Annotated in this window: 55 protein-coding genes, 1 other RNA gene and 1 pseudogene (1 of these 57 running past the window's edge); 37 read left to right on the forward strand and 20 right to left on the reverse strand. The window is 33.7% G+C overall.

Going from position 1 to position 57,671, the window contains the following annotated elements:
* Positions 1 to 222 precede the first annotated feature (222 nt).
* The gene (locus B6D18_RS01955) at positions 223 to 687 is read left to right on the forward strand and encodes a DUF3597 domain-containing protein (protein WP_086362898.1); all 465 of its coding nucleotides are present in this window, start codon (positions 223 to 225) and stop codon (positions 685 to 687) included.
* An 88-nt stretch (positions 688 to 775) separates the two neighbouring features.
* On the opposite strand, the gene pth is transcribed toward B6D18_RS01955, so the two are convergent.
* Together pth and B6D18_RS01965 are read right to left on the reverse strand one after the other, a co-directional pair.
* Positions 776 to 1,360 carry an aminoacyl-tRNA hydrolase gene (gene pth, locus B6D18_RS01960; protein ID WP_086362899.1) on the reverse strand — a complete coding sequence of 195 codons (585 nt, stop codon included), beginning with the start codon at positions 1,358 to 1,360 and terminating at the stop codon, positions 776 to 778.
* Positions 1,361 to 1,437: 77 nt separating this feature from the next.
* Positions 1,438 to 2,385 carry a ribose-phosphate pyrophosphokinase gene (locus B6D18_RS01965; RefSeq protein ID WP_086362900.1) on the reverse strand — a complete coding sequence of 316 codons (948 nt, stop codon included), beginning with the start codon at positions 2,383 to 2,385 and terminating at the stop codon, positions 1,438 to 1,440.
* A gap of 258 nt (positions 2,386 to 2,643) precedes the next feature.
* Here B6D18_RS01965 and trmB point away from each other — a divergent pair, with 258 nt between their 5' ends.
* The 7 genes and pseudogenes from trmB (at position 2,644) to relA (ending at position 9,722) form a co-directional block, all read left to right on the forward strand.
* Positions 2,644 to 3,348, forward strand: coding sequence for a tRNA (guanosine(46)-N7)-methyltransferase TrmB (gene trmB, locus B6D18_RS01970; RefSeq protein WP_086362901.1), 705 nt, complete (start codon positions 2,644 to 2,646; stop codon positions 3,346 to 3,348).
* A gap of 15 nt (positions 3,349 to 3,363) precedes the next feature.
* On the forward strand, positions 3,364 to 4,089 hold the full coding sequence (nfsA, locus tag B6D18_RS01975) for an oxygen-insensitive NADPH nitroreductase (RefSeq protein WP_086362902.1): 726 nt from the start codon (positions 3,364 to 3,366) through the stop codon (positions 4,087 to 4,089).
* The gene (gene agp, locus B6D18_RS01980) at positions 4,086 to 5,249 is read left to right on the forward strand and encodes a bifunctional glucose-1-phosphatase/inositol phosphatase (RefSeq protein ID WP_086362903.1); all 1,164 of its coding nucleotides are present in this window, start codon (positions 4,086 to 4,088) and stop codon (positions 5,247 to 5,249) included. The genes nfsA and agp overlap by 4 nt, the downstream gene beginning before the upstream one ends.
* A gap of 60 nt (positions 5,250 to 5,309) precedes the next feature.
* Positions 5,310 to 5,450, forward strand: a pseudogene (locus tag B6D18_RS01985) (galactose-1-phosphate uridylyltransferase); the annotation flags it as partial.
* 172 nt (positions 5,451 to 5,622) lie between these two features.
* Entirely contained in the window at positions 5,623 to 6,111 is a 489-nt protein-coding gene (gene coaD, locus B6D18_RS01990; protein ID WP_086362905.1) for a pantetheine-phosphate adenylyltransferase, read from the forward strand.
* Between the two features lie 15 nt (positions 6,112 to 6,126).
* Entirely contained in the window at positions 6,127 to 7,458 is a 1,332-nt protein-coding gene (rlmD, locus tag B6D18_RS01995) for a 23S rRNA (uracil(1939)-C(5))-methyltransferase RlmD (RefSeq protein WP_086362906.1), read from the forward strand.
* Positions 7,459 to 7,463: 5 nt separating this feature from the next.
* Positions 7,464 to 9,722, forward strand: coding sequence for a GTP diphosphokinase (relA, locus tag B6D18_RS02000; protein WP_086362907.1), 2,259 nt, complete (start codon positions 7,464 to 7,466; stop codon positions 9,720 to 9,722).
* Between the two features lie 44 nt (positions 9,723 to 9,766).
* Here the strand turns inward: relA and folA are convergent, their stop codons facing one another.
* Both folA and B6D18_RS02010 read right to left on the reverse strand, forming a co-directional pair.
* Positions 9,767 to 10,267: a type 3 dihydrofolate reductase gene (folA, locus tag B6D18_RS02005; RefSeq protein ID WP_086362908.1), complete on the reverse strand. Its 501-nt coding sequence runs from the start codon at positions 10,265 to 10,267 to the stop codon at positions 9,767 to 9,769.
* A gap of 9 nt (positions 10,268 to 10,276) precedes the next feature.
* The gene (locus B6D18_RS02010; protein WP_158092505.1) at positions 10,277 to 11,341 is read right to left on the reverse strand and encodes an MJ1255/VC2487 family glycosyltransferase; all 1,065 of its coding nucleotides are present in this window, start codon (positions 11,339 to 11,341) and stop codon (positions 10,277 to 10,279) included.
* Positions 11,342 to 11,688: 347 nt separating this feature from the next.
* Here B6D18_RS02010 and B6D18_RS02015 point away from each other — a divergent pair, with 347 nt between their 5' ends.
* Both B6D18_RS02015 and B6D18_RS02020 read left to right on the forward strand, forming a co-directional pair.
* Positions 11,689 to 11,964, forward strand: coding sequence for a hypothetical protein (locus B6D18_RS02015; protein WP_144063940.1), 276 nt, complete (start codon positions 11,689 to 11,691; stop codon positions 11,962 to 11,964).
* 130 nt (positions 11,965 to 12,094) lie between these two features.
* A complete protein-coding gene (locus B6D18_RS02020) occupies positions 12,095 to 13,660 on the forward strand; it encodes a multicopper oxidase family protein (RefSeq protein ID WP_086362911.1) in 1,566 nt (521 codons plus the stop codon).
* A gap of 83 nt (positions 13,661 to 13,743) precedes the next feature.
* Here B6D18_RS02020 and B6D18_RS02025 read toward each other — a convergent pair whose 3' ends face one another.
* The gene (locus B6D18_RS02025) at positions 13,744 to 14,499 is read right to left on the reverse strand and encodes a DeoR/GlpR family DNA-binding transcription regulator (protein ID WP_086362912.1); all 756 of its coding nucleotides are present in this window, start codon (positions 14,497 to 14,499) and stop codon (positions 13,744 to 13,746) included.
* A gap of 274 nt (positions 14,500 to 14,773) precedes the next feature.
* On the opposite strand from B6D18_RS02025, the gene B6D18_RS02030 reads away from it, so the two are divergent.
* The 9 genes from B6D18_RS02030 (at position 14,774) to B6D18_RS02070 (ending at position 22,322) form a co-directional block, all read left to right on the forward strand.
* Positions 14,774 to 15,301: an RpiB/LacA/LacB family sugar-phosphate isomerase gene (locus B6D18_RS02030; protein ID WP_086320781.1), complete on the forward strand. Its 528-nt coding sequence runs from the start codon at positions 14,774 to 14,776 to the stop codon at positions 15,299 to 15,301.
* A gap of 12 nt (positions 15,302 to 15,313) precedes the next feature.
* Complete coding sequence (locus tag B6D18_RS02035; RefSeq protein ID WP_086320782.1) at positions 15,314 to 16,684, forward strand: PTS galactitol transporter subunit IIC; 1,371 nt, start codon at positions 15,314 to 15,316, stop codon at positions 16,682 to 16,684.
* On the forward strand, positions 16,681 to 16,965 hold the full coding sequence (locus tag B6D18_RS02040; RefSeq protein WP_086320783.1) for a PTS sugar transporter subunit IIB: 285 nt from the start codon (positions 16,681 to 16,683) through the stop codon (positions 16,963 to 16,965). The genes B6D18_RS02035 and B6D18_RS02040 overlap by 4 nt, the downstream gene beginning before the upstream one ends.
* Positions 16,966 to 16,979: 14 nt before the next feature.
* On the forward strand, positions 16,980 to 17,429 hold the full coding sequence (locus tag B6D18_RS02045; RefSeq protein WP_086362913.1) for a PTS sugar transporter subunit IIA: 450 nt from the start codon (positions 16,980 to 16,982) through the stop codon (positions 17,427 to 17,429).
* Positions 17,430 to 17,483: 54 nt separating this feature from the next.
* Positions 17,484 to 18,023 (forward strand): 6-phospho-3-hexuloisomerase, encoded by a 540-nt coding sequence (gene hxlB / locus B6D18_RS02050; RefSeq protein WP_086362914.1) that lies wholly within the window; start codon positions 17,484 to 17,486, stop codon positions 18,021 to 18,023.
* Positions 18,024 to 18,206: 183 nt separating this feature from the next.
* Positions 18,207 to 18,551 (forward strand): hypothetical protein, encoded by a 345-nt coding sequence (locus B6D18_RS02055; RefSeq protein WP_086362915.1) that lies wholly within the window; start codon positions 18,207 to 18,209, stop codon positions 18,549 to 18,551.
* A gap of 87 nt (positions 18,552 to 18,638) precedes the next feature.
* Positions 18,639 to 21,368 carry a preprotein translocase subunit SecA gene (gene secA / locus B6D18_RS02060; RefSeq protein WP_086362916.1) on the forward strand — a complete coding sequence of 910 codons (2,730 nt, stop codon included), beginning with the start codon at positions 18,639 to 18,641 and terminating at the stop codon, positions 21,366 to 21,368.
* Between the two features lie 117 nt (positions 21,369 to 21,485).
* Positions 21,486 to 21,890 carry an 8-oxo-dGTP diphosphatase MutT gene (gene mutT, locus B6D18_RS02065; protein WP_065613906.1) on the forward strand — a complete coding sequence of 135 codons (405 nt, stop codon included), beginning with the start codon at positions 21,486 to 21,488 and terminating at the stop codon, positions 21,888 to 21,890.
* Between the two features lie 216 nt (positions 21,891 to 22,106).
* Entirely contained in the window at positions 22,107 to 22,322 is a 216-nt protein-coding gene (locus B6D18_RS02070) for a DUF4177 domain-containing protein (protein WP_086362917.1), read from the forward strand.
* A 98-nt stretch (positions 22,323 to 22,420) separates the two neighbouring features.
* On the opposite strand, the gene B6D18_RS02075 is transcribed toward B6D18_RS02070, so the two are convergent.
* Genes B6D18_RS02075 through B6D18_RS02095 form a run of 5 tightly spaced genes read right to left on the reverse strand, consistent with a single transcriptional unit; the run spans position 22,421 to position 24,343 of the window.
* Positions 22,421 to 22,810, reverse strand: coding sequence for a multidrug efflux SMR transporter (locus B6D18_RS02075; RefSeq protein WP_086362918.1), 390 nt, complete (start codon positions 22,808 to 22,810; stop codon positions 22,421 to 22,423).
* Positions 22,810 to 23,163, reverse strand: a complete 354-nt coding sequence (locus tag B6D18_RS02080; protein WP_086353826.1) for an EamA family transporter — start codon at positions 23,161 to 23,163, stop codon at positions 22,810 to 22,812. Before B6D18_RS02080 ends, B6D18_RS02075 begins: the two co-directional genes overlap by 1 nt.
* Positions 23,151 to 23,585, reverse strand: coding sequence for a zinc uptake transcriptional repressor Zur (gene zur / locus B6D18_RS02085; protein WP_086362919.1), 435 nt, complete (start codon positions 23,583 to 23,585; stop codon positions 23,151 to 23,153). The genes B6D18_RS02080 and zur overlap by 13 nt, the downstream gene beginning before the upstream one ends.
* Positions 23,586 to 23,607: 22 nt before the next feature.
* Positions 23,608 to 23,880, reverse strand: coding sequence for an RnfH family protein (locus tag B6D18_RS02090; protein ID WP_086362920.1), 273 nt, complete (start codon positions 23,878 to 23,880; stop codon positions 23,608 to 23,610).
* Position 23,881: 1 nt separating this feature from the next.
* Complete coding sequence (locus B6D18_RS02095) at positions 23,882 to 24,343, reverse strand: type II toxin-antitoxin system RatA family toxin (RefSeq protein WP_216818806.1); 462 nt, start codon at positions 24,341 to 24,343, stop codon at positions 23,882 to 23,884.
* 33 nt (positions 24,344 to 24,376) lie between these two features.
* Between B6D18_RS02095 and smpB the strand changes: the two genes are divergently transcribed.
* The gene (gene smpB, locus B6D18_RS02100) at positions 24,377 to 24,859 is read left to right on the forward strand and encodes an SsrA-binding protein SmpB (protein WP_065577589.1); all 483 of its coding nucleotides are present in this window, start codon (positions 24,377 to 24,379) and stop codon (positions 24,857 to 24,859) included.
* Positions 24,860 to 24,888: 29 nt separating this feature from the next.
* Here the strand turns inward: smpB and B6D18_RS02105 are convergent, their stop codons facing one another.
* From B6D18_RS02105 to lolA, 4 genes are all read right to left on the reverse strand, one after another.
* Entirely contained in the window at positions 24,889 to 25,887 is a 999-nt protein-coding gene (locus B6D18_RS02105) for a substrate-binding domain-containing protein (protein WP_086362921.1), read from the reverse strand.
* 18 nt (positions 25,888 to 25,905) lie between these two features.
* The gene (locus B6D18_RS02110; RefSeq protein ID WP_086362922.1) at positions 25,906 to 27,024 is read right to left on the reverse strand and encodes a glycoside hydrolase family 172 protein; all 1,119 of its coding nucleotides are present in this window, start codon (positions 27,022 to 27,024) and stop codon (positions 25,906 to 25,908) included.
* Positions 27,025 to 27,080: 56 nt separating this feature from the next.
* Positions 27,081 to 28,334 carry an oligosaccharide MFS transporter gene (locus B6D18_RS02115; protein ID WP_198201334.1) on the reverse strand — a complete coding sequence of 418 codons (1,254 nt, stop codon included), beginning with the start codon at positions 28,332 to 28,334 and terminating at the stop codon, positions 27,081 to 27,083.
* A 576-nt stretch (positions 28,335 to 28,910) separates the two neighbouring features.
* Complete coding sequence (lolA, locus tag B6D18_RS02120) at positions 28,911 to 29,504, reverse strand: outer membrane lipoprotein chaperone LolA (protein ID WP_086362924.1); 594 nt, start codon at positions 29,502 to 29,504, stop codon at positions 28,911 to 28,913.
* 185 nt (positions 29,505 to 29,689) lie between these two features.
* On the opposite strand from lolA, the gene B6D18_RS02125 reads away from it, so the two are divergent.
* From B6D18_RS02125 to nrdB, 5 genes are all read left to right on the forward strand, one after another.
* Positions 29,690 to 31,030 (forward strand): replication-associated recombination protein A, encoded by a 1,341-nt coding sequence (locus tag B6D18_RS02125; protein WP_086362925.1) that lies wholly within the window; start codon positions 29,690 to 29,692, stop codon positions 31,028 to 31,030.
* A gap of 318 nt (positions 31,031 to 31,348) precedes the next feature.
* Positions 31,349 to 32,737: a hypothetical protein gene (locus tag B6D18_RS02130; protein ID WP_086362926.1), complete on the forward strand. Its 1,389-nt coding sequence runs from the start codon at positions 31,349 to 31,351 to the stop codon at positions 32,735 to 32,737.
* A gap of 591 nt (positions 32,738 to 33,328) precedes the next feature.
* Positions 33,329 to 34,705: a hypothetical protein gene (locus B6D18_RS02135; protein ID WP_086362927.1), complete on the forward strand. Its 1,377-nt coding sequence runs from the start codon at positions 33,329 to 33,331 to the stop codon at positions 34,703 to 34,705.
* 288 nt (positions 34,706 to 34,993) lie between these two features.
* The gene (gene nrdA / locus B6D18_RS02140; protein WP_086362928.1) at positions 34,994 to 37,279 is read left to right on the forward strand and encodes a class 1a ribonucleoside-diphosphate reductase subunit alpha; all 2,286 of its coding nucleotides are present in this window, start codon (positions 34,994 to 34,996) and stop codon (positions 37,277 to 37,279) included.
* A 126-nt stretch (positions 37,280 to 37,405) separates the two neighbouring features.
* Positions 37,406 to 38,536, forward strand: a complete 1,131-nt coding sequence (gene nrdB / locus B6D18_RS02145; RefSeq protein ID WP_086362976.1) for a class Ia ribonucleoside-diphosphate reductase subunit beta — start codon at positions 37,406 to 37,408, stop codon at positions 38,534 to 38,536.
* Positions 38,537 to 38,930: 394 nt separating this feature from the next.
* Here nrdB and B6D18_RS02150 read toward each other — a convergent pair whose 3' ends face one another.
* The gene (locus B6D18_RS02150) at positions 38,931 to 39,797 is read right to left on the reverse strand and encodes a hypothetical protein (protein WP_086362929.1); all 867 of its coding nucleotides are present in this window, start codon (positions 39,795 to 39,797) and stop codon (positions 38,931 to 38,933) included.
* A gap of 882 nt (positions 39,798 to 40,679) precedes the next feature.
* On the opposite strand from B6D18_RS02150, the gene glnD reads away from it, so the two are divergent.
* Positions 40,680 to 43,343, forward strand: a complete 2,664-nt coding sequence (gene glnD / locus B6D18_RS02155; RefSeq protein WP_086362930.1) for a bifunctional uridylyltransferase/uridylyl-removing protein GlnD — start codon at positions 40,680 to 40,682, stop codon at positions 43,341 to 43,343.
* A gap of 26 nt (positions 43,344 to 43,369) precedes the next feature.
* Positions 43,370 to 44,293: an AEC family transporter gene (locus tag B6D18_RS02160; protein WP_086362931.1), complete on the forward strand. Its 924-nt coding sequence runs from the start codon at positions 43,370 to 43,372 to the stop codon at positions 44,291 to 44,293.
* 80 nt (positions 44,294 to 44,373) lie between these two features.
* Here B6D18_RS02160 and B6D18_RS02165 read toward each other — a convergent pair whose 3' ends face one another.
* The gene (locus tag B6D18_RS02165) at positions 44,374 to 45,042 is read right to left on the reverse strand and encodes an HD domain-containing protein (RefSeq protein WP_086362932.1); all 669 of its coding nucleotides are present in this window, start codon (positions 45,040 to 45,042) and stop codon (positions 44,374 to 44,376) included.
* A gap of 343 nt (positions 45,043 to 45,385) precedes the next feature.
* Between B6D18_RS02165 and mprF the strand changes: the two genes are divergently transcribed.
* Entirely contained in the window at positions 45,386 to 47,989 is a 2,604-nt protein-coding gene (mprF, locus tag B6D18_RS02170; RefSeq protein ID WP_216818808.1) for a bifunctional lysylphosphatidylglycerol flippase/synthetase MprF, read from the forward strand.
* A gap of 4 nt (positions 47,990 to 47,993) precedes the next feature.
* The gene (locus tag B6D18_RS02175) at positions 47,994 to 49,274 is read left to right on the forward strand and encodes a virulence factor family protein (RefSeq protein WP_086362933.1); all 1,281 of its coding nucleotides are present in this window, start codon (positions 47,994 to 47,996) and stop codon (positions 49,272 to 49,274) included.
* 58 nt (positions 49,275 to 49,332) lie between these two features.
* On the opposite strand, the gene B6D18_RS02180 is transcribed toward B6D18_RS02175, so the two are convergent.
* Positions 49,333 to 50,229, reverse strand: coding sequence for a DMT family transporter (locus tag B6D18_RS02180; RefSeq protein ID WP_086362934.1), 897 nt, complete (start codon positions 50,227 to 50,229; stop codon positions 49,333 to 49,335).
* A 565-nt stretch (positions 50,230 to 50,794) separates the two neighbouring features.
* On the opposite strand from B6D18_RS02180, the gene B6D18_RS02185 reads away from it, so the two are divergent.
* Positions 50,795 to 51,775: a D-glycerate dehydrogenase gene (locus B6D18_RS02185; protein ID WP_086362935.1), complete on the forward strand. Its 981-nt coding sequence runs from the start codon at positions 50,795 to 50,797 to the stop codon at positions 51,773 to 51,775.
* A gap of 64 nt (positions 51,776 to 51,839) precedes the next feature.
* Positions 51,840 to 52,204, forward strand: a transfer-messenger RNA (tmRNA) gene (gene ssrA, locus B6D18_RS02190).
* 681 nt (positions 52,205 to 52,885) lie between these two features.
* Here ssrA and B6D18_RS12465 read toward each other — a convergent pair.
* Positions 52,886 to 53,044 (reverse strand): YlcI/YnfO family protein, encoded by a 159-nt coding sequence (locus B6D18_RS12465; RefSeq protein ID WP_108720850.1) that lies wholly within the window; start codon positions 53,042 to 53,044, stop codon positions 52,886 to 52,888.
* Positions 53,045 to 53,237: 193 nt separating this feature from the next.
* Here B6D18_RS12465 and B6D18_RS02195 point away from each other — a divergent pair, with 193 nt between their 5' ends.
* The 6 genes from B6D18_RS02195 (at position 53,238) to B6D18_RS02220 (ending at position 55,679) form a co-directional block, all read left to right on the forward strand.
* Positions 53,238 to 53,567 (forward strand): hypothetical protein, encoded by a 330-nt coding sequence (locus tag B6D18_RS02195; RefSeq protein WP_086362936.1) that lies wholly within the window; start codon positions 53,238 to 53,240, stop codon positions 53,565 to 53,567.
* 14 nt (positions 53,568 to 53,581) lie between these two features.
* Positions 53,582 to 53,956 carry a hypothetical protein gene (locus tag B6D18_RS02200; protein WP_086362937.1) on the forward strand — a complete coding sequence of 125 codons (375 nt, stop codon included), beginning with the start codon at positions 53,582 to 53,584 and terminating at the stop codon, positions 53,954 to 53,956.
* Positions 53,957 to 53,966: 10 nt separating this feature from the next.
* Entirely contained in the window at positions 53,967 to 54,308 is a 342-nt protein-coding gene (locus tag B6D18_RS02205) for a primase-helicase zinc-binding domain-containing protein (RefSeq protein ID WP_086362938.1), read from the forward strand.
* Positions 54,308 to 54,511, forward strand: coding sequence for a hypothetical protein (locus B6D18_RS02210; RefSeq protein ID WP_158092506.1), 204 nt, complete (start codon positions 54,308 to 54,310; stop codon positions 54,509 to 54,511). Before B6D18_RS02205 ends, B6D18_RS02210 begins: the two co-directional genes overlap by 1 nt.
* 152 nt (positions 54,512 to 54,663) lie before the next feature.
* Positions 54,664 to 55,122 (forward strand): hypothetical protein, encoded by a 459-nt coding sequence (locus B6D18_RS02215; RefSeq protein WP_086362940.1) that lies wholly within the window; start codon positions 54,664 to 54,666, stop codon positions 55,120 to 55,122.
* 98 nt (positions 55,123 to 55,220) lie between these two features.
* Positions 55,221 to 55,679 (forward strand): hypothetical protein, encoded by a 459-nt coding sequence (locus B6D18_RS02220; protein WP_086362941.1) that lies wholly within the window; start codon positions 55,221 to 55,223, stop codon positions 55,677 to 55,679.
* 176 nt (positions 55,680 to 55,855) lie between these two features.
* Here the strand turns inward: B6D18_RS02220 and B6D18_RS02225 are convergent, their stop codons facing one another.
* Both B6D18_RS02225 and B6D18_RS02230 read right to left on the reverse strand, forming a co-directional pair.
* Entirely contained in the window at positions 55,856 to 56,263 is a 408-nt protein-coding gene (locus B6D18_RS02225) for a hypothetical protein (protein ID WP_086362942.1), read from the reverse strand.
* A 456-nt stretch (positions 56,264 to 56,719) separates the two neighbouring features.
* Positions 56,720 to 57,671: the 3' end of an AAA domain-containing protein gene (locus tag B6D18_RS02230; RefSeq protein WP_086362943.1), read on the reverse strand. 1,733 nt of this gene lie beyond the right edge of the window; the window shows 952 of its 2,685 coding nt (coding positions 1,734-2,685); the start codon falls outside the window, past its right edge — the gene reads right to left on this strand; the stop codon is at positions 56,720 to 56,722.

Here is a 57,671-nt window from a genome sequence, read left to right on the forward strand (position 1 = left end):
AAAGATCAACCTATTTAAATTAATAGTTAAATAGACTAAACAAGAATACCTAATAAAAGCAGTAAATATTTTTGTTTTTATAAGCGATATTACAAAAAATGCTATTAAATGATTGTGGTTTTGACATAATTTATACTTAACCGCTATACTTAAAGGGGTATTTTCTACATCTATATCGTTAAGCAGTTTTTTAATAAGCAGTTTAAACATAAGGGGTGTAATATGGGTATCTTAAATAATATTTTTTCAAAAATATTTCCAAGCGCACAAGCGGCTGTAGGTCATGCTAAAGATGCAGTAAAAGAGCAAGTTGATAAAATCACAGATACAGTAAAAGACAAGACATCAGATAATACTTCAAGTAATAATACCAATAATAGTAATCCCGATCAAAAACAACAAAATACATCAGACAACAAAACACCGATATCTGAAGTCGATGTCATGTCAATTTTGGATAATTTAGCTAAAAAATTTCCTGAAAAACTTAATTGGAAAACATCTATTGTCGATTTATTGAAATTATTAGGTATCGATAGTAGTTTAGATGCCCGTAAGAAACTTGCCACAGAACTTAATTATACTGGTAGTACTGACGATACCGCATCGATGAATACATGGTTAATAAAAGAAGTACTGAAGAAAATAGCTGAAAAAGGTGGTAATGTTTCTCATTTATTTTCTTAGTCAGAATTAATACGTGATTTGTTATCCACCTGTTCATCAGGTGGATTTTTTATACTCAGTTAATTAAAACACGCTATTGTTAACAACTTTAAGCTTTGAATGCATGCAGATGATTCATCGCACTTTCAACTCCATCAGTTAATAAAATATTAGTACAATAGACTGACTCATCAATAGCTTTATCAATTAATTCTTGTTCTGGTTTAGAAGGTTTATTTAAGACATAACCAACTACTTTATTTTTATCGCCTGGATGGCCAATTCCAATTCTCAACCGATAGAAATTCAGATTATTACCAAGTTTACTGGCAATATCTTTTAAGCCATTGTGACCTCCATGGCTACCGCCAAATTTTAATTTGGCAATCCCCGGATTAAGATCTAACTCATCATGGGCAACTAATATTTCATCGGGCTTAATTTGATAAAAAGAAGCCATTGCTTGTACTGCTTTACCACTTAAATTCATAAAGGTAGTTGGTACCAACAAACGAACATCATGCCCATTGATGTTAATTCGAGAACTATATCCAAAAAATTTAGGATCATTTTTTAATGGTTGATTATAACGTTCAGCAAGGAGATCAACATACCAAGCTCCCGCATTATGGCGAGTTGCGGCATATTCATTACCCGGATTAGCTAACCCTACAATTAGTTTGATTGTTGACATAATAGTTTAATCGTTAATTATCCTGTTATTACAAAAAAGCCCCTAATAGGGGCATTTATCTAATTCAGAAGAAAAGATTATTGATGGAACATTGCTGAAATCGATTCTTCGTTACTAATACGTCGAATTGCTTCAGCAAGCATACCTGATAATGTAAGTTGACGCACATTTTTCAATGCTTTAACTTCAGCTGTTAATGGAATTGTGTCACAAACTATAATTTCATCAATAGCAGAGTTTTTAATGTTACTTACAGCTTTTCCTGAGAAAATTGGGTGAGTTGCATAAGCAAAGACACGTTTTGCACCACGAGCTTTTAATGCATCAGCTGCTTTACAAAGTGTTCCGGCTGTATCAATCATATCATCAACTAAAATACAATCTCTATCAGCAACATCACCGATAATATTCATCACTTCTGCTTCATTAGCACGTTGACGACGTTTATCGATAATAGCCATATCTGTGTCATTTAAAAGTTTAGCAATAGCACGAGCACGAACCACACCGCCAATATCTGGAGATACCACGATTGGGCGTTCAAAATCACGTTGCAACATATCTTCTAAAATAACAGGACTACCAAACACATTATCAACGGGTACATCAAAGAAACCTTGAATTTGTTCAGCATGAAGATCAACAGTTAAAACCCTATCAACTCCTACAGTTGATAAAAAGTCAGCAACAACTTTAGCTGTAATAGGCACACGGGCTGAACGTACGCGACGATCTTGTCTTGCATAACCAAAATAAGGAATAACAGCAGTAATTCGACCAGCAGATGCTCGACGCATCGCATCAATCATTACTAATAATTCCATTAAATTGTCATTGGTAGGCGCACAAGTTGATTGGATAATAAAAACATCTTCACCACGGACATTTTCATTAATTTGGACATTTACTTCACCGTCACTAAAACGGCTTACAATAATATCACCAAGAGAAGTATAAAGACGATTAGCTATACGTTTTGCTAGTTCGGGTGTGGCGTTACCAGCAAAAAGCTTCATATCAGGCACGAGAAATCCTCAAGCATGTAATCATGATTACATAAAACGTAATCGGTTAAATCGGGATTACAATTATATAATCATTTACAGATTATGCTCAACCACATTATAAAAATTTATTAAAAATATTTTACATTCATCACATTAATATATAAAAAATTAAGTTAATAAGATGTTTTTTTGAAGTGAATTAAAAATCAGGTAAACTACTATATAACTAAGATGATCAATTATCTTAATAATTTTAACCTTAACAGCAGATACGCAATGAGAGAACAATTAAACACAAATAACCAAGCAATAGAATCTAAACGAACAATACGTAGTTTTGTATTAAGACAAGGCCGTTTAACTAAAGGACAACAACAAGCTTTAACGCATTTATGGCCTATCTATGGTATTGAGTACAATACTACCTCACCAGTTGTTTTTGAAGAGAATAAACCGGTGGTGTTTGAAATCGGTTTTGGTATGGGCGCTTCATTAATTGAAATGGCAAAAAATGCCCCCGCCAAGAATTTTTTAGGTATTGAAGTCCATAAACCGGGCGTTGGTGCTTGTTTAATGGCGATTGAGGAAAATCAATTATCTAATTTAAAAGTCATGTGCCATGATGCCGTTGAAGTTTTAGAAAACATGATACCAGATAATTCATTAGATAAGGTGCAAATTTTCTTCCCCGATCCATGGCACAAAGCAAGACATAATAAACGTCGAATCATTCAACCTAATTTTGTTGCTTTAATTCATAAAAAATTAAAGACTGACGGTATTTTACATTTAGCTACCGATTGGCAACACTATGCAGAGCATATGCTTGAGGTATTAAATCAAGCTGAAGGATTTAAAAATTTATCTGACACTAATGACTATATTCCAAGACCTGAAGACCGCCCTATTACTAAATTCGAAAAACGTGGTCAAAATCTCGGGCATGGTGTTTGGGATTTGCAATTTATAAAAAAACAGTGATATTAAGGAGCCGTTATGCTAAATGAGACAATTGATTTAATTTGCCAGCGCCGTTCAATTCGGTCTTATAAATCAACACCATTAACAAGTAAACAGATTAATGAAATTGTTCAGGCGGCACAATCGGCTCCAAGTTCAAACTTTTTACAATGCGCAACCATCATTAGAATCACTGATAGTGAGAAAAGGTCAGAATTAGCTCATTATGCAGGTGACCAGAGTTACATCATTCAAGCTCCAGAATTTTGGGTGTTTTGTGCCGATTTTAACCGTCATTTTCAAATTGATGCCACTATTCCACTTGAAAAAGCCGAGCAACTTCTAGTTGGTTGTATTGATACTACACTTATGGCACAAAACGCGGTTATTGCAGCACATTCATTAGGTTTAGGTACAGTATACATTGGCGGTTTACGCAACAATATTGCTAAAGTAACCGAATTACTTGCACTACCTAAATATGTTCTTCCTTTATTTGGACTTTGTATCGGTTATCCTGACCAAAATCCTAATATTAAACCACGATTACCAAAGCAATTAGTTTTTTTTGAAAATCACTATCAACCGATTAATCATCAATTATTAGCACAATATGATAGCCAAATGCGTGACTATTATGTTCACAGAGACATTAATCAAAAAACAAATGGTTGGAGTGATAAAATTGCAGAAACAATTAGCAAAGGGCAACGAGATTTCATTTTAAATTATTTGCATAAACAAGGATGGATAACTAAATGAAAAAAGATCAATACCAATTAGATAAAGTTGTAATACTAAGTCGTCATGGGATACGCACTCCATTAGCAAACACCATAGAGTTTTTAGAAAAAGCTAGCCCATTAAAATGGCCAAGTTGGGATCATGCTTATGGTTATTTAACTACCCGGGGAGGCGTTTTAGAATCTTATTTTGGACATTATCTATCGCAATGGCTTGAACAACAAAACATTAAGCTTACGCCTGAAAATCCTGATATATATGTTTATGCTAATAGTCTTCAAAGAACAGTTGCCACCGCTCAATTCTTAGTTACAGGGGCTTTTGCAGGTTACGATATTCCGGTTAATCACAAATATACCATTGAAAAAATGGATCCTATATTTGATCCAAGTATACAAGATGATTCCCCAGAATCTAAACAAGCATTATTAAAAGATATTGATGATGCAAATAAAGCTGAATCAATTTTCAAAAATTTAGCACCAGCTTATGCGTTGCTATCGGATATTTTAGACTATAAAAATTCACAATTATATGCTCAATATCAATGTAATTTTGCTGATATTCCTTATGATCTTCACTTTGTAAAAGATGAAGAGCCGGAATTATTAGGACCTCTAGCAATTGGCATTTGTGCGGTTGATGCTTTCTTATTACAGTATTACTCAGCTTTTCCTAAAGAACAAATTGCGTGGGGAAAAATAACCAGCCAAGAACAATGGCAACAACTTATACAAATTCGTAACCACTATATTAATTTAGTTTTTCACTCTAGATCTATCGCTCGAAAAAATAGTGCATTATTAATTAATATGATAGATGATCTGTTACACCAAAAGCATCACAAGGTAAATTTACTCGTTGGCCATGATAGTACCATTGCCGCACTACTTGGTGCTTTGGATTTTGCCGAATACCAACTTCCTAATCAATGTGAAAATACACCAATTGGTGGTATGGTTATATTACAACGTTATCTTAATAAAGCATCGGGGGCATACTTGTTTAAAGCTGAATACGTTTATCAAAGTTTTGAACAACTTTACTCCGCCCAACCACTTGATATCAATCATCCACCACAACATTACCAACTTCAGCTAAAAAATACCGTAGCAAATAGTGATGGTTTTTATCAGTGGCAAGATTTTGAAAGACGCCTAAAAGAATTTAAAAAATAACCAAATTAGATTGTCTATAAAAGTTTAAATTTAAACAACTAGACAATCTAAACATCTCCATTACGTTCAGCCAGTATTAAAAAATTTATGGTCGGTTATGAAATGCTTGCAGAAGCACAACGAGATCTAACGCCAGAACAAGCTGCAGAAAGATTGCGCAATCTTAATGATGTACACTACAAAGATAAAACTAACAAATAACGAATATTTTATAGTTAAAATTGGTTAAAAATCGGACATGGGATAACTAACATTTACGTTATCCTCGATATTTTTTAAGGATAAAAAATCGAAGATTTTATATAGTTAAACTAACAATCTAGGTTAAAATTAGGTATGATATCTCCCAATTCACTAATGGATAATAAGATAAATGAAAAGCAAAGCGCTCACAGCGATTTTTCCGGGAACATTTGATCCGATCACCAACGGTCATATCGACCTAATTACCCGCGCATCACAATTGTTTCCCCGTTTAATTGTAGCTATAGCGCAAAATCCAAATAAAAAAACACTGTTTACTTTAGAAGAACGAGTAAACTTAGCCTCAACATCGGTTGAACACTTATTGAATGTGGAAGTGATTGGCTTTGATAATCTTATGGCCAACTTTGCCCAAAAACATACGGCGACAGTGATAGTCAGAGGCGTGAGAACAACTCACGATTTTGAATACGAAAGACAATTAGCTGAAATGAACCGAGCATTAAAACCTGATTTAGATACTATCTTCTTAATGCCATCTATTGCGATGGGATTTATTTCATCAACCATTGTTAAAGATGTTGCTTTCCATGGTGGAGACATCTCTAATTTAGTACCTTTACATGTCAAAACAGAGTTACTAAAACGGCTAACATAACTTCAATTTATTAATATGGTTAATTTTTACACCCCTACAAAAAAGAAGCTTACTGCACAAAAATTGACAGTTACTGTCACTAATTTAGATGCCTTTGGTCAAGGCGTGGCAACTCATAAAGGTAAAACAATTTTTGTAAAATCTGCTTTACCCAATGAAACTGTTGATATCCAATTAACTGATGATAAAAAAAATTATGCTAAAGCAAAAGTTATAAAATACCACAATCACAGCCAACAACGAGTTACACCAAAATGTAAATACTATACAAAATGTGGTGGCTGTGAATTACAACATATTTCATCAAATTTACAACAACAAGCCAAATATGAAGCCTTGATCAAACTTTTACAGAAAGAAGCTGGGGCGGAGTTGGACTACAAAAACAATTCGCCTAATATTATTGCCGACCAACCTTATCATTATCGAAGGAGAGCTAGATTATCAATTAATTTAGTTAAAGGTGAATTATTAATCGGCTTTAGGCAGACAGAATCAAACCAGATTATAAATATAGAACACTGTCCGGTATTAGTTGAACAATTAGATAAATTATTAATGCCATTACAATCTTGTTTAAGACAAATTAAACAAAAAAAATCGCTTGGACATATTGAATTAATTGCCGTCGATAGTGGCATTATCCTTGTGTTAAGACACACCATGCCACTAACAGAGCAAGATAGCCTTTTATTAAAACAATTCGCTGAAGCTCACAATCTTTCACTCTATTTTCATGGTCATGAACTGATTCATATCAGTGGCACTACTGAACATTATTATCTGATTAATCATCTAAAATTAACTTTCAGTCCACTCGATTTTATACAAGTTAATAGTCAAATTAATCAAAAGATGATTAATAAGGCCTTAGAGTGGTTAGATATAACTTCAGATGATAAAATACTCGATCTATTTTGTGGTATGGGTAATTTCTCATTACCTATGGCAATAAACAGCCAATCAGTCACAGGTATTGAAGGTGTTGATGCCCTGGTTGAAAAAGCCAAGATCAATGCTAAACTAAATAAAGATAAAATTGAAGCTAAAACGCAGTTTTTCACCTGTAATTTAGAAGATAAACAGCAATTTTCAATATGGAATCAGTCAAAATTTGACAAAGTATTATTAGATCCAGCTAGATCCGGTGCCTATAATGCTACAGCAGAAATTGTTAAGATATCACCAACAAAAATAGTTTATATTTCATGCAATCCTGCTACATTAGCTAGGGACTGCAAGCTATTTATTGAGGAAGGATACAACATTGTAAAAGTTGCTATTTTGGATATGTTTCCACAAACCAAGCACATTGAATCAATGTTGATGTTAACTAAATCAGGATAATAATTATGGTATCAATTAGAGGCGCCCATCAACAAAATGACGAACATTACACGCTCGCACAGTTTGATGTTGAACGATGGGCTAAACAAGAACTGTTATTAACCAATATTGAATCTTATCAAAAGTTTAAAGATATTTGGGATTTTTGTTTTGAGCATAGTGCTGGTGCACCAGAGCAAGTTTATTGCTTCGAAAATGCAATTGAAATGGTTGAAATTTTATCAACCTTAAATATGGATATTAATAGTTTAGCAACCGCTCTTTTACTACCATTCTTTGATACTAAAATTATTTGCCGTGAAGATCTACCGGAAAATTTTGACCGTGAAATAATTCATATTCTTTCTAGTGTTGTCAAAATGAAAGACATTAGGCAACTACGAGCTATTCGTAATGGTCATGCCACAAATGAACAAATTGATAGTATTCGTCGTATGTTACTTGCAATGGTTAATGATTTCCGTAGTGTGGTCATTAAACTAGCTGAACGTATTACATATTTACGAAATCTGATGCATGCTCCAAAAGAAGATAAAGTGCTAGCAGCTAAAGAGTGTTTTAACATCTATGCACCCTTAGCTAATCGACTTGGCATTGGCCAATTAAAATGGGAGCTTGAAGATTTTTGCTTCCGTTATTTACATCCTGACCAATATCGCTTTATTGCCCATAAATTACATGAGAAACGACTAGATCGCGAATCATATATCAATCAATTTGTTAAAAATTTACAGGATATGATGAATAAAGATCATATTCGTGCTGAAGTTTACGGTCGCCCTAAACATATCTATAGCATATGGCGAAAAATGGAACGTAAACATCTGCAATTTGAAGATTTATATGATATTCGAGCGGTACGCATCATCTGTGATCGAATCGAAGACTGTTATAATGCCTTAGGTATCGTCCATAGCCATTATAAACATATTGCGAAAGAATTTGATGACTATGTCGCCAATCCAAAACCCAATGGATATCAATCAATTCATACTGTGGTTTATGGCCCAAATGATAAAACTATCGAAATTCAAATACGTACCGAACAAATGCACAATGATGCTGAATTAGGTGTAGCAGCACATTGGAAATACAAAGAAGGCAGTACAGATAAAATGACTGCCTACGATCAGCGCATTTCTTGGCTACGTAAATTATTAACTTGGCAACAAGAGATGTCAGAAAGTGGTGAAATTCAGGAAACTGTCCGTAGTCAAATTTTTGATGATCGCGTTTATGTATTTACACCAAAAGGTGATGTTGTTGACTTGCCTGCTGGTTCAACACCGTTAGATTTTGCTTATCATATTCATAGTGATGTTGGCCACCGTTGTATCGGCGCTAAAGTTGCAGGACGCATAGTGCCGTTTACCTATATATTAAAAACAGGCGATCAAGTTGAAATTATTACCCAAAAACAACCAAATCCAAGCCGCGATTGGTTAAATCCTAATACTGGATTTGTAAATAGCAGCCGAGCACGAGCAAAAATACAAGCTTGGTTTAAAAAGCAAGATCGAGATAAAAATATAGCTGCTGGTCAACAAATTTTAGACAATGAATTAGAACCGTTAAATATTAGCCTAAAAAATGTCGAAAAGATTCTGATTAGTAAATATAACGCCCATTCGTTTGACGAAGTATTGGCTGGAATAGGAAGTGGTGATGTTAGAATTAACCAACTGGTTAATTTTATTAATGCCCAATTTAATAAACCAACAGCTGAAGAGGAAGATGAAGCTGTTCTTAAACAGATCACCCAAAAATCAACCTCTCAAGCCAAAAATACCAATAAATCATCATCGATAAAAGGCGGTGAAATTATTATTGAAGGTGTAGATAATTTACTTTACACCATTGCTAATTGTTGTCGCCCTATCCCCGGTGATCCAATTGTCGGTTTTGTTACCCAAGGACGAGGTATTTCAATCCATCGTTCAGACTGTGAACAGCTCCAAGAGCTAAAAAATCATGCACCAGAACGGATCACCAGTGCGGTGTGGAGTGGTAATCATAACGCAAGTTACACCATGGTCGTTCGCATCATAGCTAGTGATAGAAGTGGTTTATTGCGTGACATTACAACAATTTTAGCTAATGAGAAAGTAAATGTCTTAGGTGTTTCAAGTCGCATTGATATGAAACAACAAATTGCAACGATTGATATGGATATGCAGATTTTTGATCAAGACTCTCTTGAACGAGTTATGAACAAAATCAAACAACTCGCTGATGTACTGGAAGCAAAACGCTTACAAGGATAATAATTCGGTTGCCACAAGTATGTCAGTGGCAACTTATCTATTGATTAACTTCGCTGTAAAATCTCAAATTGATAATCATAACAATTTTTATCATCCGCTTTATGATTTTCTGAATAAATTTGTTGCCATGATGTTTGTAAATAATTAGGAAAATAAGTATCACCAGTCAATTTAGCATCAATATGAGTTAAATAAAGTCGATTAACTAAAGGTAATACCTGTTGATAAATATTACCACCACCTATAATAAAGGCTTCTTCTACTTGTTGTTGATTAATAATCGATATTGCCTCATCAATCGATTTAACCCAACTAACATCAGGATTAATTGACGTATTATTCTTAGCCTGTCGACTAATGACAATATTGTGACGATTAGGCAATGGTCTTCCGATAGATTCAAACGTTTTACGCCCCATAATCACCGGTTTATTTAATGTATTTTTTTTAAACCACGCTAAATCTGCAGGCATGTGCCATGGCATTTGATTGTTCATACCAATTACACGATTATTCGCCATTGCAACAATTATACTTAATATCATTTCGTTCCTTTATACATAACCTAAAGATTTGATGCGTTCACTCACATTACTCGGAAATTTAGTCTGTGACCACAGTCTTTGGCTCAAAGAAAGTAATGTCTCTTTTTGACCTGAAACAATCCAATTCGCTAATTCAGTTGCCACATCAGGATAAATAATAGGTTTAGGTGACGGTAGGCCAAGCCAATATTTTAACTTCAAACTATTTAAATGTTCCATAACGGTTGCCATATCTAAAGACTGCAAACATTGAGCATTGTAAACTTGTTCAAATTGACCTGCTACTGGTTTAGTTAGAATTTTTTTACCTAAAGATAACGCTTCAGAAATTAGTGCAAATCCGGTATTCGAAATAATACCAGAACAACTTAGTATAGCTTGAGTAAAATTATCTCGACTTAGCGGTTGTAATAAAATATTACTTCGTGCAGAAGGTTGTTTTATCTCAGGGTGAAAACAACTAAATTGATATTGCGAAAATTGGTTTAATAATCCAGTAATTTCAGTTAAATCTTCAAAAGGCAAATAAACAACAATTTTACCATCTTCAGTTGGTGGTGTAGCAAATGAATCAATCATTGGTGGAATCAATTTATGACCAAAATGAAACCAATGTAAACCAATGGGTTGTGTAACTGGAGCATAATATTTCATAATTACATTTGCTATCGTGCCATATTCTTTAGGCTTTAGATATTGGCAGACAGACTGATTACTGATACCTAAACATTCTCGATTTTGATGATGTGCAGCCCAAGCACTAACTGGTTCAAAATCACTAATAATACAATCATATGCAGATAAATCTAAATCGCGAACATCTTTAATTAGTCTAAAAGCCCGAATTCTTCGGATGGTTTTACGAAAATTGATTTTACCATTAAGAGTAGCAAATGAAAGACCACCAAAGGTTCGATAGTTGCCAAAAGCTTGCATATCAAAATAATCTTTAGGATCACGACCGCTTAAAATATAGTCTACATCTGCTCCAGCCTTTTTTAAGGCTTTGGCTAATGTTCGACAACGACTGATATGGCCATTTCCTGTTCCTTGTACTCCAAAAAGAATTTTCATATCGCTATTATTCATAATGTTTTTTATGCGAATATGATACCAGAACCATTTGTATTTAGCTTATATATTTTATGATTATCTTTTATTGCATAACCCTTAACATAGCCAATTAATATTAATGTTACAGATTGAAAGATTATTGATTATTTGCAATTGAAATTGAATAAAACTTTCAATTATTAAAATGGTATAAATTTAGTCTTTTCTCTAGTAAAATAAAAACAAGGTTTGTTAGATACATTACGTGATAAACAATGTCATTAGCCATAAACAAAAAGCGAGTGAATATTTTTATTATATCGACAATCTTTTTGTTTTTTTATTCTATTTGGCATATTCCACTCTTTATGTCCAAGCCTTGCTCAACTCACCATTCACCTAACTTACAATCTTTAAAGGTGAACGCAAATCATCACTCTTCAATGGCTGATTTGCCGACTTCTAAATCAACAAAACCTTTTATTAGTGAATCAGTTAATCATTGTTTTGCTTGTGGTATAGCTATTGCTAATTATATCGTTAATATTGATTATCCGATTTACCGTGAACAATATCTTCCAACAAATTTTATTCCTGAATATAAAGAATTTATTCCTGAGTTAAAACCACCAAAAATTAGCTAATTTATGCTTTGTTAAATATTAGTAATAAGTATAGGAAATCAATAACACATTAGCTTGCTGAACGAATAGACGAGTTTGGAGAGCTAATTGATGGTTATTATTTAACTTAATAAATGATTATAGGAATACTATGAAACGCCGAAATTTTCTAATGAATATAACTGCTGCCGTTGGTAGTTTAATTGCAACTAAAGCCATTGCCAAATTGGATCATTCATCAATGTCTGACATGGTTTGTGATGTTAAATCTGATAATTGTGATAAGGGGGACAACATGCACGATCATATGAATATGAATATGAATATGAATATGAATATGAATATGAACAACAAACAACCACAAAAACTATTATCTACTTCAGCATTACCAAAAGGTCATGATTTACCCGAATTCCAACTGTTAAAAAATAGTAGTCATCAATCAGGTATATTTGAAGCTACTATTGAAGCCAAACCAATAAAAAAAGCATTAACTCCTGATATTACTACAGAATTTTGGGCTTACAATGATTCAATACCAGGGCCACTTATTGAAGTTTATGAAGGTGATAAAGTCAAATTAACGGTAAAAAATAGACTGTCACAATCAACAACCGTTCACTGGCATGGTTTACTTGTGCCATCAAATCAAGATGGCAATCCACAAGATGAAATACCTGCAGGCAGTGAACGTATTTACGAATTTACCATCCCCGAAGGCAGTGCTGGTACCTATTGGTATCATCCCCATGGTCACAACACCGTTGCCGAACAAATTGCTAAAGGATTAGCTGGGGTATTTATTGTTCGTAGTAAAAAAAACCCTTTAGAATCTTTACCGGAACTAAATTGGTTTTTCTCAGATCTAAAACTGACAAACAAAGGAGAAATTGCCGATAACTCAATGACTGATTGGATGAATGGTCGAGAAGGACAATTTGTATTAATTAATGGAGGTTATCGTCCAAAAATGAAAGTTAATACTGCAACACGTGTTCGAGTTTGGAATGCCTGTTCTGGACGTTATCTTAACCTTTCAATTCCCGGTTGTGATGTCTTTTTAGTGGGTAGTGATGGCGGATTAATGCCTGAACCAATTTCCCTTGAAAAGCCACTATTATTATCACCTGCCGAACGCGCAGAATTGGTAATTTTGCCCCAACAAACCGGTACGGTTTACTTACAATCAATTGGTTATGATCGTGGTAAGATGGGAAATGTACCACCAGAACAAGATATAATACTTGCTGAATTAGATCTACAACAAGCGAATTCAATTGTTTTACCTTCGCCATTACGAACTCTACCTAAAATTGGTGAAGCAAAAGCGCATAAAACGCTTGAATATACAGAGGTCATGGACAAGAGCGAACCAAGGGGTGGCATGCTGTTTTTAATTAATGGCAAACGCCATGATATGAAACGAATTGATCTTGAAAGTAAAATCCATGATGTTGAAGAGTGGACAATATTTAATAATTCACATATGGATCATAATTTCCATATTCATGGTACACAATTCACAGTTGTATCACATGAATTTGATGGTAAAAAATATTCACCAGAATATGTGGCATTAAAAGATACCATAAATTTACGTCCCCACGAAAAAATCACCATAAAAATTCAACAAAATATGCCAGGATTACGCATGTATCATTGCCATATTGTTGAACATGAAACACTTGGGATGATGGGACAATTAATGGTTAAATAATCTTAATAAATTCTCTCCCTTTTCTTAACAATTGCATAAAGATAAGGGAGATTTTCATTGTTTTATAGAAAACTGCAAAATTTTTAACACAAAATAACTTTAGTTTTAGTTTCTAATTTCAAAACTTGAGCCGGATCAGCCAACTTATTAGTGATTAATGCCGTTATTTCATTCCAATCACAAATCTTATACAGACTTTTTCTATTAAATTTTGTGTAATCACCTAAAATATACTTTTTTTCAGCATGAGAAATAATAGCTTTATCGATATAAGCATCAGAAGATGAAGGACTGGAAGGGCCTGTTAAATTACTAAAACCATCTGTGCCTAAAAAGCAAATATCAACCTGAATTTCATTAATCATAGATAATGTCCAACCACCATAAACAGATGAGCTTTTATTACGTAGTTCACCACCAAATAAGAAAACTTGGTTATCTGATGAAATAAGAGCATTAGCAACAGGTAATGAATCGGTAAAGATCTTAAACCCAGAACGATACATTAATAATTTAGCTAATTCTAATGTTGTGCTACCTGTTCCGATAATCATAGAACAATTATCAGGCAGTAATGTTAATGCTTTTTGAGCAATACTTTTTTTTAAGCTAGCGTTTTCCTTTTCTCTAATTTGGAATGGATGTTCAATTGCGCCTTGTTTAAGTGTTGCCCCACCATGACATTTGACTAGATATCCTTTTTTTTCTAAATCGGATAAATCTTTACGGATTGTTTCATAAGTAACTTGGTATTTACGAGCTAATTCACTCACATATACAGTCCCAGCAGTTATCAATTCTTCTAAAATTAATTCTCGTCTTTCATTCATTAATTGCATTGTTCACAATCTCAAATATTGATTTAGATATGACTAACCATTCCTGATTATTACCAATATTTTATCAAAAAGTCCACATGATTCATTAATAACTCATCATATACCTCATTATCTTAATATAAATAACAAATAATAAAAAATCAATTTTAATTGGTATATGTTGGTTTTTTTGATTTTAAAAATCAATATCTTATCATTTTTGTGATATAGATCACATTGACTTACCAATAAAAACCAATTATAAAATAATTATTAATTTAATAGAGGAAAAAAAATGAAAACAAAAATTGCTATAGCCTGTGATGATCTAGGATTTGAATATAAAGAAGAAATAAAAAAATATTTAATTAATGAAAAAAATGCCGATATTGTTTATGACCCAGTAAAAATTAAAGCAGACGGCATCAATACTTATGCCAAATTAGCTGATGAAATGTCAATTTTGATTCAGAAAGATGTTTGTCGTTTAGGAATATATATTTGTGGAACAGGTATTGGTTTTACCTGCCAAGCTAACAAACACTGGGGAATACGTGCTGTTGCTGTAACTAATCCATATTCAGCTAAACGTGCCAGATTAAGCAATAATGCACAAATCATTGGACTAGGTTGTCGTGTTAATGGACTTGAGTATACCAAAATGATTATAGACGCATGGTACGACCAACCATTTGATTTTACTACTGCGCGTGAAAATTCGAAGAAAAACTTGCTTGAAGCTGAGCATAACGATAATGCGTTATTGGTCAAACCAGCTCATATTGCTTGGAATATGGGCTTTAGAGCCAATGAGGAATCATAAAAGGAGTCACTTATGGAATTAATTACACAATTTATCAATGATTTAGGAAATTTTATTTTTATTCCTATAATATTTTTAATATTAATGGCTGCGCTCGGAAGGCCTATTTCTGAATGTATTGCTTCTGCAATGAAAGTCGGTATTGGCTTTATTGCATTAAGTATGACAATTAAATTTATGTTAGATAAAATGGCTCCTGCTGTTACAGGACTCGCCGAAAGCACAGGATCTTCACTTAGTGCAATTGACGTTGGTGGTGCAGCAACTGCTGTAATGGGATTTGGCTCAAGTATGGGACCAATAATTATTCCACTATGTGTTGCAGTTAATGTTTTATTACTTATACTAAAAATCACTGATTGTGTTAATGTCGATGTTTTTAACTTACACCAAAATGCGTCAATGGGTGCAATCGTAGGTGTTTATTCAGGTAGTTTCTTATATGGTGTATTAACAGCTGCACTATTTCACGTTTGGGCATTAATTGCAGCTGATCTAGGCGCAAAAAATAATGAGAAATTTTTTAACCTTCCAGAAGGTGTCTCAATTTCACATCCCGTCGCAAATACTTACCTTATTTTTGCTTATCCATTTAATTGGATTTATGATCGTATTCCGGGCTTTAGAAATATAACTGTTACAGCCGATACTATTCAAAAACGTTTTGGTGTTCTTGGCGATCCAACTATAGTCGGCTTTATTATTGGTGTATTACTTGGTTTTTGTGGTTACTCTTGGGAAAGTCCATATCACACCATTATTTCAAGCTTACAATTAGGTATGTACTTAGCGGCAGTAATGTTATTGTTACCACGCATGACATCAATTATGATGGAAGGTTTAGTGCCATTATCAAATGTAGCAAGAAAAAAACTAGTTAAACGTTTTCCTAATCGAGATATTACCGTCGGAATGGATACTGCATTAATTGTCGGTAACCCTTCCGTTATTGCTCCTGCTTTATTACTGATCCCTATTATTGTCATTTTAGCGGTTATTTTACCCGGTAATAAGGTTATGCCATTAGGTGATTTATCACAATTTGTCTTCTTTATTGCTTGTATGGTTCCTGTATTCAAAGGCAATATTATCCGTACCTGGGTTACATCAATATTTTTGTTTGGAGGCGGATTATATATTGCCTCATGGATGACACCTGCAACTAACGAAGTATTCCAAGCATTTGGTTCTAACCCTGATGCATCGGTAATGTATACCTCATTAAATCCATCAGCAAATCCATTTACTGGACTATTCGCAGCAACTAGTCATGTGGGAATATTTGGTTACATATTAATTGGCTTAATTTTGCTATCAGTAGGCTATCTATTAAAGAAGAAAGAAAAAAATTCAAAAAATAATACAAATGAGGTTTCAAAATGAAAAAAATATTAGTGGTATGTGGTAATGGCATTGCTTCTTCATCAATCATGGTTTCAATTTTGCAAGATTATTTAAAAGAACAGCATATTGAAGCTCAAGTAGATAAATCATCACTTATGGCTTGCAATGCTGATATTTTTAATAGTTATGATTTAGTTGTTTCATCAACAAAAATTGATAATCCAGATATAACAACCAAGGTTATTGTTGGAGCTGGTTTACTAACAGGTATTGGTGAAGATGCCATTTTTGAAGATGTTAAACAAAGCTTAACTCAATAGTTAGGAATTTAACCATGCATATTTTAGTTCATGATTTAGATGAAAAAATTGCAACTTATCAAGATGCTATATTAGAGTCAGGTTCATATTTATTAGAAAAAAACTATATTACACCTGACTATATTTCAGCGTGTATCAATCGAGAAAAGCAATATCCAACTGGATTACTGATGAATAATGGTATGGGGATTGCTATACCACATGCTAATTATCAATTAGTTAAATCAGATTCAATTAGTTTGGTACGCTCAACAAAAGGAGTAATTTTCGGTCTAATGGAGGATGCCAATTTAATTGTATCTTGCCAACTAATTTTTAATTTAGCATTGGCAACAAGTGATCAACATTTATCCATACTCAAGCGTCTATTTACTTTATTTCAAGATGAGTCTTTTGTGAATAAATGTCAACAATCTAATTGCCCACAAACGCAAGAATTAATCATTCAACAGTTAAATATTTAGTATACATTTTATAATCGAAAAATAGCATTAGCTATTTTTCGATAGGGGATTAAAGTGCAATCACAATTAATTATTAATGAATTGAATCATTCAGTTAAAACGTTGACCGATAATGATATCGTTGATCTAATACAAAAAATACAACAGCATAAACGTATTTTTGTGTATGGTACTGGGCGTTCAGGTCTTATGCTTAAAGCATTTGCAATGAGGTTGATGCAACTGGGTTTAAATTCCTTTGTGGTCGGTGAAACGACAACTCCAGCGGTTCAAAAAGGAGACTTGCTCATTTTAGCATCTGCATCTGGTGAAACAGAAAGCGTAAATATCATGGCGAAATCAGCACTCAATCAAGGAATTGATTTAGCTATAATTTGCGCATGTAACACATCTACACTAGCAAAACTCCAAACACCAAATATATTATTACAATCTGGAACTAAATTTACTCAATCACGAGTTAGCCAACAACCATTAGGTAGCCTTTTTGAACAAACGTTACTAATTATATTTGATACTGTTATTTTAGTTATGAGTAATCAATTAAACGATAGTAATAATGATATGGCACAACGACATGCTAGTTTAGAATAGTAGTACAATAATTTACCTTAAAACTACTTATTTTTCTGAGTAATTTTAAAATTAAATATTACATCTAAAATTTATTTAAAAATTAATTTCATTTTATACATAAACTAATCTTAAATAATAAACAATAACCTATTTATAATAATAGTTTTTCATTTTGGCAAAAAATGCTAAGATACTGTGGTTATGACTACGATTAATTACTGGCAACATATAAGTAAACGCCTTATTATTAAAACTGCATTATCGCACTTATTATTAGGTGTAATTGCTACTGGGTTCGGTTTTTACCAACAAAATGCGTTACCAGTTCAATCATTTACAAGTCAAGTTGGTATTATTGCGATTACTGAAATAGTTCAAGATCAGCAAACTCCAACTAAAAAAACCTCGCAAATCTTATCTTTGTCACCAAAGCAGCATTACGATAAACAAATTATCGCGCGAAATTATGACGAAGTTAGTCCAAATACTGTTATTCGATTATCTCCCTATAATGGAATAAGAGCCGGTCCAAACGCTACCGCTTAATAGATTTTATATAATCAAATTAATTAATTTATTCAATAAGGTTTAATCCTTATATCTCCCATTATAAAAAACAATAAGAGAAAAGTTATGTTATTAAAATTATTAACTAAAGTATTCGGTAGCCGTAATGAACGTGTATTAAAATCTATGCGTAAGCGTGTTGAAACAATCAATGCCCTTGAACCAGCAATGGAAGCATTAACTGATGATGAACTTAAGGCAAAAACTAACGAATTTAAACAAAAAATTGCTGATGGTACAAAATTAGACGATATATTAGAAGAAGCGTTTGCCGTAGTCCGTGAGGCAAGTAAACGCGTATTTGGTATGCGTCATTTCGATGTTCAATTAATTGGTGGTATGGTTTTAAATGAACGTTGCATTGCGGAAATGCGTACCGGTGAAGGTAAAACATTAACCGCAACGTTACCTGCTTATTTAAATGCGTTAACTGGTAAAGGCGTACATGTTGTCACTGTTAATGACTATTTAGCACAGCGTGATGCTGAAAATAATCGCCCTTTATTCGAATTTTTAGGCTTAACGGTGGGCATCAACTTACCCAACATGCCACCACATATAAAACGTGAAGCTTACAATGCTGACATCACTTATGGTACTAACAACGAATATGGCTTTGACTATTTACGTGACAATATGGTTTTTAGTAAAGAAGCCCGGGTACAACGCCCTTTACACTATGCTTTAGTAGATGAGGTCGATTCAATTTTAATTGATGAAGCAAGAACACCACTAATTATTTCTGGTCAAGCTGAAGATAGTTCTGATAGATATGTCAGTATTGATAAAATCATTCCGCATTTAATCAGTCAAGAAAAAGAAGATTCAGATCAGTTTCAAGGCGATGGAGACTTTTCGATTGATGAAAAATCACGTCAAGTTAACTTGACCGAACGTGGTTTAATCAAGGTTGAAGAACTACTTATAAAACAAGGCATTATGAAAGGTGATGAATCACTTTATGCACCTAGTAATATTGTGTTAATGCACCATGTTAATGCAGCACTTCGTGCTCATCATTTATTCCATCGTGACGTTGATTATATTGTTAGGGACAATGAAATCGTTATTGTTGATGAACATACTGGTCGTACGATGGATGGTCGTCGTTGGTCTGACGGTTTACACCAAGCGGTTGAAGCTAAAGAGCATGTTAAAATTCAAAATGAGAATCAAACATTAGCCTCAATTACTTTCCAAAATTATTTCCGTCTCTATGAAAAATTAGCGGGTATGACAGGTACTGCTGATACCGAAGCTTTCGAATTTAACCAAATTTATGGTTTGGATACCATTGTTATTCCAACCAACCGACCTATGGTAAGAAAAGATCAGTCAGATCTTGTCTATATGACTGAAAAAGAAAAGATTGATGCTATCGTGGCTGATGTACAAGCGTGTGTTAAACGAGGACAACCTGTATTAGTCGGTACTGCTTCAATCGAGAAATCAGAACTTGTTTCACATGCCTTTAAAAAAGCGGGTATCAAACATAATGTACTTAACGCCAAATTCCATGCCCAAGAAGCCGAAATTATCGCTGATGCTGGTAGTAAAGGGGCCGTAACAATCGCAACTAATATGGCCGGTCGTGGTACGGATATTATGCTTGGTGGTAACTGGCAAAGTGAAGTTGCAAAATTAGAAAATCCAACCGAAGCAGATATCGAAAAAGCGAAACAAGCATGGCAAGCGAAACATGAAGAAGTGATTGAACTTGGTGGTTTATATATTCTTGGTACTGAACGTCATGAATCACGCCGAATTGATAACCAATTACGTGGTCGTGCTGGTCGTCAAGGGGATCCAGGTGCTTCTCGTTTTTATCTATCATTGGAAGATCCATTAATGCGTATCTTCGCATCAGATCGTGTAGGTAATATGATGCGTAAATTTGGTATGAAAGAAGGTGAAGCAATTGAACATCCATGGATTACCAAAGCTATCGCTAATGCTCAGAAAAAAGTTGAAAGTCGCAATTTTGATATTCGTAAACAATTACTTGAATATGATGATGTTGCCAATGATCAACGTAAAGCTATTTATAGCCAACGTAATGATTTATTAGATAACGTAGATATCAAAGAAACAATTGATTCAATACGTGGAGATGTATTTACGACAGTTATTGATCAATATATTCCACCGCAATCGATTGAAGAAATGTGGGATATTGCTGGATTAGAAGCAGCTCTAAAAAGTGATTTCGATTTAGATTTACCTATCGCTAAATGGCTTGATGAAGAGCAAAATCTTCATGAAGAAAATTTACGTGAACGCATCTTACAACTTGCACAAGATAAATATCTTGAAAAAGAAAATGCAGCTGGCGCTGATGCCTTTAGACAATTCGAAAAAAACGTTATGTTACAAACACTTGATACGTTATGGAAAGAACATTTAGCCGCTATGGATTATTTACGTCAAGGCATTCATTTACGAGGATATGCCCAAAAAGATCCTAAACAGGAATACAAACGTGAATCATTCAATATGTTTGCCAATATGTTAGAATCGTTAAAATATGATGTAATTGGTATTTTAAGCCGCGTGCAAATTCGTTCACAAGAAGAAGTTGATGAAGCTGAACGCCAACGTCAAGCTGAAATCGAAAAATTAATGGCAAGACAAAAAGCTAACCATGAATCAATAGATGGTATTGATGGTGAGAATGGTGGACAAGCATCTAATTCATCACAACCGATTGTCCGCACGCAAGCAAAAGTAGGACGTAATGACCCTTGTCCATGTGGATCAGGCAAAAAATATAAACATTGTCATGGAGCTGTTAATTAAGCTTAAAATTTAGTATGATTAAACAATATTGATGTTTAAATCAACGAATTTTGTTAGTTAAAAATCAAAAGGGAAAGTATAAACTTTCCCTAACTTTAATCATAAACAGACAGGATCATGAAAAAACATACTGAAATTGCTGTAGGTATAATTCGTTCACAAGATTGTCAAATTTTTATCACTCAACGCGGTGAAGATTCTCATCTTGCTGGTTTTTGGGAGTTCCCTGGTGGAAAAATCGAAACTGGTGAAACACCTTATCAAACATTAGAACGTGAAATCGCCGAAGAAGTTGATATTCATATTCATCAAGCTCAGTTTTTGAAAACGTTTGAACATAGTTATGAAGATCGTGATATCACAATTCATGCCTACTTAGTTGAAGAATGGGATGGGGTACCTTTTGCAAAAGAAGGACAACCCAGCCGTTGGATTGATCAAGAAGATCTGAATGCGGACGAATTTCCTGATGCTAATAGACTAATTATTGAAATGCTTAAAAATTTAGATAAGCAAATTTAGTTTATCACTAATTTTAGTTAAGAATTTGGCGTGCGAGCTATTCTTAACTAAAGCTTCACTAAATATTTTACTTGCCTCCGAATTGCCTATAATTCAATCATTCGCTTTTTTACGACTAGATTAAAATTTCTAATATGCGTATTATCCACGTGATTTTCTCTTAATTATGACAATTATTAGAGATTATCTTGTTTATTTTAAGAAGGTACAGAAACAATGAAAGAATATAAAGTAGTAATTTATCAAGAAGGTGCTTTGTCTTCAATGCTCTTGGGCGCAGCTAACGCAAATGCTGAAAAATTTGGAGCTTTTTTAAATGATAATGCACAACAAGGTTGGCGTGTTATAACAATGCAAAAAGATATGCGCCGATTATTTTTATTCTGGCAACGAGAAGCTTATCTAATTGTGATGGAGAGAGAACGCAGCTAATTAAAATAGAATAAAACCTTTTCTATTTTACTATTAGGAATCAATATAAATTAACCATATTGGTTCCTATTAACCTAAAGACTATCTCTCTATTCTATTTATTTAGCTGATTTACGGTGTAACCTCTGTTCAGCCAAGGCGAGAAAAACAATCCCAACAATAATAGACAATGCTCCAAGTAAGCGCGTAAGCGTGATTTGTTCATTAAATGCAACAACCGACACTAACATCACAGTAACAAGTTGTAAATGTGATGCCGCAAAAGCTGGACCAACTGGTGCTTTTTTTAATAATACCATCCAGGTGATAAATGCCCCAGCATATCCAATCATAACTAAATATGCCCATCCATGACTAAAAATCCTTAACAACCAACTTATATTTGCTTCAAATGGCAAGGCAGAAATAGCCGTAAGTTTAAAAAAAGTCTGCCCAAAAGTATCAAAAAAGAGCAACAGAACAAAACCGATGATATAAAACTTTTTCATTAAGTTAATCCTACTAATATCACGCCGGTAGTTATAAAAAATATCCCTAACAATCGAAACGGTGTTAAATGTTCTTTAAATAAGATGCGTCCAGCAAGCATTACGGTAATCATATTAAAAGAGCCTAATAAGATCCCTTGCGATAGTGGTACTTCACTTAAAAAAGCTAACCAAAACACAAAACCAATGAAATAAGAACCAAATCCTAACCACAGCCATATGTTACCGAATAATTTCTGCCAATATCGGCCATCTTTATCATTAGAGGTCACTGCGGCATATTTAAAAGCAACTTGCCCTACTGTGTCACAAACAATATTAACTAACCATAATAAAATAATTAAGGTTGACATGAATGACAAATTCCATGAATTTCAAGCACACTATGTTTTATTAAAAATTCACTTTGAGTTGCTAATAACTTCAGTTGACTTTCAATATTTTCAGAATGCTTTTCAATAATCTGATGACAATTATCACATATAAATAAAATTGATATATGTTGTGGGTCATGAAAATGCGGACAAATAATATAACAGTTAGTTGACTCCACCTTATGAATAAAACCTTGCTCAAGTAAAAATTCCAGAGCACGATAAATTGTTGGTGGTTTAGCTTGTGGTTCACTGACTTTTAAAAGATCTAAAAGATCATATGCGCTCATTGCTCTATTGGCTTTAATCATAATATTTAAAACGGTTTTACGCTGAGTGGTCAGCTTAATACCGCGTTTTTTGCATAAAGTTTCAACTTTTTCAATCAGCAAGTTATGCATTCAGTTCCCTTCATTCTAATTATTACTTTTTCAATGCTGCTTTCTTTCGTCGTATTTCTTTTGGATCATTGATTAAAGCTCGATATATTTCAATACGATCACCATCTTTTACTTGTTCACTAAGCTCACAACGTTTGCCATAAATACCAACAAAATGACCATCTAATTGAATATTGCATAATGATAAGATATTGGATTTTGCAATTGCTTGCAAGATATTCGTTTGTTCATCAACCGCACAATCAATAATAGTCGGCTGATTAGGTAGCGCATATACAACTTGAATATTTATCATCTTAATATATCTGCCTTGCTCTTTGCGAAAATGCTTTAACCATATTGGTCATCACTTCTTTAAAAATAGGCGAGAAAACAGCGCCCATTAATTTATTGTTAAATTCAAAATCTAAACTAAAGCTAATTTTACTGTTTTGGTTATCTAGTTGAATAAATTGCCATCGACCTTCTAAATGTTTAAATGGACCATCTAACAATGCCATATCAATTGAATTAGGTTCATTAATTTTATTTATGGTCGTAAATGATTTTTTAAAGCCTAATTTTTCAACTTCAATAAAAGCAGTTAAAATGTTATCTTGCTTGCTAATAATCCCAGTTGCGATACAATCAGGGACAAATTCGGGGTATCTCGCTATATCGTTAACCAATGCAAACATTTGTTCGGTTGAATAAGGCTCGATTACCTCATGAAAAACATGTGCCATAATAATAAAATTAAAAGTTAAAATTAGTGGCATATAGTATCATGTAACTCTATAATAACGCACATTATGACTAAGAAAAAATCACATAAGCCGGGTTCGGCGACTATTGCATTAAATAAACGTGCACGCCATGAGTACTTTATTGAAGAGGAAATTGAAGCAGGGTTATCCCTACAAGGTTGGGAAGTAAAATCCCTGCGAGCAGGTAAAGCTAATATTAGTGACAGTTATGTGTTACTAAAAAATGGTGAAGCATGGCTATTTGGTGCAACAATAACACCATTAAACGTTGCCTCTACACATGTCGTATGTGAACCTATGCGTACTCGAAAATTATTGCTTAATGAACGTGAATTGAATTCGTTATTTGGCCAAATTAACCGCCAAGGTTATACCGTTGTGGCATTATCCTTGTATTGGAAAAATGCCTGGGCAAAAGTAAAAATTGGCGTCGCAAAAGGTAAAAAAGAGTACGATAAACGCACTGATATAAAAGAAAGACAATGGCAAGTTGACAAAGCTCGCATAATGAAAAATGCCAACCGCTAATCTTACTTACAATAGTAGTAAATCTTAAATCAATGATGGCGTATAATTTGTGGTTGAATAAAAAATGCTTGATGTTTTAATTCTTTAAAGTTCAATAAATCATCAATGACACTCACACAAGCCAGCGCCATCTTCTCAAAATCCTGCACAATAGCATCTATTGGATAATAACAATAATCAAGATAACTATTGTAATCATAAGAGCACAAATAGATCTGCTTTGGATCAATTTTAGCTTCGACCAAATAACTCAGTACCTCTTGCAGTAAATTACCTGATGGCGTAAAAATAGCTTTTGGTACCCTACCCAATTTTTGATGAACATTTTTCAGCAATTGATAACCTTTATTTGGACAATAATCATCACTCACCAGCCAATCTCTATCAACTTTTAATCCAACACTTTCTAAACCTTGCTTAAATCCCCTAAGTCTAGCTTGAATTGACGTTAACTGAATATCACAGCCAATAAAATAAAATTCATCTAACTTTTCGGCATAAGGTTTGATTAAATCAGCTACAGATTGCAATGCTTCACTAGTAATAAAAGGTAATGTCGTATCTTTTAGATAACGGTCAAAAAGTAATACCGGCGTATTTTGATTAATATCGACATAAAATTGATCACTATCTAATGACGTTACCACAATCATTGCGTCGACTTTACGTTCAACTAAATTTTGCGCAACTTTAAGCTCAACTTCTTTATTATAATGACTACAAGTAATCAATAGTTGAATATTCTTCCGCCGAAAGCAAGACTCTAAATGATGCAAAAACATTGAAAAAAATGAATTTGACATATCTGGAACAATAACACCAATAGTATTGGTACTGTTAGCTTTAACTAAATATTGATGAATATGTGATTGATCGCGGTATTTTTCTGCAATAGATAAAACTTTTTGTCGAGTTTGTGGAGAAATACGATATTTTTTATCTCGTTTATTAAATATATGACTGACGGTCGTTGCCGACACGCCAGCCAAACGAGCAATATCATTAATTTTCAGTTTATTACTCGCCATATACTAATCACCTTAATATTAACGTGGGGTGCGTTGTTGTTTATTTGGGAATACTGGATTGTTATTTGCCGATGGACTTTGATACCAATAAGCAACACTAGCAATATCATCACAACGTTCATACAATCTTATATCATCGTTACCAATTTGTTGAAAAGCCAGTTTGATATTTTTGTGGAACGCAATTGGATCTGGAAGATGCCAACGGTACAAACCATGCATTGGTAAACCATCGTCACCAAAACCATGTACAGGATTAGAATCCCCTGTTTGGAAAAAGTCACGTGTCGCATCACGGTTGGTTTGATAAGGATACCCCATAAACATAGTTTGGAAACATTTTGCTTTTGGACGTCCTTGGCTATCTCGATTATGAAATGCCCATGCACCACCAAAGTAATCTTCAGAACCAGTTGAATGTTGGGTTGGATATTCACTATCATCATCAAGATAGAATTTAAATTCACCTTCCCCCCACCAATAACGCTCTAATGCTGTAAGAGCTAAGTAGGTACCAACATAATAACCGTAACCTTGAACATTATCTAATATAACATAATCTTGTGCATAATTAGTTACACGTTGACGACGCCATTGTGCATGGAAATAAAGCGGATTTTCAAACGGTTTTGGCATTAACGCATAGTTAATGGTAAAGAAGAAATGCTGTAAATCAGCTTCATGTTCATTATGAATCTCAATTCGCGCTTTTTTATTAAATGGCATTCTAAAATAACTATTAAAACCACCGGTTGGATTAACCACAATTGGCATTGAATTTATATCACATCTAGCACCAAAACCATTACAGAAAAAGTCACCAATTGGACTTTCTACTGAAGGAACTGTTTCATCATCCCAATAAATACGAATAACCACATCACGCAATACAAAACTACCTCGATGCGTTCTATCGGTTAAAGTAAACCACATATGACGAATCTCAGCAGGACCAGTAATTTCAGCGATAGTCACTTTTTCACCCGCTGCAATTGAAATACAGCCTTGTCCTTTTCGACCTGGCCCTAAAGCACTAGCTTTCATACACGATTTACCTTTTTCGCCAGTCATATTTTCTGGAGAAATCGTTCTGGTTTGTTCAAAGTTAAACTGTGTTACTGAATTAAATATATTCATTTTGTATCCTCAATATTTTTTATCAAATACTATTTATTAAATTACTAAAATCTGTTTTATGATTTAATATTGTCTTCAAGCTTAGGACTATCTGATTTTTTATCACGGCTTAAGAAGAACACTGCAAAAATCATAAAGGCTAAAACAACTAAACCTAAGTTATTAAAGGTGGTTGCTGAACCATGAGTATCATAGAAATTACCAACGAAGGTAGAGAACAAAATCACGCCGACAGAACCAGCAACTTGATAACCTATTAAAAATACGGTAGCAGAGAGACGAGCGTTAAAATTATTATCAATATATTTAAACACTGACACTAAAATGGTTGAGATTTCTAAGCAGTGCATCAATTTTATTACTGAAATAATAGCAATACTTTCGACATGCCCAGTTAAGAAGATTCGCGTAGCGGAAATAAAAGCAGCAAAGATTAACGCATTTTTTGCCCCTACTTTATTAACCACAAATGGCACACAAAACATAACCGCAGCTTCTAAAAAGACCTGAAATGAATTTAAAATACCGTATAAGCGATAACCATCATTCACATCTTCAAATTGCTGAGTAAAATAGACTGGGAATAACTGTTGATCGTAAATGTTGTACAAGCTATAAGTTCCGAGAACATAAACAACAAATATCCAAAACTTTTTCAATGCAAATACTGAAACAATTTCGTTAAAACTTAACTTTTCTTTCTTTTGAAATACTAGCGAAGATGATTTGCTTAAATCAGGTTTGAAATTAAGATTGAGTATCATAAAACAGATACCTACAACTGAGGCGGCCCAAAAATTAAGATGAGGATTAATACTAATTAAAATACCGGCGACAAACGTACCAGCAGCATAAGCAATACATCCCCATGTACGACATTGACCAAATTCAAAATCAAATGCTCGGCTTATTTTTTCACAGTATGAGTCGATTAACCCCATACCAGCAATCCAACCAAAGCCAAGAAAGAAACTACCAAAAATAACACCAGCATAAAAATTATGTCGCAATAGTGGTTCATAAACATAAATTAGCGCAGGTGCAGCACAAGTTATAATGATACTTTGAAACCAAATAAGGTGTTTCTTAAGCACAAGTTTGTCTTGATAAACACCATAAATGATCATGATGATCAATGAAATAAAATAGTTAAATGAATAGATGATACCGGTTTGCTTTGCAGTTAAACCAATCTCTTTACTAAGCCATATTGCATAAAAAGAAAAAACAAAACTACCAGCTGCGTAATACATAATGCTATAAAACGAAGCAAACCAATAAGTTGGTTTTTTATAAAATGCACTTGTCATAATTTATCCTATAAAGAGTTAAGCACTAATTTGAGTATGAATAGCTAAAAATTTAGCTTTAACGGCTTTATTGGATAAATGTGATCAACTTCAAAGTAATTTTATTTTTAGTAAACGGTTTAATTGGCAATAAGTAGAAATAACATTAATAAACAGTATGTTATTTAAATTACTGAGAGGTGAATAAAAATTACAATTTAATTAAAAGAGTCAAACATCTCGATTTAAGACTTAAAAAAATAGCTAAAAATGCAATTAGCCAATAAATAAAAAAATAACCGCTAATAATAAACTAGCGGTTATTTCAAATATCATGGTTAAGCATTTAAGCTAATTAATTTACCATCTTGCTTAACATGAACATCTTGACTATTTTGAACACATAACGAGATCACTATCTATTTTCTGATAATCCGATTATTAGTATTAACAAAATGGAGCATTGAGAGAGACACTAAATAACCAATTTAACAACAAAGCTCAACAATAGCTTAAAAGTAAATTTAAACACTTTGCATTATTAGGCAAAATGTTTTAATTTCGTGAATAGGAAAAAGCTAGATATTGTTAAAATAATTAGCGTTGATCGTCAATTGTCACTCCTGCAGGTGGTGTAAACTTAAACTTATCTATCGCAACTTTACCTAAACTTTGACGAGATAAATCATAAAAGCTGCGCTGACCATCTTCTTCAATAATTGTAAAATTTGAAATCATGCCGGTAGGTAAAACCGAAATAATAAAATCCTGATTAGAACCATCAGTCGGTTTTAAGGTAAAAGAATCTTGTTTACGTGTAACATGATAAGCATTCCAAATTGGATTATGGCTATCAGTAATTAGCAACATTAAACGATTATCTACCGCTTTTTTCAAACTCATTACGCTCACTTGCTCAACCGCTGGAGTGTAGACCCACATATTAGTTCCATCAGAAATAATCGAAGTTTCATCAGGTTCAGTCAGTGTCCAATTAAAATAATAGGGCCTAGTCACCCATAAATCACCTTTTCCTTGTTGAACCGGTTGTTTATCAGCTGTTTTCACATCTTGTGAAAAACGAGCATAAAATCCATCAATTTTAGCTAATCGTTCTTGTAACACCTCTTTATCGCCTGCCCATGCAGAAAGACTTGTAAGTAACCCAATTAACATTAGAAACTTCTTCATTACCAATCCTTATGTATTTTGTGTAATAAAATATATTCAACAATCATTCATTTTAATGACTAATTTAGTTAAAAATATTACCGTTTTTCTGTTAGCGGTGGAAGATATTTTCTTTTCTTTTTCACTATTATTAGTAAAGCGGTATATAATAACTATATTTGGTAATTATGGGTATATAGTGCACCATGCCTAGTCTCTCTTTTGAATTTGGTTCAGATGAATTTAAACCTTTAGCGGCAAGGATGCGTCCACGCAATCTATCGGAATACATTGGTCAAAGCCAACTACTTGGTAAAGATAAACCTTTGCCTAAAGCTATTGAGGCAGGTCATTTGCATTCAATGATTTTGTGGGGACCGCCTGGTACAGGTAAAACCACCTTAGCAGAAATTATTGCCGATCATGCCAATGCTAAAGTTGAACGCATTTCAGCAGTTACTTCTGGTATAAAAGATATTCGAGAAGCGATAGAGCGAGCTAAAATTAACCAACAATCTGGTGTTAGAACCATCTTATTTGTTGACGAAGTCCATCGCTTCAACAAAAGTCAACAAGATGCATTTCTACCTTATGTCGAAAATGGCACAGTAACCTTTATCGGCGCGACAACGGAAAATCCCTCTTTTGAATTAAATTCTGCGCTTTTGTCTCGTGCGAGAGTATATCTACTGAAATCGTTAACCAATAAAGATATTGAGCAAATTTTACAGCAAGCTATGGATGATACTAATCGGGGTTATGGTAACTTAAATATCACATTACCTGAACAAACTAAACAACAGATTGCCGAGTTTGTTGGTGGTGATGCAAGAAGGGCACTAAATACACTCGAATTATTGGTTGATATGTCCGATGGCCAAGCCCTTACACCAGAATTATTAAAAGAAGTCATTGGCGAGCGTAGTGCAAGATTTGATAATCAAGGCGATCGTTTTTATGATCTTATCTCGGCAGTGCATAAATCAATTAGAGGCTCTGCACCTGATGCCGCACTTTATTGGTATGCCAGAATCATATCGGCTGGTGGTGATCCTCTCTATGTTGCCCGTCGATTGTTAGCAATAGCTTCAGAAGATGTTGGAAATGCCGATCCGAGAGCAATGCAAGTAGCACTAGCTGCTTGGGACTGTTTTACCCGAGTAGGGCCTGCGGAAGGCGAGCGAGCTATCGCCCAAGCAATCGTTTATCTGGCTTGTGCACCAAAAAGTAATGCGGTTTATCTTGCATTTAACCAAGCAATGAAAGATGCCGCATCTCAGCCAGATTATGATGTACCAGAACATCTACGCAATGCACCGACCCAATTAATGAAGAATTTAGGTTATGGAACTCAATATCGTTATGCCCATGATGAACCTAATGCCTTTGCTGCCGGTGAAAACTATTTTCCACCAGAAATGGCTACAACTAAATACTATTATCCCAGCCAACGAGGAGCTGAAAAAAATTACGCTGAAAAATTAGCGTGGTTAGAAGATCAAAATAAAGCGAGCAGTATTCAACGTTACAAATTGAAAAAAAATTAGCATGTGATTTTAGTATATTTTACCAATTAAAATTGCATTCTTTGCTCGTTAAAACCTAAGTTACAAATAATCCAAACGTACATATTCACAAGAAAATAAGTCATCTTTAACATGAGTTGACATAAATCAAAAACAAAAAACTTTATTTAACAAATTATTAATCACAAAAATCAATCTTAACTTAATGAATTAACAATCGTTTACAATTATTTATTAGATATAAACTATCATATCAACTATAATCAAACGCGATATTTTGCACTTAAAAAAGCCTTTCTAAGAAATAATTAAAGAAAAATGAAATATAGGGAATATACCGTGAGTTACTTAACGAGCAGTAAATATTTAGCACTATGGTTTTGTTTAGTATTATTATTCCAACCAATCCAATCAGCTGATGCTAGCCTCTCGCAAACTACAATTGAAACGATAGCAGGATCACCGCCACATTTATCACTACCATTAGAAATGAATATGGACGATTTAAATTTATTTGGCTTAAACGTTTATAATCAAAATTATTATGGTGAGGAAGTCAATAATTTACCACTCACGAGTAACTATCCGTTCAAAGATAAAATTGCAATCGCCCCAATGAAACATCCAAATGAAAATGAGTTCCATGATGCTGATGGTGATGAATTAATTGGATTTGAAGCAAACGGCAATATTAAAATGGAATGGTTCTATACAAATTCAAAGAATAAATTAGTTTCTTTTACTCCAAAAGATAATGACACATTTTGTTCTTTAGCGAAAAAAAATATAAATGCTCCGTTCAAAGTAAAATTGACAACGGATTCTTTATTATTGGTAACCAAACATGGGCACCCTGACTACTTTGTCTATCCTAATGACGATGTAACAACACCACCGTCAAAAACTTATACCATTATGGATGATGTCGGAATTTGTTATGCTAAACCAGAAATAAAACCAAAAGAATCCAAAGCTAATGGACTATCACAATGGGATCGAGATAATGGCTTTTTACCACAATCGAGAAATGATCCTAGCAAAAACTTTCCTACAACCGGTTTTTATGGTGCGCGATTTCAGTTAATTTTGACTAATGCACAATTGGCTAAAGATTATGAGTGGTCAATTAAACAAGGTGGTGAGTTGGTACAAGTTAATAAAGACGATAAAACTCAAGATGTTACAGTATCATTTGATATGCCAGATGCTAAAGATCCAGCAAAAGCTTGGCAATATATAATGGGATCTAGTGATGGATATACGGTTATTGTAGAAGGAAAAAACCCCCAGAAAAATACTACTATTGAATATTCATTTACCCTCGTTAAATGGTTTACCGGTTGGGATGAAAATAAAATTGGTGAACCTGGTGCCTCTGTTACAACAGGACCCAAAGTGGATGAAAGCTGTAGCGCCTTAGCTGGCGGTGGAAAATATCGCATAAGTTATACTAACGAAGTGGTTAATTCCAACTTACAGGCGGCTAAAGCTAAATATACTCGAGAGATAGGCACACTTTTCAGTGAATGGGGTGATCCTAGTCAAAAAGCATACCCAAACTCTTGGGCGGCCAATGATAAACAAGATGTTAGATACAAAAGAATTTGGTTATATGATCCGGACCAACAAAAATACTGTGATTTACATACTTATCAAGCAGTTTATCATTGTGTAGCTGAAAGTGGTTTAAAAAATGGCTTATGCACAGCAGTAGCTGAGGATAACTAGCAATTTTTACGGACAGTGAAATATTAAAAGGATATCTAATTCGGGTAGCTAATTTAACTTTCCTGTCCCTACCTCAACAAGTATAAATCCCTCATCACTTTGACTATCACAAAAGTGAATCGCAACATAAATATGGCTAATTTGTATCATTCAATATTAAGTAAAGTAGTTTCACTTACTCTGAGATTAAGTTCTAGCTACAATTAGCTGCATCATTTTTTCATTCACAATTTTTAATACAACTAATTAATAATCATTAACCAACTATCCAATACTAATTTTTTATGATTATTGGATAATTAGTGCTGACAAATAACTTATCAGTTTGCAATCTATTGGTGAAAATAAAGTCAAAAAGATAAAGGCTAGTTTGTTACTAATAACCATTCATTTAATACTAATTGTATCTTTTTTCTAACAATTAGCATCAGAACACAAATAACTAATTATCATTGAAATCGACTAAATCTACTGTTTGCATTATAATCTACAGCAAAAATAATAATAATAATAAATATAAATATCATTTTATCAAATAGTTATCTATTTTAGACTAAAATGATAAAGGATGATTAAAAAGGAATTTAAACAATGAATCAAATTATCGATAAGTCTATAAAGACAATATCGTCAGTGCTACCTTTATTACTATTATCTCCTTACGGCTACTGTTCGTTTAATTCAAAAACGGTTGAAGCTATTCATGGTAACGTACCATGGTTATCAACACAATTAGAAAGCAATATGAAAGATTTTGAGCTTTTTGGTTTAAACACCGATGGTAAAAACTATTACGGTGAAGAAGTTAAAAATATGCCATATTCAACAAGTTATCCATTTAAAGAACGTATCAAAGTCGCCCCCATAAAACTTCCCGATAATAGCCAATTTGTCGATGATGATGGTGACCAATTAACTGCAATTGATACCACTAGTCCAATCGTTATGACGTGGTATTATACAAATGAAAACAAAGAACTTATTGAATTTAAACCAACCAAAAGTGATACATTTTGCTCATTATCGGAAAAAGGTTGGTATGCGCCTTATAAAATCAAATTAGAAGCAGATGGCGTACTATTATATACCCAATATGGACTACCTAATTCAAATCAATACCCTAATAAAAAGATTATTGATAGCCCTTCTAAAATGTATACCTTAGTTGAAGATACCGGTTTTTGCTATGCAAAACCTGAGTTACAACCTCGTCTTGTAACAAATAGTGAAAAAGACCACTGGGATCCAAAACATGGTTTCTTAATACAATCAAATAACCAATCAATAAACTTCCCATCTACTGCTTTTTATGGTGCACAATTTGACCTATCTCTTGCACAAAAAGGCCTCGTTGATAAATATAATTGGCAACTATTAAAAGGTAAAGAACTTGTCAGTGAACCAATAATCAATGCGAGCAATGACTTTGTAACACTAAGATTTGGTACCGATAATGCCAAAAACACCTTACTAGCTTGGAATTACGTTATGGGTAATAATACTGGTTATGAAGTTATTTTAGAAGGTACCCATAAAACTCATGGTTACAAAATCCATTATGGATTCACCATAACAAAGTGGTTTTCTGGGTGGGATCTTAGTACCATGGGCACAGGTAATAGTTCAGTAGGAACCGCATCACAAATTGTTGAAGCATGTAAACAGCAACCAGGTAATTACCGTATTGCTTATGCTCACGAAGTGAGTAATGCTGATATTGATTCCAGATATGGTATTTATACCCGTGAAATAGGTACGTTATTGGGCGAATGGGGTGATCCAACTCAAGAAGCATACCCGGGATCTTGGGCACCTAATGCTAATGAACAGAATATGAACAAAAGAATTTGGCTCTATGAAACGAAAAGGGAACAATACTGTGATATACATCCAGACAGAGGTGTTTACCATTGTTTAAAGGAAAACCAACTAAAAAATGGCTTATGTATAGCGGTCGATACTAATTAAATTTTTCATTCTATATTAAGAGCTCTATCTATTCATAGGTAGAGCTTATCATTGGCAATTTTTATTTTTCTTTGATAGCACCTATCATTATCGTTTTTACTATTAAAAACCAATTCAAAAAATATTATCCGTAATCATTGATTTTCGTTAATAAATTACCGATCACTGTTTATTAAGCATACTACATATAGTAATAAAATGATTAATAGGTACTATATATTGTATATTTTGATAATTATCAATTATCATACGCTTCATTAAAACATAAAAATGGATGATAAATGAATAATGAACAAGTCAATGCTAGTAACTAAACGTGATGGAAAAAAAGAACCTATCGATCTTGATAAAATCCACAAAGTAATCACTTGGGCAGCGGAAGGATTAGATAATGTATCTGTTTCTCAAGTTGAGTTACGTTCACATATTCAATTTTATGATGGTATCCGTACATCGGACATTCATGAAACTATTATCCGTGCAGCAGCTGATCTTATCTCTCAAGATGCGCCTGATTATCAATATTTAGCAGCCCGTTTAGCTATCTTTCATTTACGTAAAAAAGCCTACAATCAATTTACACCTCCGTCACTTTATGAACATGTAAAAAAACTTGTTGCCAGCGAACGCTATGACAAACACCTTCTTGAAGATTATACTCAAGAAGAATTTGAGCAAATGGATAAAATGATCGACCACTGGCGTGATATGAATTTTTCCTATGCAGCTGTCAAACAACTTGAAGGCAAATATTTGGTTCAAAATCGCGTAACCGGTGAAATTTACGAAAGTGCTCAATTCTTATATATCTTAGTTGCCGCGTGTTTGTTTGCTAACTATCCGAAAGAGAGTCGTTTAGATTATATCAAACGTTTCTATGATGCCGTTTCGACATTTAAAATTTCATTGCCGACACCAATAATGGCTGGGGTTCGTACACCAACTCGCCAGTTTAGCTCGTGTGTATTAATTGAATGTGATGACAGCTTAGATTCTATCAATGCCACAGCTGGTGCGATTGTAAAATATGTTTCACAACGAGCTGGAATTGGCGTTAATGCGGGTCGTATACGAGCATTAGGTAGCTCAATTCGTGGTGGTGAAGCCTTCCATACTGGTTGTATCCCATTTTATAAATATTTCCAAACTGCAGTTAAATCATGTTCACAAGGTGGTGTTCGTGGTGGCGCAGCTACAGTATTTTATCCACTCTGGCATTTAGAAGTTGAAAGTTTATTAGTCCTACGTAATAACCGTGGTGTTGAAGAAAACCGAGTACGACATTTAGATTATGGTGTACAAATCAATAAATTAATGTACCAACGTCTAATTAAAAATGAAAACATCTCTTTATTCAGTCCATCTGATGTGCCGGGTCTTTACGATGCTTTCTTTGCCGACCAAAACAAATTTGAAGCACTTTATCATCAATATGAACAAGATGTTAATATTCGTAAACGCGTAGTTAAAGCAGTTGAATTGTTTTCATTATTAATGCAAGAACGAGCATCAACTGGCCGAATTTATATTCAAAATGTTGATCATTGTAATACTCATAGTCCATTTAATGCTCAACTGGCGCCAGTACATCAATCCAATTTATGTATGGAAATTGCCCTACCAACTAAACCACTTAATAATGTTAATGATGATAAAGGTGAAATTGCACTTTGTACGTTATCTGCTTTTAATTTAGGTAAAATTGAATCTCTTGACGATTTTGAAGAGCTAGCTGATTTAACCGTTCGTGCCTTAGACGCTTTGCTTGATTATCAAGATTATCCGGTTCCGGCAGCTAAAACGTCATCAATAAACCGCCGCACATTAGGTATTGGTGTAATTAATTATGCCTATTATTTAGCTAAACATGGAGTTAAATATTCTGATGGTAGTGCCAATAACTTAACCCATCGCACATTTGAAGCAATGCAATATTATTTATTAAAAGCATCAAATAATTTAGCTAAAGAAAAAGGTGCCTGCCCACTATTTAGTGAAACAACCTATGCTCAAGGTATCTTACCTATCGATACTTATAAACAAGATATCGATACACTTACTAAAGAACCATTACATTATGATTGGGAATCTTTACGTCAATCAATCAAAACTTATGGTTTACGTAATTCTACTTTATCAGCATTGATGCCATCTGAAACTTCCTCACAAATATCAAATGCCACTAATGGTATTGAGCCACCACGAGGATATGTCAGCATAAAGGCGTCAAAAGATGGTATTTTAAAACAAGTGGTACCTGAATATAAAAAATTAAAAGATTTATATGAGTTACTTTGGCAAATCCCAAATAATACAGGTTATTTGCATTTAGTCGGTATTATGCAGAAGTTTATTGATCAATCAATTTCAGCCAATACTAATTATGATCCAACTAAATTCCCTAATGATAAAGTACCAATGAAACAGCTATTAGCTGATTTATTAACAGCTTATAAATATGGTGTAAAAACCCTTTATTATCATAATACTCGAGATGGTGCTGAAGATATTCAAGGTGATATTGAAGTCCCATCAAGTGATGATGGTTGTGAAGGCGGAGCATGCAAAATTTAATTGTTCTGCTTAGCCCTAAAAATAAAAGTAGCGGATAACAACTGAGTTATCCCTACTATTCCGACTTTTTACTTATCTGCACAGTAAAAAGCTTAACAAATTTCTGTTAGGAGTTCGATTATGAGCATGAATTACAGCACCTTCTCACACGTCCATAATGATCAACTTAAAGAGCCAATGTTTCTTGGTCAACCGGTAAATGTTGCTCGTTACGATCAACAAAAATATGAAATGTTTGAAAAGTTAATTGAAAAACAACTTTCTTTCTTTTGGCGTCCTGAAGAGGTCGACGTATCGCAAGATCGTATTGACTATGCAGCGCTCCCAGAACATGAAAAACATATATTTATTAGTAACTTAAAATATCAAACTCTGCTCGATTCCATTCAAGGTCGAAGTCCAAATGTGGCTTTATTACCATTAATTTCTATTCCTGAACTTGAAACATGGGTAGAAACTTGGTCATTTTCAGAAACGATTCATTCACGTTCATATACCCACATTATTCGTAATATCGTTAATGATCCATCGGTTGTATTTGACGATATTGTGACCAATAAAGAAATTCAAAAACGGGCTGGTGATATTGCTGGCTACTACGATGAATTAATTAGTTATGCTAGTTATTATAACTTGTTGGGTGAAGGTAAACACACTGTCAATAATCGAACTATCACTATTAATCTACGAGAGTTAAAAAGACGACTTTATCTATGCCTAATGAGCGTTAATGCGCTTGAAGCGATTCGTTTTTATGTGAGTTTTGCTTGCTCATTTGCCTTTGCAGAACGTGAATTAATGGAAGGTAATGCCAAAATAATCAAACTGATTGCTCGTGATGAAGCATTACATCTAACCGGCACACAATTCATGATTAATACCCTAAGAAGCGGTGAAGATGATCCAGAAATGGCCGAAATCGCTAAAGAGTGTGAACAAGATTGTTATGACCTCTTCTTACAAGCTGCTAATCAAGAAAAAGAATGGGCTGAATATCTATTTGAAGGTGGTTCAATGATTGGTTTAAACAAAGATATTCTGTGCCAATACGTTGAGTATATTACCAATATTCGTATGCAAGCGGTTGGTCTCAAATTACCATTTGAAGTAAAATCGAATCCAATTCCATGGATCAATAACTGGCTTGTTTCTGATAACGTACAGGTTGCGCCACAAGAAGCAGAAATGAGCTCATATTTAGTTGGACAAATCGATTCAGAAATTAGTGAAGATGATTTAAGCGATTTTACCTTGTAATTATTAATCGCAAAAACCCCTTTCCTCAAATTTTTTATCAAAGGAACCTTATCGGTTCCTTTAATATTATTAATCCATTATGCACAACAATCATTGCTTCTGCATTAAACACTATCAAAGCATAATTTAACTAGATTTAAAGCCTTTAATGACATCAATTCATCTGCCATAATTTTTAAGCCACTTTGATAGCAAACACGCGCTTCAAACATGTCGTCAATGTATCATTTGGTAGCCAAACTATTACAACACTTGTTACTCAAGATGATATTATTGCTAGAACTGAACATGTGATTTAATTGAAAAATAACTCATAAAACCTCCTAAAGCAAAGACCTACTAATGTAGGTCTTTTTTAATGATTTTATTAATTCTATTAATTAATTAGGAAAAATTATTTTTGCTCAACAGGCTGGACCCACATTTGCTTATTTTTAAAATCAATTTTAACTCTGTTTTTACTTAAAAAGTCAGCGCCTAATAATCCGTCAGATTGAAATTCATTAGGAAATGAATCAATTATTATTGGCAGAACGCTATCATTCGCGACATTATTCACATCAAGTGATATAGATTTAAAATTATCTTCAGGATCGCTTATTGTAATTGATTCCGGTGACAGGGATTGTTCTTTGATGAGTGATACTGTCGCCCCTGTATCTAAAACCATTTTATAATTCTTTATACCATCGGACAGATTAACAACCAAACCTTCACCATTTAAATTGAAGGGGATAGCAACCCAGTTTGGATTTAAGTCGGTTGAAGTATCATCGGATATTGTTAAATTACTTTCAGGATAATTGATAGTTAATACATAATTATCAAACAAGTTAAGGCCAATAACAGCTTTAAATGCATTGCTATCCTCACTATTATCATTATCCATCGGATCACTCGAAATAAATAATCCCCAGTCTTTATATTCAACCACTTGCACATTATTAAAGATAAAAGAATTTAATTCTAACTTGTTGACAATAAATGATTTAAGTTCTGTGACATCCCCAGAAAGATCAATCGATCTGATTTTTTCAGAGTTTTCCGTTTTATTAGGAATCTTATTAATTAAATCCATGGGTAGATGTAAAGCTATTTTCGAACCGGTATCCAATGTCATGGCAATTTTTTCACCTTGAAAATCCATCATGATTAAAGGTAAATTATATTTGTCATCAAAATTTAGATCCCAAGTAACTTCAACACTTTGTGCAAAGTGACTGATAAACAACATGATTAGAAATAGTATTTTTTTATTCATTGAACTATCCTCATTGTATTCTCATTCCTAATATCTCTATTTGATTTGAAATTATTAAAAATGTTTATTATTGATCCTTTGTTTTTTAGCCATTTTAATTGTTTCTAATTGATATACAATAACATAATGTCTATATCGTGATTATTTTTCGTACTACTGATTATGGAATGTTCTTTATTGCCCGATCACCCAATACTCGGATGTTATTATTGCCAGAACTGAAAATATTATTAAAACAACAGATAATCGACCTTTCTCTACTAACTAAACCACTCAGTAAGTTAATTGTAGAAAAGTATCGACATACCATGCTTAACTTATTAATACTCTTATTTATCCTCAATAAATCATATTTGATGGTATAGACTCCTCAATTATTTCTTCAAAATCTTAAATGACACATTTTATAAGCATGTGGCATAACTATATTTATCAACTGCTTTTATTGCTAATAATTCTAAATAAGTTGTGTCATGGAGCATTTACATTAAGTTATTTAACTCACTATTTTTTCTGAACAAATCATATTTGATGGTATAGACTCCTCAATTATTTTTACAAAATCCTAAATGACACATTTTATAAGCAGTGGCATAACTATATTTATCAACTTGTTTTTATTGCTAATGATTCTAAATAAGTTATGTCATGAAGTATTTACATTAAGTTATTCAACTCACTATTTTTTCTGAACAAATCATATTTGACGGTATAGACTCCTCAATTATTTTTACAAAATACTCACTCATCAATTTTAAAATTACTAATAGATTGAATAAAACGTTATTGCTTAATGTTATTGTATGAAAACTGTTATCATTCCAGCTTGACACTACTTTAAAATCGGTAGACGATATAATAATTCCATTTTGCTAATTTGATATGATGACTATGATTGATGCGCATTTGTTTTATTCTATCTCTCCGCTTGATTTTAGTGATGACCAAATAACTGTCCCCTATCTAAAACAACAACTAAATGCGTTTCAACAATGGTCAGTGACTCAGTTTAAAAATAACGCTGATATTGATGACTTAGTTCATCTGCGCAGTCAGTTTATTGATCAGCTACTTCAACGATTATGGCATTATTATCAAATCCCCGAACAAGTTTCATCGCTGTTTAAACAAAATCGCATTGCTCTGATTGCAGTTGGTGGTTATGGTCGAACCGAACTTCATCCATTATCCGATATTGATATTTTGATACTAAGTGATAACTCACTAACCAAAGAACTGGAAAAACAAATTGGTGATTTAGTCCGTCTACTTTGGGATCTGCATTTTGATATTGGCCACAGCGTTAGAACGTTAAAAACCTGCTTGCAAGAAGCTAAAAATGATATCACTATCATGACAAACTTAATTGAATCAAGATTAATTGCCGGAAGTGAGTCATTACTTAATAAGCTCCGTAGTGAAATTTTTAGCGATAAAATCTGGCCTTCTCCAGCTTTTTATCAAGCCAAAATGCAGGAGCAACAAGAAAGACACCAACAATATCACAGCACTACCTATAATTTAGAGCCAGATCTAAAAAATAGTCCGGGTGGTTTACGTGATATGCAAATCATCCAATGGGTTGCAATCCGACATTTTGGCGGAGAGTTTTTAAAAAAAATTGCCCAGTTTGACTATTTAACGCCAGAAGAAGTGGCCGAATTTAAGACTTGCCGCAAATTTTTATGGCGCATGCGCTTTGCGCTTCACTGCGTGATCAACCGCTATGACAATCGTTTATTATTCGATCGTCAACTAAGTATCGCTAAAATGTTGGGCTATAGTGGTGAAGGCAATACACCGGTTGAAAATATGATGCATGATTATTATCGTGTTGCGCATAATATTACCGAACTCAACCAAATGCTTTTACAACTATTTGATGAGTCATTATTAAAACGTTACTCATCACAAAAGACCTATGATATTGATCAACATTTTCAAGTCAGAGGCAACCTAATTGATGTTAAACATAACAGCGTGTTTAATGATAATCCGCTGATGATCCTTAATCTGTTTTATACAATTTTGCTTAATCCGCAAGTTACAGGACTATATTCGAATACGATCAGGCAACTTCGTTCTGCAAGGCGAAAACTCACTTATTTACTTAGTGAAATACCAGAAGCAAGAACATTGTTTATGAAAATCATCAAACATCCAGATGCAATTAAAAAAGCCATTTTGCCAATGCATCGATATGGTATTTTGGCGGTGTATATACCTGGTTGGCAACAAATCTCAGGCATGATGCAATTTGATCTGTTTCATGCTTATACGGTCGACGAACATACTATTCGCTTATTGCTAGAACTCGACCGTTTAAAAACCGAAGTGGGTAAAGAAAAACATCCTAATAGTTCAACAGTATTTGCCAAACTATCTAAACCTGAATTACTGGTAATAACGGGATTATTCCATGATATTGGCAAAGGTCGAGATGGTGATCACTCGGAAATAGGCGCTAAATTAGTCGAATCTTTCTGTCAATTACATGAACTCGATGCGAAAGATACCGATTTGATTGTTTGGTTAGTTCGTTATCATTTATTGATGTCGGTAACTGCGCAAAGTCGAGATCTCCAAGATCCCGATGTTATTCGCGAATTTATTCAATTAGTAAAAAGCAAACGCCGTTTACAATATTTACTCTGTTTAACGGTTGCCGATGTTTGTGCCACCAATGAAACCTTATGGAATAGTTGGAAGCAGAGCCTAATGCGTGAGCTCTACTTAACCGCTAAACGATCATTTGATTCGGGCATTCATCAAATACCAGAACAACGAAGTGTTGCTCGTCAACATAAACAGCAAGCACTAACTCAATTACTGGCACAAGATTACGACGAGCAAATGATAAAAAACCTTTGGCAAGATTATCGTGTCGATTACTTTTTGCGCTATAGCGCTGAACAGATCGTTTGGCACGCTCAACTATTATTAAATCATGATTTGAGTCAAACATTAGTTTCGATTAATCCCAATCCATATCATGGTGGCAGCGAAATCATCATCTACTCATCTGACAGGCCTTTTTTATTTGCTGCAGCATGTAATGCATTAAGTATGTTAAATTTGAGTATTCATGATGCTTTGATTATTACTAATAAAAATGGATTTGCATTAGATACCTTTATTGTGCTTGAACCTAATGGGCAAATTGTGCCAGAAAATCGACATCAAGATATTATCCACGCGCTGCATAAAGTACTACATCAATCTATCTACAAAGGCGTGACAATAAAACCCACTAAACAACGACTACGTTCGTTTTCTGTACCAACACAAGTCAACTTTATTTCGTCATTTAACGAAAACCAAACTTATATGGAACTCATTGCCCTTGATAAACCAGGTTTACTTGCTTGCGTTGGCGAAGTGTTTGCAAAATTAGACTTATCGCTAAGCAGTGCTAAAATAGCCACAATTGGTGAACATATTGAAGATCTGTTTATTTTAACCGATAAACACAATAAAGCCCTTGATGATAACACCTGTCAAAAACTAACCGAGTCGATAGTTAAGGCTATTGATTCAATAAATTAATCAACCAAAAAGTTAAAGTTAAAATTATGCAATTTTTCCTTATTTTGTTTCCTATTTTTTGTATTTTTATTGTTGGATTTATTGGTCAAAAGATTCTTAATTTTGATGTTGCTAATCTTTCAAAAATGTCGCTATATGTGTTATCGCCCTTTTTAGCATTTAAAACATTTTATACTCATACCTTAACCAGCGATTATTTAATCTATATTGCTTATCTCATTGGACTCTGTTTTTCTTTAGTAGTTATTGTCAGCGTCTGGTCAATGATAATGAAGTATTCGGTCAAACAACGCTGTGCAATGATTTTAAGTTCGTGTTTTATGAATAATGGTAATTATGGTACACCTGTATTATTGGTTTTTTTTGGCACGATCGGTTTTGATCTAGGTGTCATAATGATGGTGTTACAACAATTTGTTATGAGCACTGTTGGCATCTATTATGCAGCCAAAGGTAGCACACATAGTGATATTGTCAGTCAAAAAGATGTCATTAACAAAGTAATTAGAATGCCGGTTGCCTATGGTGCCTTTGCGGGTATTCTTTTCCAACTGTGTCAAATACCATTATCAAAATCGATTATGACTTCGATTAGTATGATCGGTGATTCTTCCATTGTGATAATTATGATTATTTTGGGCATGCAATTGGCCAAAATCAAAATTAAACAACTTGATTATCCAAAACTTTCTTTTGCTTTAGTAACCAGGATGGTTATATCACCGCTGGTCGCTTTTGTAATGGTCTATTTTATGCCTATTACCCCAATGGCAAAACAGATTCTTATTGTTCTAGCGGCAATGCCAAGTGCTGCCAATACTACACTAATGTCAGTTCAATTTGATACTAACCCAGCACTGGTATCAAGTGCTACTTTAGTCAGTACTTTATTGAGTTTAATTACACTACCAATCGTTCTCTCTTTAGTCGGTGCACCAATTCCCTTTTAAATAGACGCGATGCATCATAGATACTTTAAAATCTGCTAGCTAAATCCTGATTAAACGTCAGGATTTAGTTTTGATAAAACTTAATCGTTACTCAGCCACTCTTGCTCAAATTGATTAACAAATTCAACTAAAATTTTATGGCGTTGCTCGGCGATCTGTTTAGCTGTGTCGGTATTCATCATATCTTTGAGTAAAAATAATTTTTCATAGAAGTGATTAATTACTGTGTTTGGCTGTTTGTAATTGTCTTCATTAAGTTTTGTTCGTGGTGGAATGTTTGGATCGTGCATAATATTATGCTTATTACCACCATAATAAAAAGTACGGCCAATACCTATTGCGCCAATAGCATCAAGACGGTCAGCATCTTGAACTATTTGTCCTTCCAAAGATAACTCGTTTTTTTGCAAAAGATTTTTCCGATAAGACATATTTTCGATAATTGCAAAAATAGCATTAATCTCGTTAGTGGTTACCTTTAATAATTGCAGATAATCACGCAATTCAATTATTGCTTTATCAACATCCTCAACCACTTTCTCATCAATGACATCATGTAAGTAAGCGCTCATCAATACAATAAATGCATTTGCTTGTAGCTGATCATTAAGGATTTTTTCGGCTAATTTTACAACTCGTTCAATATGCGCCATATCATGGCCGGAAAAATCATGTGAAAGCTTTTGTTGAACAAATAGTTTAATCGAATTAAGAATTAGTTGTTGTTGAGCAGTTATTAGGTTGGTCATTTTATTAGGCTTAATTAAAAATGGTAATGATAGATTATATTTTATCGAGATATTATGTATATTACCGCAGTTAAAATCTAATCGCTATTGATGGTTTTAATTAGCACTTTATCAGCTAGACATTTATTCTTGCATAAAACCACCAAAATCAATTTAAAATGAGTTAAAAATCACATTTAATATCATTATTGATGATTATTCTGACAAATTTAACAAAAAACCCCCTTGTATTTAATATTTTTTTATATTTTTTTTAATTTCTTTCGATTGTTTTCACTATTTTCGAAGGGTAGAATGCTCTAATCACAATTTATTATCAATGCAAATAACTGGAGTTGATTAAGTGAAAATATCAGCACGCAAAGTTTTGCCTTGGCAACTTATAGAGTGTTTCTCTCGATATCGTCAATTTATCGCTCTACTATTTGGACTCACTATTTTTTGTATCGCACTGGTTGTGTGTTGGCATTTATTACAATCAATTAATCTTAGCGATTTACAATCAGCTCTGCATAAACTGCCTTACCATGCAATTTTACTAGCATGTCTATCGGCGATAGCAAGTTATATTATGTTGATGGGTTATGAGTGGTCAGCTGCACGATATGCAGGCGTTGATTTAAAACTATCGACCATAGCTACTGGTGCAATTTGTGCTTCCGCCATTGGTAATGCAGTCGGGTTATCCGCCCTATCCGGCGGTGCAATTCGTTGTCGGCTCTATTTTAAATATGGATTAACCACCATAGATGTTGCTCGCATGTCAATTTTTGTTAGCCTTTCGTTAGGCCTTACATTACCCTTAATCGCCACAATTTCTGCATTAATACATATACAAAATACCATGCTAGCGCTACATATCTCGGCAATCACTATCGAATTAATCGCTAGTGTAGTATTGATCATTTATGCTGGTGTATTGTTATTTTTACATACGCACCGATTAGCAGAAAAACCCAATAAAGATACTTGGCTATATCAAATTTTCCATTGGCAGATCCGTTTACCTAACTGGCAATTAGCCGGTGGACAATTTTTAATTACCTTAATCGATGCCATTTTAGCCGGTGCTATTCTCTATTTTTTACTCTCGAATCAACCAAACTTTATTACCTTTATCATGATTTATATCTTGGCATTAGTAGCTGGGGTACTTAGTCATGTCCCTGGTGGAGTTGGCATATTTGAAGCGGTTATATTAGCGGCATTTTCATCACAAATTGATACTGCATCATTAACGGTTGCTTTAGTCATTTACCGTTTAATTTATATCATATTACCATTGATTCCTGCTGGAATTTTACTGCTAATTAACGAAGGAAAACACTTGTTAACCGCGCCACAAGTTAAGGAAACCGATACCGGTATTGCGGCAACGATTATGGCCACCACGGTATTTTTTGCCGGAGCAGTCATGATGTTTTCAAGTGTTACACCTGGCTTTAATCATGATTTTGTCAGCACTTTTTTTCCGAAAAAAATTGTCAATTTTGCTCATTTAACCGCAAGTTTAATCGGAGTTTTATGCCTACTAATGGCGGTAGGATTACGTCGCAGACTTTATTCGGCATGGGGAGTATCGGTTATTTTGTTGATATTAGGCAGTATCTGCTCGTTGCTAAGAGGTTTACACTGGATCGAAGCAGCGACATTATTAGTAATAGCCATACTATTAATCAATTTTAGACATGCTTTTTATCGTAAAAGCCGATTAAGTATTTTACCTTTCTCACTAAAATCCTTTGTAGTCAGTTTTGGTTTAATTGCCTTATTTGTTTGGCTAATCTTATTTATTTATCAAGATATTCCTTATAGCCATGATTTATGGTGGCAATTTGAGTTAGATAGCCGAGTTCCCCGAGCATTACGCGCAGCATTAGGTAGTTTTATCTTATTGAGTAGCGTAATGTTATTTTGGTCATTTAAACCAGCATTACCTATCTTAACGATTCCGACTGAAGAGGAATTAAGTGAAGCCTATCAAATCATGCTTAACTCAAAACAACCTGAAGGCGGATTAGCGATGAGTGGTGATAAGTCACTGCTCTTCAATCAATCACATACTGCTTTCATTATGTATGCAAGACGAGGAAGAAGCATGGTTGCACTATATGATCCTATTAGCAATGATAGCGCTGCTCGGGCTGATTTAATCTGGGCATTTAGAGATCTTTGTGATCAACACCATTTACGTCCGGTTTTTTACCAAGTTAAAGCAAACAATTTACCATTCTATATGGATATCGGTCTTCGTATTGTCAAACTTGGCGAAGAAGCCTTAGTTAATTTAAAAGAGTTTGATTTAACCTCTAAGGGATATAAAGATCTTCGATATACTTGGAATCGAGGGCAACGAGATGGGCTTAGTTTAAGATTTTATCCACCTTGTACTGCACCAATTGATGAATTGAAAGCAGTTTCTGATGCATGGTTAAAAAACAAACATACCAAAGAGAAAAAATTCTCATTAGGGGCTTTTTCTAAATCCTATTTAGATAATTTCACGATTGCCGCGGTTGAGTACCAAGGTCGCATTATTGCTTTTGTGAATTTATTAGAAACCAAGCAAAACTATAGTGCTAGTATTGATCTAATGCGAGTTTTACAAGATATTCCAAAATCGACCATGGAGTTTTTAATGGTTGGATTAATTTTACATTATCAAGAAAAAGGTTATCAGTATTTTAGTTTGGGAATGGTACCACTTGCCGGCATGCAAAGAAGACGTGGTGCACCAATGATCCAACGCTTAGGTGCATTAGTCTTTCGCCGAGGTGGCCGATTTTATAACTTCCAAGGCCTACGTCGGTTTAAAGAAAAATTTGCAACGCATTGGCAACCTCGTTATATGGCGGTTCCTGCCGGACTTGACCCCTTAGTTGCTTTAATTGATACCACCATGTTAATTTCAGGTGGCAAAACAACATTAACTAACCAGAAGAACTAATCAAATGAAAAAAATCATACTTTATGTTTTATTATTCATTATTTTAGTATTCATTACATTTTGTATTGTTATAGGTTGGTACAATTATAAAAACCAACGAACTGCTTCGGTTAATACTGTTACAATTAATCAAAACTTTACTATTTTATCGGCTAGCCCAAAACAGTCAGCCGAAGCTTCAGCAATAATTGTTGCGACACAAGATAATCACTTTACCGCTAATCAATTATTAACCTTATCTGAATCAATGGGTGCTAAATTGGTGCAATTTGAATTACAACCACAAGGAAGTTGTGCCGAACAACAAACACGTTTTGAACAAGCGCAGAAGATCTTAAATGAGGATAAATTTATTGTTGCAGGCATGCAAGAAGGTGCGGCTTTCGCTTATCGTTGGTTAAGCAAACAACAAGATGATGATGCTAAAGCTTTATCCATTGAGTTTACTTTAGATCATAAAGATTGTAACGCACCTTTACCAGCACAGGCCAGCCATGGAACATGGCAGGTTATTTGGAACAATCCACCTGATGAACAAGTTGCTATTTTCCCTCGCCAACAAAAACAGATTAAAGTAACCACCTCAATTGGTGAGTATCAAGCGTCACCAACGGAACTATTAAGTTTACATTTATCCTCTATTTTATTTGGTGAACATGAACCATTACCTGTGATTGAATTGCCAGCTAAAGGTAATCCACAACATCGGAATAGTGTTACCTTTTATTATTCAGGTGATGGTGGTTGGCGAGATTTAGACAAAGTTTCAGCAGAATATATGGCTGCACATGGTTACTCGGTGGTTGGTGTCGATGCATTAAAACTTTTTTGGCAACATCGCTCGGTTGAACGTAGTGCTAAAGATCTGACTTATTTAATGCAGGAATACCGTGATAAATGGGGGGTGAATAAATTTGTACTAGCGGGTTATTCTTTTGGGGGTGACATCTTACCAGCACTATATAATCGCTTATCCAAAGCAGATCAACAAAGCGTTCAAGCATTGATTATGATTGCTTTTTCTAAAGATGCTAATTTTGAAATAGAAGTCAGTGGTTGGCTGGGACAATCTGGCGATGAAATGAAAACAGCGCCAGAGGTTGCGCAGATTCCAGAAAAGAAATTATTCTGTATCTATGGCGCAGAAGAGAGAGACGATAGCGGTTGCCTACAACCGGAGATGAAAGGCGAAGCATTTCAACTACCGGGTGGCCATCATTTTGATGAAAATTATCAGCACTTAGGACAAATTATTATGCAAGCTATCGACAACCGTATGCAATAAATGTGGCAGTTTAGGTAATATTTTTATATATCAAAGCATTAATAAAAATTATAAAATATTAATGCTTTTTAAATTTGATTTTCCCTTCTGATAAAAATACGCCACCAAGTGTAAATAAGGTACCTATTGCCGCAATCCAAGTAAAAGGTTCATCTAAAATTAACACTGCATTAATAATTGTCAAAATTGGTACTAAATAGATATAGATGCTAATTTTGACCGCACCCACTAATTTTACCGCATAATTCCAAGAGGCAAAGCAGATAGCTGAAGCTCCGACACCTAAAAACAAGATATTTATTAAGTTTATTGGTTGCTCAAATCGCGAAAAATTCCATTCAAAATCAAATAAATATAGTGCGGGTAACATAAACATTAGACCATAAAAAAAGAATCTTCGCGTCAGCAAAATAATATTGTAACCATAGTTACTACTTTTTTTAGTTAAAATTGAATAACATGCCCAAAATAGGCAAGCAAACACCGCCAGTAAATCACCAAGCGGATTAACCGATAATACAAACTGACCATTGAAACTAATTAAGGCTATACCTATCATGCCGAATAGACAGCCAATATAAAACACTTTCGCTGGTTTTTCGGCCTTAAGAAAAAAGATGGCCAATATAGCAGTAAAGACTGGAGCTAGTGTGGTGATCACACCAACATTTGATGCGGTGGTATAGGTTAAAGCAATATTTTCACAGAGGAAATAACAAGTGACACCACAAAATCCAGCGCCAAGGAACATCAACTCTTGTTTAATTCCTTGCCAGGCGAAAAAGCGAGGTGCTAATAACCAAAGCGCGGCATAACCTAAGGTAAATCGAAAAAAGAGAATTTCAATCGGTTTAAAATCTGTCAGTAAAACTTTGGTGGCAATATAAGTGATTCCCCAAATAAACACTGTCATCAATGCGATTAGGTGGCCTTTTGTCCTTGATGAAAATAACATAAAAATTCTCTCTGCTCACTTATTAGTAATTAAGCACCATCCATTACCTTATTATTTAGTTACCAGACTAAATCCAAATAAATTGAGAATAGATAAAAGGCTTGATAATAATAAAATTAACACTATTTATTAGAATAATGAAAATCGCTAGATATTAACTTGCTGTTAATAATTGTTCAATATATTTTCATATATCGATTATTTATGTAGATGATATAATTCTATAGCAGGATTAGTTAGCACTAATTAAAATTGTAGGCAAAAAAAATCCACTCAAAAATGAGTGGAGGGCAAAAAATGAATTAACGTAATCTGAATATATAGACAGACTAAATCACAAAAAGTTCCAACTAATTTCAAAAAAATTTAATATATTTCTAAAAAATATTCTATTATATTGATTTATATTAATAATTATTTTAAAAAATATTTAAAAAAATATAAATATTTCTCATTTTTCAGCACATAAAAACTAATTTGGTTAAAACTTAATTCCATTGCAAATTTAAATAATCTAACGCTATACTGCGGTAAAAATAGTCTATATAGCTATATAGGAGTATTTATGAAAAAGAATGTTGTTTTATTTAGTAAAATTCCAGCTGATCAACAAGAAAGACTAGCGCAAGCTTTCAATCTAACACTATTTCAAGGTGCTCCTAAAACCGATATTAGTGGATTTATCCAAACATTAGCCAATGCTGACGGTATGATTGGATCTAATATTCCAACTCGAGTTGATGATAATTTTTTGCAACACACCCCTAAATTAAAAGCTGCGGCGACAATTTCAGTCGGTTTTGATAATTATGATTTACTTGCTTTGAAAAAACACGGCGTCCGATTAATGAATACTCCGAAAGTTCTTACTGAAAGTACCGCTGATCTCATTTTTACCCTACTCATGGCTACCGCTCGTCGAACCGTTGAATTATCTAATCTTATTCATAATGGTGGCTGGAATAAAAGCATCACACCAGAGTATTTTGGTACCGATATTTATGGTAAAACCATCGGTATTTTAGGCATGGGCCGTATTGGTCAAGCCATAGCGAAACGAGCACATTGTGGTTTTGATATGAACATCATATATTATAATCGTTCAGCCAATGCCCATGTTGAACAAGCCTATCATGCTAAACGTCTTGAACTAGATGATGTCCTAAAACAAGCTGACTTTGTTGTTATCATTTTACCGCTAACCGATCAAACCAAACGGCTTATTACTAAACAAAAATTAGCGTTAATGAAATCATCAGCAATCCTTATCAATGGTGCTCGAGGCCCGATAATTGATGAACAAGCACTTTATGAAGCATTAAAAAATAAAACAATTAAGGCTGCTGGCTTAGATGTTTTTGAAGTTGAACCATTAGCCAAAGATTCGCCATTATTAAAACTTGATAATGTTTTATTATCACCACATGTAGGTTCAGCAACCACTGAAACTCGATATGCTATGGTCAAATGCGCTGTTGATAACATTATTGCTGCGTTAAAACCAGAACAACCAACTGAAAATTGGGTAAATCCTGAAGTCGGGTAACTTGTATTACTGCTTGAATTCACCTATAATGCCCCAATATTGTCTATAAACACCAATCACAATTGGGGCTGATTCTGGATTCGACGGGATTTGCGAAACCCAAGGTGCATGCCGAGGTGCGGTAGGCCTCGTAAATAAACCGCAAAAAAATAGTCGCAAACGACGAAAACTACGCACTAGCAGCTTAATAACCTGTATAGAGCCTTCTCTCCCTAGCCTCCGCTCGTAGGACGGGGATCAAGAGGAGTCAAACCTAAACGAGATCGTGTGGAAGCCTTGCTTGGGGCAGAAGCATTAAATTTAATCAAGCTAGTTTATCAGTGGCGTGTTTGTCCGCAGCGGGTAAGCGAAATTTAAAGACAAACTACGCATGTAGTACCAAGGATGTAGAGATTTCGGACGCGGGTTCAACTCCCGCCAGCTCCACCAATTCACTATTCAGTAACATTCTTTTAAATCCTTTAAAACACATCAAAATCAATAAACTATAGAAATAAAAAGCATAACTCTATGTTAACTGAATTAAGCACACAGTCAATTATATGATTTTTTTAACCTTTTTTCAGAGCGAAATCCAGTACATGGAAAATTAAATATTCTGAGTTTCTTGAGTCCATAAAAAGAGAACTCAATTTTGAGCTTTGTGATTTTATTGATAAAAATAGAAATGACCACATGCTATGCATGTTCAAGAATAAGATAACAAGATCCCCATTGTAGCTATCGATTATTTAACTTACAAGTTAATATTATTTTCTCTTGCAAGTTTACTTAGCATATTACCAAAAGCTAATAGTTCTTCTCTTGTCCAACCAGTTAAAGTCAGAATTTCTTTTTTTTTACAAAAAATTAGAACTGCTGAATCTAATTCTCTGATCAAATTAAATTCTTTTTCCGTTATTTCTATTAATAAAGAATCCTCATTTTCTCTACAATTTTCATCTTATTATATTTCTACTATTAATGCCCTTTTATGGTGTTAAATTTTAAAAAACGGTTTTGCATGTCCATAAAAAAGGAAAAAGGAATTCTAATAACTAGGTTTTGTCAGTCCATAAAAAGAAAAATAAAAAAACAAATACCACTTTTTGGTGGTATTAAACTAGTAAATTATTTCTTGTTTGGTTTGTTTAATTTTTCGCGACAAGCAGCAATAACCCAAGCAGAAAAGTTAGTATTCTCCTTTTTGGATTGCTCGTCTATTTTTTCTATTAGTTCGTGTGGAAAGCGGATATCTTTACGTTTTGACTTACTAGTTTCATTTGCCATATTGGATATTCATAAGTTATTAGTACGGACAATATACACTAAAGTAAAGAATAAAAATAGTGTTGACATGTACGGACAAAATAAAATATATTGTACGGACACATTAAATTTTAACATTTTAATAAAAACAATAGCCCAAAGAGTTCGCACCTCAATGAGCTATCTAACCACAAACATTAAACGGAGTAATGCTATGGCTAATAGTAATGATACCCTATACCCTAAAAATGGGCAATATGACCTACCTAACCTTTTATCTGTCTTGAATTTATATCAGGCTGATATCCAACCACATAACTTATTACACGCAAAAGCACACTTAGAGGAACTCAGACAATCAATTCTATGGGGAATCGGTGCTATTGGTAATTTGTTATTTTGGGCTTCTGAATGTGAAGAATATGAGGAACAACAATTTAAAGACGATATACGCGATATTGGTTACTTGTTTGCACAATTAAAAAACGTTGCTTGCTTTGCTTCAAATCAGATTAATTTACTCGACGATAAACTTAATGATTAAGGAAGTTAAAAATAATGAGTAATAACCAAAAAATAACCGCAATTCACTATGTCATCGTTGATTCAATTATGGCGATAGTAGCAAGTTTGTTTTTAATTGAGCAGATTAACAAAAATGATAGTCAAGTATTTGTTCATAAAGGCACTAAGATTGATATTAATAAAGATTTAATAGTCTTAGGTTTAAATATCAACCTTAAGCAATGCTTGATTGAGGATTTTGGTGAAAGTGAGGGATTAAATCGCACTTATGGAATGTTGAAAGACATGTACACAAAAAGCGCAGATAAACCTATTTCATTAACTCCGCTCGGGCAAAAATTACTTTCAACATTGTTTATTGGTTTAACTAAAGATATCAAAACTGAATATAACGCGACAATCAATTAAGGGGGCGGTAATGAAAATAAACGAAATTACCACCCAAGCGGTGGGTAAATGGCAATCAATCTTTAGTTCATTAGGTGTTGAGGTGGGCAATGGCAGACATTGCCCCTGCCCCGTCTGCGGTGGTAAAGATAGATATAGATTTGATAATAAAAATGGTCGCGGTGCTTATTTCTGCAATCAATGCGGTAGCGGTGACGGCTTAGAACTTATTAAAAACTATTATCATTGTAATGATATGAAAGAGGCGAGCAGTAAAGTAGCCGAATGCTTAAATTTAACCGTTCAGGTGAGCCATTTAACCCGATGCGAATTAGCTCAGCGGTTGAATCGCTCAGGTTATCACTGCCTATAATGAGAACACCTCAGAAAGATATAATCTGCTTTAAAAATGGTGTTTATGAACTGAAGACACAAACTTTTAGACCTCACAATAAAAAAGATTGGTTATTGGTAAGTAATGATATTGATTATTACCCTGCCAAAGAAAATGAATCCTTCGAAACTCACGCGCCGAACTTTGCTAAATGGTTAAAGAGAGCATCAGGACGGCTGTAAAACAAGCTGAACAGAGAATATCAAAAAACATAATGAGCCATTCTGGTGACATATGGAATGGAATGCAATGCCTAACTCAATAAATGTTCAGTCTAAATTGTAATTGATATTATCATCTATTTTTCATACCATTTACCAACAAAGGAGAAAGTATGAAAAAGATATTATTAAGCTTGGTCTGTTTATTATTATTTGGTTGTAGTGATGATAATGATGGGAAAGTGACTAATGAGTTTTTGGTTGGAAAGTGGCAATGTAAATTACAGACCTTCTCAGCGCGAGATCATAATGGAAAACTCTCTGATTATGGAGAAAGCGAGGATATTTTATATGTAAAGGAATATAAAATAGACGAAGGTAAACTATACTCAAAAAAAGATAGTTCTAAAGATTGGGTAGAAATGGATATAGTTAATAGATATAAGGGTAAAACTGATGTTATTCATGACGATGGATTTCGCTCAGCAAAAATTACAACATTAATGACTAAAAAAACTGATAATCAATACTTCCTTAATGAAGAACTTTTTTTAATGGAAAAAAATGTTGATAACAAAAATGAATGTGTCTATAAAATAAAAGTAAAAGGTTTATGTACAAGAATAAAATAATTATCTATCGACTATAAAATCAATTCAACACCTCTAACGAGGTTTTTTATTGCCCCTAATCTTTAAATAACATACTATTTACTCAAAAAGGAGATGGTATGAAAAGGATTGCATTACTAGGTTTAGCTTGCTTTGTGTTGCTTAGTTGTGATGATGATAGCAGCGGTAAAGTTACTAATGAGTTTTTGGTTGGTAATTGGAACTGCGTTGATAAGTTATATGAAAGTGGATATGATACTAAACTTAAAGAATACCGTGATTACTATGAATCATATAGCGGACAAACAACCTTCTCATATAAAATTGTTAATGGAATTTTATTATCGAAAAATGGGGATAAAGAAGCAGTAGAGATTAATTTGGATAGATTTTATAAAAATTTAAAAATGGAAGTTAATAGTTTAGGTTTCGAATACGTCAGTAATACAAATTTATTGAAAAATTCAAATAATAAATATACTTTTGAAAGGGAAATGTATATCGCTAGTCAAAATGATAGTATAGGGATAACTAAATCTAGAATGAAAATACTGAAAGTTTGCACAAGAGTAAAATAATTTTTATTAAATTTATTTAATCCCTGAATTCAAACCCTCTAATGAGGGCTTTTTATTGCTCTGAATTTTTAGATAACATATCTATTGCTAAAAATTAAAAGAAATTGATGTTATACATAATATTAATTTTCAAAAATATTATTAGTTATAAAGTAGATAACCACAATGGTTAAACCCTAATATTTCATTTCCACTAAATAATGGTAAGATTCAAAAACAATCCTATTCCATTTTGTTGTGGCACTTATTTTTTCTAAAACACATTCATCTGCTCGCCATACAAAACGATTTCCAGAATAAGTTTCAATGACATTAACATGATTCCAATATAATTGGGATAATAAACTTTCAAACTCTTCTAACCAATCATCCGGCATAACATACATTTCATCATATTCAGCAGCAAAATGAATAATATGCGAATATTTACAAAGCGCTCTATTGTCAAAAGGTAACATTGCAAACATATCCCGACAAATATAAGAACCATATTGAGAAAGTCGTTGTAAGACTGCCTTATTAAAATTACTTAAAGCTTTGTCATCAGCGGCGGATGAGGAGATATACCCATATATGATTGTCATTCTATTTAATCTTTTTAGTTATAGTTTAATGTTTAATTGATAGTAATAAAGCGATATGAATAAATTCTACCATATCTAATTGATGTTTCTAGACTTTTAACTTTTTTAATAAAAAACTAATCCTTTATTTTTATAAAATAAAGAAATATTGGCTTTTTATTTATTATGACTACTTTGTAAAATATGAAGAACCTAATTATTATGCTAAAAAAATATAGTGAAAAAATATTATGAAATTAAATTTTTAGCTAAGCATGGATAGCTATATTTAAATTAAAACGTTCTTTATATAGTATTAAACTGCATAAATAAATACCTATGACAAAATACTCACCGAATACGGCTGGTTCCATTTTTTATTGAACAATTTTTGTAAGCAAGCATATAAAACGAAAGACTGAAAAATTTTTTTAAAATCGATTCGTTATTTAATTCTAATATCCCATTTTTAGATCTCTATCCTTCATCTATAATACTTTGATTTAAAAACAGCTTAATTTTATCTTCTATTTGGCTTTCAACTGTTTTAAGTCGTAATATAGGCACGCCAGCTTTATCAAGAATGGAATTCTTTAGCTGATCTCGTTTCTTTTGCTCTGGCTTATTATGATCACCGCCATCAACTTCAATCACAGCTATAGGGTGTTTACCCGTTTTAAAATAAAGGACAAAGTCACAACAAGCTTTATTATGCATATATTCAAGTTCACGCTCTGTAAAGCTGTTGTTCGCTTTTGAAACCAGCTGTTCTAAAAGAACTTGTTGATGATATATCATGGTTTGATAAGTGTCTTCTTGCAGTATATCACGCAGTAATTGGGCAACGATCCGTTCTGATTTATATTTTGAATCATTTTTTCTTAACCGTGAGTTAAGTGCCTCTAACGACTTATCGTAATCTTGGTAAAGCAAATCAAAAGCCGAAATAACCGGACTTTGGTAAACATGTTCGTTATCTGCGTAGTATTTAATATATCGAATTAAGGCTGCAATACTTTGGTTATTTTTAGTAAAGACATCATTACCCGTGACCAACATAAACTTGTTTTTAGCACGTGAGACAGCTACATTAATTAGATGGGGATCATCAACAAAATTAAGGTTTTCTTTACTACTCTGTTTTTTATCCAATACAGTAGAAAAGATAATGTTATCACACTCTCTACCTTGAAATTTATGCGTAGTGGCTTTAACAATACCTATTGGTAAATGTTCTTGCGATAAATCAATTTGGTTATTGTAGGGAGCAATAAAACCTGTATTTTCTTCAGTAAAATCTTGCCAACCTATTTTATTGAGTGAGTCCAGTTCTCTCAAATTTGAAAAGTTTCTTGCGTGATTACCAGGTGCAGTAATAACTAATGTTAGCGCTTGTTCACCATTATCTTGCGTCATCGGAATAAGCTGA

Source organism: Gilliamella sp. A7, assembly GCF_002142015.1.
Taxonomy (GTDB): Bacteria; Pseudomonadota; Gammaproteobacteria; order Enterobacterales; family Orbaceae; genus Gilliamella; species Gilliamella apis_A.

Excerpts from the sequence above, each read along its gene's own strand:
- B6D18_RS01955 (WP_086362898.1), top strand. The coding sequence starts at position 223 with ATGGGTATCTTAAATAATATTTTTTCAAAAATATTTCCAAGCGCACAA.
- pth (WP_086362899.1), bottom strand. The coding sequence starts at position 1,360 with ATGTCAACAATCAAACTAATTGTAGGGTTAGCTAATCCGGGTAATGAA.
- trmB (WP_086362901.1), top strand. The coding sequence starts at position 2,644 with ATGAGAGAACAATTAAACACAAATAACCAAGCAATAGAATCTAAACGA.
- nfsA (WP_086362902.1), top strand. The coding sequence starts at position 3,364 with ATGCTAAATGAGACAATTGATTTAATTTGCCAGCGCCGTTCAATTCGG.
- agp (WP_086362903.1), top strand. The coding sequence starts at position 4,086 with ATGAAAAAAGATCAATACCAATTAGATAAAGTTGTAATACTAAGTCGT.
- coaD (WP_086362905.1), top strand. The coding sequence starts at position 5,623 with ATGAAAAGCAAAGCGCTCACAGCGATTTTTCCGGGAACATTTGATCCG.
- rlmD (WP_086362906.1), top strand. The coding sequence starts at position 6,127 with ATGGTTAATTTTTACACCCCTACAAAAAAGAAGCTTACTGCACAAAAA.
- relA (WP_086362907.1), top strand. The coding sequence starts at position 7,464 with ATGGTATCAATTAGAGGCGCCCATCAACAAAATGACGAACATTACACG.
- folA (WP_086362908.1), bottom strand. The coding sequence starts at position 10,267 with ATGATATTAAGTATAATTGTTGCAATGGCGAATAATCGTGTAATTGGT.
- B6D18_RS02010 (WP_158092505.1), bottom strand. The coding sequence starts at position 11,341 with ATGAAAATTCTTTTTGGAGTACAAGGAACAGGAAATGGCCATATCAGT.
- B6D18_RS02015 (WP_144063940.1), top strand. The coding sequence starts at position 11,689 with ATGTCCAAGCCTTGCTCAACTCACCATTCACCTAACTTACAATCTTTA.
- B6D18_RS02020 (WP_086362911.1), top strand. The coding sequence starts at position 12,095 with ATGAAACGCCGAAATTTTCTAATGAATATAACTGCTGCCGTTGGTAGT.
- B6D18_RS02025 (WP_086362912.1), bottom strand. The coding sequence starts at position 14,499 with ATGCAATTAATGAATGAAAGACGAGAATTAATTTTAGAAGAATTGATA.
- B6D18_RS02030 (WP_086320781.1), top strand. The coding sequence starts at position 14,774 with ATGAAAACAAAAATTGCTATAGCCTGTGATGATCTAGGATTTGAATAT.
- B6D18_RS02035 (WP_086320782.1), top strand. The coding sequence starts at position 15,314 with ATGGAATTAATTACACAATTTATCAATGATTTAGGAAATTTTATTTTT.
- B6D18_RS02040 (WP_086320783.1), top strand. The coding sequence starts at position 16,681 with ATGAAAAAAATATTAGTGGTATGTGGTAATGGCATTGCTTCTTCATCA.
- B6D18_RS02045 (WP_086362913.1), top strand. The coding sequence starts at position 16,980 with ATGCATATTTTAGTTCATGATTTAGATGAAAAAATTGCAACTTATCAA.
- B6D18_RS02055 (WP_086362915.1), top strand. The coding sequence starts at position 18,207 with ATGACTACGATTAATTACTGGCAACATATAAGTAAACGCCTTATTATT.
- secA (WP_086362916.1), top strand. The coding sequence starts at position 18,639 with ATGTTATTAAAATTATTAACTAAAGTATTCGGTAGCCGTAATGAACGT.
- mutT (WP_065613906.1), top strand. The coding sequence starts at position 21,486 with ATGAAAAAACATACTGAAATTGCTGTAGGTATAATTCGTTCACAAGAT.
- B6D18_RS02070 (WP_086362917.1), top strand. The coding sequence starts at position 22,107 with ATGAAAGAATATAAAGTAGTAATTTATCAAGAAGGTGCTTTGTCTTCA.
- B6D18_RS02075 (WP_086362918.1), bottom strand. The coding sequence starts at position 22,810 with ATGAAAAAGTTTTATATCATCGGTTTTGTTCTGTTGCTCTTTTTTGAT.
- B6D18_RS02080 (WP_086353826.1), bottom strand. The coding sequence starts at position 23,163 with ATGTCAACCTTAATTATTTTATTATGGTTAGTTAATATTGTTTGTGAC.
- zur (WP_086362919.1), bottom strand. The coding sequence starts at position 23,585 with ATGCATAACTTGCTGATTGAAAAAGTTGAAACTTTATGCAAAAAACGC.
- B6D18_RS02090 (WP_086362920.1), bottom strand. The coding sequence starts at position 23,880 with ATGATAAATATTCAAGTTGTATATGCGCTACCTAATCAGCCGACTATT.
- B6D18_RS02095 (WP_216818806.1), bottom strand. The coding sequence starts at position 24,343 with ATGCCACTAATTTTAACTTTTAATTTTATTATTATGGCACATGTTTTT.
- smpB (WP_065577589.1), top strand. The coding sequence starts at position 24,377 with ATGACTAAGAAAAAATCACATAAGCCGGGTTCGGCGACTATTGCATTA.
- B6D18_RS02105 (WP_086362921.1), bottom strand. The coding sequence starts at position 25,887 with ATGGCGAGTAATAAACTGAAAATTAATGATATTGCTCGTTTGGCTGGC.
- B6D18_RS02110 (WP_086362922.1), bottom strand. The coding sequence starts at position 27,024 with ATGAATATATTTAATTCAGTAACACAGTTTAACTTTGAACAAACCAGA.
- B6D18_RS02115 (WP_198201334.1), bottom strand. The coding sequence starts at position 28,334 with ATGACAAGTGCATTTTATAAAAAACCAACTTATTGGTTTGCTTCGTTT.
- lolA (WP_086362924.1), bottom strand. The coding sequence starts at position 29,504 with ATGAAGAAGTTTCTAATGTTAATTGGGTTACTTACAAGTCTTTCTGCA.
- B6D18_RS02125 (WP_086362925.1), top strand. The coding sequence starts at position 29,690 with ATGCCTAGTCTCTCTTTTGAATTTGGTTCAGATGAATTTAAACCTTTA.
- B6D18_RS02135 (WP_086362927.1), top strand. The coding sequence starts at position 33,329 with ATGAATCAAATTATCGATAAGTCTATAAAGACAATATCGTCAGTGCTA.
- nrdA (WP_086362928.1), top strand. The coding sequence starts at position 34,994 with ATGAACAAGTCAATGCTAGTAACTAAACGTGATGGAAAAAAAGAACCT.
- nrdB (WP_086362976.1), top strand. The coding sequence starts at position 37,406 with ATGAATTACAGCACCTTCTCACACGTCCATAATGATCAACTTAAAGAG.
- B6D18_RS02150 (WP_086362929.1), bottom strand. The coding sequence starts at position 39,797 with ATGAATAAAAAAATACTATTTCTAATCATGTTGTTTATCAGTCACTTT.
- glnD (WP_086362930.1), top strand. The coding sequence starts at position 40,680 with ATGATGACTATGATTGATGCGCATTTGTTTTATTCTATCTCTCCGCTT.
- B6D18_RS02160 (WP_086362931.1), top strand. The coding sequence starts at position 43,370 with ATGCAATTTTTCCTTATTTTGTTTCCTATTTTTTGTATTTTTATTGTT.
- B6D18_RS02165 (WP_086362932.1), bottom strand. The coding sequence starts at position 45,042 with ATGACCAACCTAATAACTGCTCAACAACAACTAATTCTTAATTCGATT.
- B6D18_RS02175 (WP_086362933.1), top strand. The coding sequence starts at position 47,994 with ATGAAAAAAATCATACTTTATGTTTTATTATTCATTATTTTAGTATTC.
- B6D18_RS02180 (WP_086362934.1), bottom strand. The coding sequence starts at position 50,229 with ATGTTATTTTCATCAAGGACAAAAGGCCACCTAATCGCATTGATGACA.
- B6D18_RS02185 (WP_086362935.1), top strand. The coding sequence starts at position 50,795 with ATGAAAAAGAATGTTGTTTTATTTAGTAAAATTCCAGCTGATCAACAA.
- B6D18_RS12465 (WP_108720850.1), bottom strand. The coding sequence starts at position 53,044 with ATGGCAAATGAAACTAGTAAGTCAAAACGTAAAGATATCCGCTTTCCA.
- B6D18_RS02195 (WP_086362936.1), top strand. The coding sequence starts at position 53,238 with ATGGCTAATAGTAATGATACCCTATACCCTAAAAATGGGCAATATGAC.
- B6D18_RS02200 (WP_086362937.1), top strand. The coding sequence starts at position 53,582 with ATGAGTAATAACCAAAAAATAACCGCAATTCACTATGTCATCGTTGAT.
- B6D18_RS02205 (WP_086362938.1), top strand. The coding sequence starts at position 53,967 with ATGAAAATAAACGAAATTACCACCCAAGCGGTGGGTAAATGGCAATCA.
- B6D18_RS02210 (WP_158092506.1), top strand. The coding sequence starts at position 54,308 with ATGAGAACACCTCAGAAAGATATAATCTGCTTTAAAAATGGTGTTTAT.
- B6D18_RS02215 (WP_086362940.1), top strand. The coding sequence starts at position 54,664 with ATGAAAAAGATATTATTAAGCTTGGTCTGTTTATTATTATTTGGTTGT.
- B6D18_RS02220 (WP_086362941.1), top strand. The coding sequence starts at position 55,221 with ATGAAAAGGATTGCATTACTAGGTTTAGCTTGCTTTGTGTTGCTTAGT.
- B6D18_RS02225 (WP_086362942.1), bottom strand. The coding sequence starts at position 56,263 with ATGACAATCATATATGGGTATATCTCCTCATCCGCCGCTGATGACAAA.